The 55,285-nt window shown below is 73.3% G+C and carries 54 protein-coding genes and 1 riboswitch (1 of these 55 cut by a window edge); of the genes, 27 read left to right on the plus strand and 27 right to left on the minus strand.

The genetic code is table 11. The annotated features are described in order from the left end of the window. Positions 1-93: 93 nt before the first annotated feature. The 3 genes from KUM03_RS07125 to KUM03_RS07135 all read right to left on the minus strand — a co-directional run bounded on the left by KUM03_RS07125 (position 94) and on the right by KUM03_RS07135 (position 3,873). Positions 94-1,596: an MFS transporter gene (locus tag KUM03_RS07125; RefSeq protein ID WP_217246166.1), complete on the minus strand. Its 1,503-nt coding sequence runs from the start codon at positions 1,594-1,596 to the stop codon at positions 94-96. A gap of 79 nt (positions 1,597-1,675) precedes the next feature. Then, complete coding sequence (locus tag KUM03_RS07130) at positions 1,676-2,662, minus strand: zinc-binding dehydrogenase (RefSeq protein ID WP_217246167.1); 987 nt, start codon at positions 2,660-2,662, stop codon at positions 1,676-1,678. Positions 2,663-2,712: 50 nt separating this feature from the next. After that, entirely contained in the window at positions 2,713-3,873 is a 1,161-nt protein-coding gene (locus KUM03_RS07135; protein ID WP_217246168.1) for an NAD(P)-binding protein, read from the minus strand. 164 nt (positions 3,874-4,037) lie between these two features. On the opposite strand from KUM03_RS07135, the gene KUM03_RS07140 reads away from it, so the two are divergent. Beyond that, a complete protein-coding gene (locus tag KUM03_RS07140) occupies positions 4,038-4,748 on the plus strand; it encodes a pentapeptide repeat-containing protein (RefSeq protein WP_217246169.1) in 711 nt (236 codons plus the stop codon). A 21-nt stretch (positions 4,749-4,769) separates the two neighbouring features. Here KUM03_RS07140 and KUM03_RS07145 read toward each other — a convergent pair whose 3' ends face one another. Beyond that, the gene (locus KUM03_RS07145; protein ID WP_217246170.1) at positions 4,770-5,270 is read right to left on the minus strand and encodes a hypothetical protein; all 501 of its coding nucleotides are present in this window, start codon (positions 5,268-5,270) and stop codon (positions 4,770-4,772) included. Between the two features lie 83 nt (positions 5,271-5,353). Between KUM03_RS07145 and KUM03_RS07150 the strand changes: the two genes are divergently transcribed. Further along, entirely contained in the window at positions 5,354-6,352 is a 999-nt protein-coding gene (locus tag KUM03_RS07150; RefSeq protein WP_217246171.1) for a bifunctional GNAT family N-acetyltransferase/NUDIX hydrolase, read from the plus strand. 24 nt (positions 6,353-6,376) lie between these two features. On the opposite strand, the gene KUM03_RS07155 is transcribed toward KUM03_RS07150, so the two are convergent. Further along, entirely contained in the window at positions 6,377-7,783 is a 1,407-nt protein-coding gene (locus KUM03_RS07155; protein ID WP_217246172.1) for a M1 family metallopeptidase, read from the minus strand. 67 nt (positions 7,784-7,850) lie between these two features. Continuing rightward, a complete protein-coding gene (locus tag KUM03_RS07160) occupies positions 7,851-8,423 on the minus strand; it encodes a heme-binding protein (protein ID WP_217246273.1) in 573 nt (190 codons plus the stop codon). Between the two features lie 271 nt (positions 8,424-8,694). Here KUM03_RS07160 and KUM03_RS07165 point away from each other — a divergent pair, with 271 nt between their 5' ends. Together KUM03_RS07165 and KUM03_RS07170 are read left to right on the plus strand one after the other, a co-directional pair. Next, on the plus strand, positions 8,695-9,936 hold the full coding sequence (locus tag KUM03_RS07165; RefSeq protein ID WP_217246173.1) for a sensor histidine kinase: 1,242 nt from the start codon (positions 8,695-8,697) through the stop codon (positions 9,934-9,936). Then, complete coding sequence (locus tag KUM03_RS07170; RefSeq protein ID WP_217246174.1) at positions 9,933-10,598, plus strand: response regulator transcription factor; 666 nt, start codon at positions 9,933-9,935, stop codon at positions 10,596-10,598. The genes KUM03_RS07165 and KUM03_RS07170 overlap by 4 nt, the downstream gene beginning before the upstream one ends. A gap of 137 nt (positions 10,599-10,735) precedes the next feature. Here KUM03_RS07170 and KUM03_RS07175 read toward each other — a convergent pair whose 3' ends face one another. Next, complete coding sequence (locus tag KUM03_RS07175) at positions 10,736-11,311, minus strand: TerD family protein (protein WP_007450822.1); 576 nt, start codon at positions 11,309-11,311, stop codon at positions 10,736-10,738. Between the two features lie 158 nt (positions 11,312-11,469). Between KUM03_RS07175 and arfB the strand changes: the two genes are divergently transcribed. After that, the gene (arfB, locus tag KUM03_RS07180; protein WP_217246175.1) at positions 11,470-11,907 is read left to right on the plus strand and encodes an alternative ribosome rescue aminoacyl-tRNA hydrolase ArfB; all 438 of its coding nucleotides are present in this window, start codon (positions 11,470-11,472) and stop codon (positions 11,905-11,907) included. On the opposite strand, the gene KUM03_RS07185 is transcribed toward arfB, so the two are convergent. Both KUM03_RS07185 and KUM03_RS07190 read right to left on the minus strand, forming a co-directional pair. Further along, a complete protein-coding gene (locus tag KUM03_RS07185) occupies positions 11,904-12,395 on the minus strand; it encodes a GNAT family N-acetyltransferase (RefSeq protein WP_217246176.1) in 492 nt (163 codons plus the stop codon). The genes arfB and KUM03_RS07185 overlap by 4 nt on opposite strands. Positions 12,396-12,480: 85 nt before the next feature. After that, entirely contained in the window at positions 12,481-13,089 is a 609-nt protein-coding gene (locus KUM03_RS07190) for a flavin reductase family protein (protein WP_217246177.1), read from the minus strand. 322 nt (positions 13,090-13,411) lie between these two features. On the opposite strand from KUM03_RS07190, the gene cdgB reads away from it, so the two are divergent. Beyond that, positions 13,412-15,079, plus strand: a complete 1,668-nt coding sequence (gene cdgB / locus KUM03_RS07195; protein ID WP_217246178.1) for a diguanylate cyclase CdgB — start codon at positions 13,412-13,414, stop codon at positions 15,077-15,079. Positions 15,080-15,197: 118 nt separating this feature from the next. Continuing rightward, positions 15,198-16,178 (plus strand): CBM35 domain-containing protein, encoded by a 981-nt coding sequence (locus tag KUM03_RS07200; RefSeq protein WP_217246179.1) that lies wholly within the window; start codon positions 15,198-15,200, stop codon positions 16,176-16,178. A gap of 124 nt (positions 16,179-16,302) precedes the next feature. Here the strand turns inward: KUM03_RS07200 and KUM03_RS07205 are convergent, their stop codons facing one another. The 3 genes from KUM03_RS07205 to KUM03_RS07215 all read right to left on the minus strand — a co-directional run bounded on the left by KUM03_RS07205 (position 16,303) and on the right by KUM03_RS07215 (position 19,442). Beyond that, positions 16,303-17,235, minus strand: coding sequence for a 1-phosphofructokinase family hexose kinase (locus KUM03_RS07205; protein ID WP_217246180.1), 933 nt, complete (start codon positions 17,233-17,235; stop codon positions 16,303-16,305). A 129-nt stretch (positions 17,236-17,364) separates the two neighbouring features. After that, the gene (gene nagA, locus KUM03_RS07210) at positions 17,365-18,510 is read right to left on the minus strand and encodes an N-acetylglucosamine-6-phosphate deacetylase (RefSeq protein WP_217246181.1); all 1,146 of its coding nucleotides are present in this window, start codon (positions 18,508-18,510) and stop codon (positions 17,365-17,367) included. Then, positions 18,510-19,442: an ROK family protein gene (locus tag KUM03_RS07215; protein WP_254398982.1), complete on the minus strand. Its 933-nt coding sequence runs from the start codon at positions 19,440-19,442 to the stop codon at positions 18,510-18,512. The genes nagA and KUM03_RS07215 overlap by 1 nt, the downstream gene beginning before the upstream one ends. Positions 19,443-19,650: 208 nt before the next feature. On the opposite strand from KUM03_RS07215, the gene KUM03_RS07220 reads away from it, so the two are divergent. From KUM03_RS07220 to otsB, 3 genes are read left to right on the plus strand one after another with little or no spacing between them, the layout of a single operon-like run. Next, positions 19,651-20,916 (plus strand): ABC transporter substrate-binding protein, encoded by a 1,266-nt coding sequence (locus tag KUM03_RS07220; protein ID WP_217246183.1) that lies wholly within the window; start codon positions 19,651-19,653, stop codon positions 20,914-20,916. Between the two features lie 45 nt (positions 20,917-20,961). Continuing rightward, a complete protein-coding gene (locus tag KUM03_RS07225) occupies positions 20,962-21,186 on the plus strand; it encodes a DUF3263 domain-containing protein (RefSeq protein ID WP_073729652.1) in 225 nt (74 codons plus the stop codon). A 35-nt stretch (positions 21,187-21,221) separates the two neighbouring features. Further along, positions 21,222-22,091, plus strand: a complete 870-nt coding sequence (gene otsB / locus KUM03_RS07230; RefSeq protein WP_217246184.1) for a trehalose-phosphatase — start codon at positions 21,222-21,224, stop codon at positions 22,089-22,091. A 164-nt stretch (positions 22,092-22,255) separates the two neighbouring features. Here the strand turns inward: otsB and KUM03_RS07235 are convergent, their stop codons facing one another. After that, positions 22,256-23,644 (minus strand): trehalose-6-phosphate synthase, encoded by a 1,389-nt coding sequence (locus tag KUM03_RS07235; RefSeq protein WP_217246185.1) that lies wholly within the window; start codon positions 23,642-23,644, stop codon positions 22,256-22,258. A gap of 162 nt (positions 23,645-23,806) precedes the next feature. Here KUM03_RS07235 and KUM03_RS07240 point away from each other — a divergent pair, with 162 nt between their 5' ends. Next, a complete protein-coding gene (locus KUM03_RS07240; protein ID WP_254398975.1) occupies positions 23,807-24,460 on the plus strand; it encodes a hypothetical protein in 654 nt (217 codons plus the stop codon). A 12-nt stretch (positions 24,461-24,472) separates the two neighbouring features. Here the strand turns inward: KUM03_RS07240 and KUM03_RS07245 are convergent, their stop codons facing one another. After that, positions 24,473-25,417: a glucosyl-3-phosphoglycerate synthase gene (locus KUM03_RS07245; protein WP_217246187.1), complete on the minus strand. Its 945-nt coding sequence runs from the start codon at positions 25,415-25,417 to the stop codon at positions 24,473-24,475. 134 nt (positions 25,418-25,551) lie between these two features. Next, a riboswitch (SAM riboswitch) is annotated at positions 25,552-25,699 on the plus strand. Positions 25,700-25,717: 18 nt separating this feature from the next. Between KUM03_RS07245 and thrC the strand changes: the two genes are divergently transcribed. The 4 genes from thrC to groL all read left to right on the plus strand — a co-directional run bounded on the left by thrC (position 25,718) and on the right by groL (position 29,967). Then, positions 25,718-27,031, plus strand: coding sequence for a threonine synthase (thrC, locus tag KUM03_RS07250; RefSeq protein ID WP_217246188.1), 1,314 nt, complete (start codon positions 25,718-25,720; stop codon positions 27,029-27,031). Between the two features lie 93 nt (positions 27,032-27,124). Beyond that, positions 27,125-27,400: a MoaD/ThiS family protein gene (locus KUM03_RS07255; protein ID WP_019326649.1), complete on the plus strand. Its 276-nt coding sequence runs from the start codon at positions 27,125-27,127 to the stop codon at positions 27,398-27,400. Between the two features lie 406 nt (positions 27,401-27,806). Further along, a complete protein-coding gene (locus tag KUM03_RS07260; protein WP_004929928.1) occupies positions 27,807-28,010 on the plus strand; it encodes a cold-shock protein in 204 nt (67 codons plus the stop codon). Positions 28,011-28,341: 331 nt separating this feature from the next. Further along, positions 28,342-29,967: a chaperonin GroEL gene (groL, locus tag KUM03_RS07265; protein ID WP_217246189.1), complete on the plus strand. Its 1,626-nt coding sequence runs from the start codon at positions 28,342-28,344 to the stop codon at positions 29,965-29,967. 94 nt (positions 29,968-30,061) lie between these two features. Here the strand turns inward: groL and KUM03_RS07270 are convergent, their stop codons facing one another. Further along, entirely contained in the window at positions 30,062-30,625 is a 564-nt protein-coding gene (locus tag KUM03_RS07270; RefSeq protein WP_217246190.1) for a helix-turn-helix domain-containing protein, read from the minus strand. 86 nt (positions 30,626-30,711) lie between these two features. Between KUM03_RS07270 and KUM03_RS07275 the strand changes: the two genes are divergently transcribed. The 4 genes from KUM03_RS07275 (at position 30,712) to KUM03_RS07290 (ending at position 35,510) form a co-directional block, all read left to right on the plus strand. Beyond that, positions 30,712-31,659, plus strand: a complete 948-nt coding sequence (locus tag KUM03_RS07275) for a S9 family peptidase (protein ID WP_217246191.1) — start codon at positions 30,712-30,714, stop codon at positions 31,657-31,659. An 86-nt stretch (positions 31,660-31,745) separates the two neighbouring features. Next, positions 31,746-32,645: a CPBP family intramembrane glutamic endopeptidase gene (locus KUM03_RS07280; RefSeq protein ID WP_254398976.1), complete on the plus strand. Its 900-nt coding sequence runs from the start codon at positions 31,746-31,748 to the stop codon at positions 32,643-32,645. A gap of 110 nt (positions 32,646-32,755) precedes the next feature. Beyond that, positions 32,756-33,886, plus strand: coding sequence for an NADH:flavin oxidoreductase (locus KUM03_RS07285; RefSeq protein WP_217246192.1), 1,131 nt, complete (start codon positions 32,756-32,758; stop codon positions 33,884-33,886). Positions 33,887-33,983: 97 nt separating this feature from the next. Then, complete coding sequence (locus KUM03_RS07290) at positions 33,984-35,510, plus strand: carboxylesterase/lipase family protein (protein WP_217246193.1); 1,527 nt, start codon at positions 33,984-33,986, stop codon at positions 35,508-35,510. A gap of 755 nt (positions 35,511-36,265) precedes the next feature. Here the strand turns inward: KUM03_RS07290 and KUM03_RS38160 are convergent. From KUM03_RS38160 to KUM03_RS07315, 5 genes are all read right to left on the minus strand, one after another. Next, complete coding sequence (locus tag KUM03_RS38160) at positions 36,266-36,916, minus strand: TetR/AcrR family transcriptional regulator (RefSeq protein WP_254398977.1); 651 nt, start codon at positions 36,914-36,916, stop codon at positions 36,266-36,268. Between the two features lie 3 nt (positions 36,917-36,919). Continuing rightward, a complete protein-coding gene (locus KUM03_RS07300) occupies positions 36,920-37,492 on the minus strand; it encodes a hypothetical protein (protein WP_217246194.1) in 573 nt (190 codons plus the stop codon). Continuing rightward, positions 37,440-38,894: a PTS transporter subunit EIIC gene (locus KUM03_RS07305; protein ID WP_217246195.1), complete on the minus strand. Its 1,455-nt coding sequence runs from the start codon at positions 38,892-38,894 to the stop codon at positions 37,440-37,442. Before KUM03_RS07305 ends, KUM03_RS07300 begins: the two co-directional genes overlap by 53 nt. A gap of 15 nt (positions 38,895-38,909) precedes the next feature. Beyond that, positions 38,910-39,845: an N-acetylmuramic acid 6-phosphate etherase gene (gene murQ / locus KUM03_RS07310; RefSeq protein WP_217246196.1), complete on the minus strand. Its 936-nt coding sequence runs from the start codon at positions 39,843-39,845 to the stop codon at positions 38,910-38,912. Between the two features lie 113 nt (positions 39,846-39,958). Continuing rightward, positions 39,959-40,873, minus strand: coding sequence for a MurR/RpiR family transcriptional regulator (locus tag KUM03_RS07315; protein ID WP_100047286.1), 915 nt, complete (start codon positions 40,871-40,873; stop codon positions 39,959-39,961). A gap of 55 nt (positions 40,874-40,928) precedes the next feature. Between KUM03_RS07315 and KUM03_RS07320 the strand changes: the two genes are divergently transcribed. Together KUM03_RS07320 and KUM03_RS07325 are read left to right on the plus strand one after the other, a co-directional pair. Further along, positions 40,929-41,312, plus strand: coding sequence for a hypothetical protein (locus KUM03_RS07320; protein WP_073729636.1), 384 nt, complete (start codon positions 40,929-40,931; stop codon positions 41,310-41,312). Between the two features lie 19 nt (positions 41,313-41,331). Next, positions 41,332-41,622 carry a DUF4031 domain-containing protein gene (locus KUM03_RS07325; RefSeq protein ID WP_217246197.1) on the plus strand — a complete coding sequence of 97 codons (291 nt, stop codon included), beginning with the start codon at positions 41,332-41,334 and terminating at the stop codon, positions 41,620-41,622. Here the strand turns inward: KUM03_RS07325 and KUM03_RS07330 are convergent. After that, complete coding sequence (locus tag KUM03_RS07330) at positions 41,604-42,674, minus strand: GNAT family N-acetyltransferase (RefSeq protein WP_217246198.1); 1,071 nt, start codon at positions 42,672-42,674, stop codon at positions 41,604-41,606. The genes KUM03_RS07325 and KUM03_RS07330 overlap by 19 nt on opposite strands. A gap of 10 nt (positions 42,675-42,684) precedes the next feature. Beyond that, on the minus strand, positions 42,685-43,347 hold the full coding sequence (locus KUM03_RS07335; protein ID WP_217246199.1) for a hypothetical protein: 663 nt from the start codon (positions 43,345-43,347) through the stop codon (positions 42,685-42,687). Between the two features lie 87 nt (positions 43,348-43,434). Here KUM03_RS07335 and KUM03_RS07340 point away from each other — a divergent pair, with 87 nt between their 5' ends. From KUM03_RS07340 to KUM03_RS07350, 3 genes are all read left to right on the plus strand, one after another. Then, positions 43,435-44,085 carry a TetR/AcrR family transcriptional regulator gene (locus KUM03_RS07340; RefSeq protein WP_217246200.1) on the plus strand — a complete coding sequence of 217 codons (651 nt, stop codon included), beginning with the start codon at positions 43,435-43,437 and terminating at the stop codon, positions 44,083-44,085. Between the two features lie 32 nt (positions 44,086-44,117). Continuing rightward, on the plus strand, positions 44,118-44,810 hold the full coding sequence (locus KUM03_RS07345) for a maleylpyruvate isomerase family mycothiol-dependent enzyme (RefSeq protein ID WP_217246201.1): 693 nt from the start codon (positions 44,118-44,120) through the stop codon (positions 44,808-44,810). A gap of 96 nt (positions 44,811-44,906) precedes the next feature. Then, a complete protein-coding gene (locus tag KUM03_RS07350; RefSeq protein ID WP_217246202.1) occupies positions 44,907-45,596 on the plus strand; it encodes a copper homeostasis protein CutC in 690 nt (229 codons plus the stop codon). 167 nt (positions 45,597-45,763) lie between these two features. Here KUM03_RS07350 and KUM03_RS07355 read toward each other — a convergent pair whose 3' ends face one another. Continuing rightward, positions 45,764-47,812 carry an AAA family ATPase gene (locus KUM03_RS07355; RefSeq protein WP_217246203.1) on the minus strand — a complete coding sequence of 683 codons (2,049 nt, stop codon included), beginning with the start codon at positions 47,810-47,812 and terminating at the stop codon, positions 45,764-45,766. Between the two features lie 309 nt (positions 47,813-48,121). On the opposite strand from KUM03_RS07355, the gene KUM03_RS07360 reads away from it, so the two are divergent. Beyond that, positions 48,122-48,307 carry a hypothetical protein gene (locus KUM03_RS07360; RefSeq protein WP_007390268.1) on the plus strand — a complete coding sequence of 62 codons (186 nt, stop codon included), beginning with the start codon at positions 48,122-48,124 and terminating at the stop codon, positions 48,305-48,307. Positions 48,308-48,322: 15 nt separating this feature from the next. Here the strand turns inward: KUM03_RS07360 and KUM03_RS07365 are convergent, their stop codons facing one another. The 3 genes from KUM03_RS07365 to KUM03_RS07375 all read right to left on the minus strand — a co-directional run bounded on the left by KUM03_RS07365 (position 48,323) and on the right by KUM03_RS07375 (position 53,238). Beyond that, positions 48,323-49,960, minus strand: coding sequence for a DNA repair helicase XPB (locus KUM03_RS07365; protein ID WP_217246204.1), 1,638 nt, complete (start codon positions 49,958-49,960; stop codon positions 48,323-48,325). 76 nt (positions 49,961-50,036) lie between these two features. Continuing rightward, positions 50,037-50,249, minus strand: a complete 213-nt coding sequence (locus KUM03_RS07370; protein WP_217246205.1) for a hypothetical protein — start codon at positions 50,247-50,249, stop codon at positions 50,037-50,039. Between the two features lie 412 nt (positions 50,250-50,661). Beyond that, the gene (locus KUM03_RS07375) at positions 50,662-53,238 is read right to left on the minus strand and encodes a helicase C-terminal domain-containing protein (protein ID WP_217246206.1); all 2,577 of its coding nucleotides are present in this window, start codon (positions 53,236-53,238) and stop codon (positions 50,662-50,664) included. Between the two features lie 137 nt (positions 53,239-53,375). Between KUM03_RS07375 and KUM03_RS07380 the strand changes: the two genes are divergently transcribed. Then, positions 53,376-54,392, plus strand: coding sequence for a hypothetical protein (locus KUM03_RS07380; protein ID WP_217246207.1), 1,017 nt, complete (start codon positions 53,376-53,378; stop codon positions 54,390-54,392). A 37-nt stretch (positions 54,393-54,429) separates the two neighbouring features. Continuing rightward, entirely contained in the window at positions 54,430-55,086 is a 657-nt protein-coding gene (locus tag KUM03_RS07385) for an HAD family hydrolase (protein WP_217246208.1), read from the plus strand. Here KUM03_RS07385 and KUM03_RS07390 read toward each other — a convergent pair. Next, on the minus strand, positions 55,041-55,285 hold the 3' portion of the coding sequence (locus KUM03_RS07390; RefSeq protein WP_217246209.1) for a hypothetical protein. The gene runs 28 nt beyond the window's last position; the window shows 245 of its 273 coding nt (coding positions 29-273); the start codon falls outside the window, past its right edge; it ends in the stop codon at positions 55,041-55,043. The two genes, KUM03_RS07385 and KUM03_RS07390, sit on opposite strands and share 46 nt — an antisense overlap.

The raw sequence follows: 55,285 nt of genomic DNA on the forward strand, positions 1-55,285 counted from the left end.
GGGCGTAGATGTCGCAATCCACACCGAACCCAGAAGGCCCTCACCTGTTCAAGCACCCAGCACGCGTGTCACCAACGTCCCGGGACAGCACACCTAGGCCACCGGTTCCGGCACCGGCCGGTCGGCCGGACTGCCGTGCCTCGGGGCCTTCGCCGTCACCATCAGGCCCGCGACCAGGCTCGCCAGCAGCATGATGCCGGCGGCCAGCCAGATGGCGACCGTGTAGCCGTGGACGATGCCCTCCCGGACGACCTGCTCCCGCTGTGCCGGGTCGGTGAGGTGGGAGGTGATCCAGGAGGCGCTGGTGCCGGTCGCGACGGTGTTGAGCAGTGCCGTGCCGATCGAGCCGCCCACCTGCTGCGAGGTGTTGACCGTCGCCGACGTCACGCCGGAGTCCTGCGGGGCGACCCCGGCGGTCGCGGTGGAGAAGACCGGCATGAAGGTCAGACCCATGCCGAGGCCCATCAGGATCAGCGCCGGCAGGATCACGGAGGCGTACGCGGAGTCCACGGTCATCTGGGTGAGGAACGCCATGCCGCCGGAGGCGAGGAGCATGCCGGGGACCATCAGCATGCGCGGGCCCACGCGGCGCAGCAGCCGGGCCGAGATCTGCGTGGAGCCGATGACGATCGCCGCGGTCATCGGCAGGAACGCCAGCCCGGTCTTCACGGGCGAGTACCGGAGGATCTCCTGGAGGTAGTAGGTCATGAACAGGAACATCCCGAACATGCCGATGACGGCCAGCATCATGGTCAGGAAGCACCCGGCGCGGTTGCGGTCCTTGATGACGTGCAGCGGCAGCAGCGGCACCGTCGCCCGGGTCTGCCACCACACGAAGACCACGAGGAGGACGACGCCCGCGGCGAACAGCGCCAGCACCAGCGCGTCGGTCCAGCCCCGCGGCTGCGCCTCGCTGAAGCCGTAGACGAGGGCGACCAGTCCGCCGCAGCCCAGCAGCACGCCGGGCACGTCGAGGCGGGCGCCGGGGCGGCCGGGGCGGTCGTGCAGCAGGACGAAGGCGCCGATCACGGCGGCGACGGCGACGGGGACGTTGACGTACAGGCACCAGCGCCAGTTGAGGTACTCGGTGAGCACACCGCCGACGATGAAACCGACCGCGGCGCCGCTGGCCGCGAGCGCGCCGTAGATGCCGAAGGCCTTCCCGCGCTCTTTGGGGTCGGTGAAGGTCGTCGTCATCAGGGACAGCGCGGACGGCGCGAGGACGGCGGCGAAGACGCCCTGGAGGGCGCGGGCGCCGAAGAGCATCGCCGGGGTGGCGGCGGCGCCGCCGATCGCGGAGGCTGCGGCGAAGCCGATCAGCCCGATGACGAAGGTGCGTTTGCGGCCCACCAGATCCGCGATCCGCCCGCCGAGCAGCAGCAGGCCGCCGAAGGCGAGGGTGTAGGCGGTGATCACCCACTGCCGGTTGCCGTCGGACATGCCCAGGTCGTGCTGGGCGGAGGGCAGCGCGATGTTCACAATGGTCGCGTCCAGTACGACCATCAGCTGGGCCAGGGCGATCACCACCAGCCCCCACCAGCGGCGGGGGTCGGCTTTCGCGGGCGCGGCCGGCTCACCTGTCCGGGTGGCACTCATCTGGTCAGAAGACCATGAATCGGGTCGTACCGCATCCGCGCGAGGGCTGGACCGGCAGTCGATAGGGCAGTCGAAAGGATCAGGGCTCCAGGACCACCTTCCCGGTCGTCCCCCGGTTCTCCAGCGCGCGGTGCGCGGCGGCGGCGCCGGCGAGCGGGAAGCGGTGCACGGCCGGGACGAGCCGTCCCTCGGCGGCCTGGGCGAGGGCCCGCAGTTCGAGGGTGCGTACGGGGTCGTCGCCACCGGCCTTCTCCATCATCACGGGGCCGAGCACCTGCTGGGAGACGCCCTCGACGAGGTACGGGATGCCGTCGCCGTCGTGCGGGCTCATGCCCGACCAGCCGAACACCAGGTGCCGGCCGCCGGGCCCGAGCAGGGCGACGGCCTCGCGGGCGACGTCCCCGCCGACGCCGTCGAAGACGACGGTGGCCTCGTCGCCGCCCAGGTGGGCGCGGACCTTGGCCGGCCACTCGGGGTCCCGGTAGTCGACGGCGAGGTCGGCGCCGTTCGCGGCGACGCGGGCGGTCTTCTCCGGGCCGCCCGCGAGGCCGATCACCGTGGCGCCGGCGTGCTTCGCGTACTGCACGAGCAGCGTGCCGATGCCGCCGGCCGCGGCCGGGACCACGGCCACGGAACCGGGGCCCAGGTCGGCGAACTGCAGAATCCCCATCGTCGTACGCCCCGTCCCGATCATGGCGACGGCCTCGGCGAAGTCCAGGTTCGCGGGGATCTCGTGGAGGCGGGCGGCGTCGGCGACGGCGAGTTCGGCGTAGCCGCCCGGGGCGAAGCCGAGGTGGACGACGACCCGCCTGCCGAGCCAGTCCCCGGACGTGCCCTCCCCGAGGGCGTCGACGACACCGGCGACCTCGCGGCCGGGGACGGTGGGCAGGTCGGGCGGCTGGGGCAAGGGCCCCTGGACGCCCTCGCGCAGGGCGGTGTCCAGCAGGTGGACGCCCGCCGCGCGGACGGCGACCCGGACCTGACCGGGACCCGGCCGCGGGTCCTCGACCTCTTCGAGGACGAGGTTCTCGGCCGGGCCGAAGGCGTGCAGACGGATGGCGCGCATGGGGTCCCCCCAGGGTGAGGCGGGCTGTGTGTGGGTCCCACCCAATGACCTCAAGCATGCTTGAGGTCAAGCTCGCGCCTGCCCAGCGCCAGGGACACCGCCGTCAGCGCGCTGTTGAACGACACCTCCGACAGCAGCCCCGGAGCCGCCACCTGGTCACCGGCGAGGTAGACCCCGTCGCCCCGGTCGACGGCGGGCCGGTCGCGCCACGTGCTGCCCGGCAGGTCCACGGCCCCGGTACGGCCGTTCGCGACCGCCTCCCGCCGCCAGGTCAGCCGCTCGCGCCAGCCGGGGAAGCCGAGGTCGAGCAGCTCGTCGGCGCGGGCGCTGCCGTCGGCCTTCGACTCGCCGGGCGCGATGGGGATCTGCCCCTGGATCAGCTGCTCGCCCGCCGGCGCCAGGGTGCGGTCCTGCGCGGTGAACCGCTCGATCCAGCCCGGCGCGTCCAGATCCGAGACCGCGAAGGCGTCACCGCGCCGGGTCCGTACGGCCAGGTCGACCAGCGTGGTGCGCCCGCTCGGCCAGGCCAGCGAGGCGTCCCCCAGCAGGCGGCGCGCGGCGTCCAGGGAGGTGGCCACGACCACCGGGGTGTCGGCCGGGACCGTGTCGACGCGGGAGAGGGTCTCCATCCGGACCCCGAGGTTCCATGCCAGGGCGGCCATCCGGTCGATCACGCCCGCCCAGCCGCCGCGCGGATAGTGCGCCTCCGGCGGTAGCTTGGCGGCCCGGCGCAACCGCTCGTGCACGAAGGCGGCGGACAGCGAACCGGGGTCGTGGTGGAAGAGGGCGACGGCGCAGTAGTGGGCGGCTGCCCGCGCACCCTCCTCGCCCGCGATTCCCGACGCCCAGGTCAGGAAGTCGCTGTCCACGGGCGCCCGCCCCGCGCCCCGGCGCAGCAGCTTGAGCATGGCGAAGGGCGGGGTGCGGCGCAGCACACCCTTGTGGCGCAGCCGCAGCCGGGCCCCCTCCAGCGGCGGGAGCGGCGCGAGCGGACCGATCAGGTCGCGCTGCCTGAGCCACGACCAGTGCGGGCCGCCGTTGTAGAGGGCGTGCGGGCCGTCGTTGGTGCGGTAGGGGCCGTCGGCCGTCCGGGCCCGTCCGCCGAGCGTGTGGTGGGCCTCGTGCACGGTGACCTTGGCGCCCGCCTCGGCGGCGGTGATGGCCGCGGTGAGTCCGGCGAAGCCGCCGCCGATGACGGTGATGCGATGCATGGCTGTGGTTCTCCCTCGGGTCGGGGACGCCTTGCGGAGTGCCTGTCCGTGAGTACGACGCCGCCGGGGGTGGCGAATGTGACATGCGGCCGGGGAGCGGCCTTCGCGCAGGCCGGAGCGGACGGCCGGAGCGGTTGTCAGTGGCGGGGTGCAGCATGGGGGGTATGGCGAGGAGAGCGGCGGGCGGCGGCGGTGCGGGTTCGAGGCCGGGTACGGCGAAGGTGCGGGCGGCACGCCGCCCCGAGCTGCGGCTGCCGCCGCTCGAGCCTTACGACGGCGGTGAGCTGGAGCCGGACGGGGACTACGACGGGCTGGAGTTCCGCGAGACTGACTTCGCGGGCCAGGACGGCGCGGGCGCCCGCTTCATGGACTGCGCGCTGACGGGCTGCGCGCTGGACGAGGCGTCGATGCCCCGCGCCCGGCTGCTCGACTCCGTCCTCAACGGCGTCCGGGGCGTCGGCGTGAACCTGGCCGAGGCCACCCTGCGCGACGTCGAGCTGCACGACGCCCGCCTGGGCGGCACCCAGCTGCACGGCGCAGTGCTGGAACGGGTCCTGATCCGCGGCGGCAAGATCGACTACCTGAATCTGCGCCGGTCCCGGCTCAAGGACGTGGTCTTCGAGGGCTGCGTCCTCGTCGAGCCGGACTTCGGGGGCGCCCGCCTGGAGCGGGTCGCGTTCGTGGACTGCGCCCTGAAGGAGGCGGACTTCAGCGCGGCGTCCCTCACCGACGTCGACCTGCGCGGCGCCGCCCCGCTGGAGATCGCCCGGGGCGTGGACCGGCTCTCCGGCGCTGTGATCAGCCCGGCCCAGCTGCTGGACCTGGCGCCGGTCCTGGCGGCGGAGCTGGGGGTGCGGGTGCTGGCGGAGGAGTAGGGTCCGTCCGGCCCGGGGCGCTCAGGAGACCCGCGGGAAGCGGGCCTGGAGGGTCCAGATCGCCGGGTTGTCCGCCAGGTCGTCGTGCATGTCGGTGAGGTCGGCGATCAGGTCGTGCAGGAAGTCCCGGGCCTCCCGGCGCAGTTCGGCGTGGGAGAAGGACAGCGGGGGCTCGTCCGCCGGCACCCACTCCGCCTCGATGTCGACCCAGCCGAAGCGGCGCTCGAAGAGCAGGCGGTCGGAGGACTCGGTGAAGTCCAGCTCCGCCCGCTGCGGCCGGGCGGCCCGGGAGCCCGCCGGGTCCCGGTCGACGCGCTCCACGATGTCGCACAGCGCCCACGCGAAGTCGAGCACCGGCACCCATCCCCAGGCTGTGGACAGTTCCCGGTCCGCCTTGGTGTCGGCGAGGTACACGTCCCCGCAGAACAGGTCGTGCCGCAGGGCACGGACGTCCGCGCGGCGGTAGTCCGTCTGCGGCGGGTCCGGGAAGCGGGTGGAGAGGGCGTAGCCGATGTCGAGCACGCAGGTGATGGTGTCACGGCGGCGGCCCGGGTGCGCCGTCGCGGGCCCCCGCGAGCGGCGGGGCGTCGGCTAAGTTGCCCGGCGTGATCATCACCCCGCTCCACCTCACCCCCGACCACGACATCCCCGGCCCCCTCCTCACCGAACTCACCGCCCTCTACGCCTCCAACCACGCCTTCCACGCGCTCGGCGGCGACTTCCCCGACCCGGACGACATCCGTCCGGAGCAGGTGGCGGCGGCGCTGGCCGACGAGTTGGCGCGGCCGGGCGCCGAGGTGCTGCTCGCCCGGGACGCGGGCCGGCTGGTCGGCGTCGCGGTCACCCTCGCCCGGCACCCCGACCCGGCCGACCCGGACCCCTGGATCGGGCTGCTGATGATCGACGCGGGCCTGTGGGGTCAGGGACACGGCCGACGGCTCGCGTCCCTCGTCGAGGACCGCTTCCGCGCCGCGGGCCGCACCGCCGTACGGCTCGCCGTCCTCGACTCCAACACCGGCGGCCTCGCCTTCTGGACCGCCCTCGGCTACACGGCCGTGGACCACCGCCGCGACCACGCCCTCGGCCGGCCCTGCACGGTGCTGCGCCGCCCCCTGGACAGCGACCGGCCGCGCACGCCGCGCCGCGCCGCCCGGTTCGCCGTGCTCGACCCCGAGGGAGCGGTCTTCCTCTTCCGCTACGACAACACCGAGGTCGGCGTGTACTGGGCGATGCCCGGCGGCGGCCTGGAGGCGGACGAGAGCCCCCGTGAGGGCGCCCTGCGCGAGGTGCGCGAGGAGACCGGCTGGACCGACCTGGAGCCCGGCCCGCTGCTGTGCACCTGGGAACACGACTTCACGCACCTGAGCGTCGGCCCCGTCCGCCAGTACGAACACATCTACGTCACCCGCGGCCCCCGCCGCGAACCCACCGGCCCGCACCTCGCCGCCTCCCACGCCCAGGACGGCATCCTCACCTGGAGGTGGTGGACCCGCGAGGAACTCGCCGAGTCCCCCGAAGCGCTCTGGCCCCCGGACCTGGCCCGGCTGCTCGACGCGTTCGAGGCACCCGGGGTGTCCGAGCCGTCCGAGGCGCCGGGGGAGTGAGGCGGGAGGGACGGGGCCGGCGGCTCACGGGCTGTCCGGCCTGCCGTCCCCGTACAGCCAGTCCTCCCAGATCGCCGTGAAGTCCTCGTCCGGCGCCGACTTCTCCACGTACGCCGTGAAGTCCTCGGTGTCCGCGTTGCCGTGGCGGTGCTCGGCGGCCCAGCCCCGCAGGAGGCCGAGGAACGCCTCGTCGCCGACCGCCTGGCGGATCTTGTGCAGGACCATCGCGCCGCGCTGGTAGACGGGGCTCGCCGAGATGTGCTCCGCGTCGGGCGGCTCGGCGGGCGGGAACGCCCAGATCGAGGCGTTCGCGTCCGCGTCGTCGTAGTAGGTCCCGTCGTAGAGCGCGTCGAAGGTCTCCTGTGCGGTGTCGCCGCCCTGGTCCTCCTCCCACAGCCACTCGGCGTAGGTGGCGAAGCCCTCGTTGAGCCACATGTCGCGCCAGGTCTCCGGGCTGACGGAGTTCCCGTACCACTGGTGCGCGAGCTCGTGGACGAGCAGGACGGTGTCGGGGGCGCCGGGGAAGTAGGGCCGGTTCTGCGTCTCCAGGGCGTACCCGGCGTCCGCCACGCGGTCGACGATCGCCCCGGTGGAGGAGAAGGGGTACGGGCCGAAGTTCTCCACGGCCCACTCCATGACCTCGGGGATCCGCCCCAGCACCTCGCGGCTCGCCTCGGCCTGCCGCGGGTCGACGGCCGTGTGGACCGGCAGCCCGTCGTCGGTGGTGAAGCGTTCCGTCTCCCACTCGCCGACGGCGACCGTCACGACGTGGCTCGCCATCGGCTCTCCGACGTGCCAGGTGGACGTCGTACGGCCGCCGCGGGTCGACTCGCCCGTCAACTCGCCGTTGGAGACGGCGCCGAGCCCCTCCGGCACGGTCACCTTCAGGTCGTACGTCGCCTTGTCGGAGGGATGGTGGCTGCCGGGGAACCAGGCCATCGAACCCGTCGGCTGACCCAGCCCGACCGCGCCGTCGGCGGTGGGCAGCCAGCCCTCCTCCGAGTCGTCGGGGTCGGTGATCGTCACCGGTTCGCCGGAGTAGCGGACGGTGACGCGGAAGGTCTCCCCGTCGTCCAGCTCGTCGGCCGGGCGGACGGTCAGCTCCTGACCGGCCCGGTTGAAACGGGCGTCCCGGCCCTCGACGGTGACCTCCTCGACGTCCAGGCCCTTGAGGTCCAGGTTGAAGGCGGACAGGCTCTGGGTCGCACGGGCGGTGATCACCGCCGTTCCGGTGAGGTGCCTGCCGTCGGGGTCGTAGGCCAGGTCGAGGTCGTAGTGCCCGATGTCGTAGCCGCCGTTGCCCGCCTTGGGGAAGTACGGGTCGCGCACGCCCGAGCCGCCGGGGGTGCCCTCGACCGCGCCGCCACCGCTGCACGCCGCGAGGGCGGTGGCGGTGGCGGCGGCTACGAGCAGACGGGGGGTGGTGCGCACGTCGCGATCCTATGGGGCGTTTCACGTGAAACGCCCGTTGGGAAAGGCTGCGCGGCCCGTGAGCGGGCTAGTTCAGCGCCGCCGCGCCCGCCTGCGCGAACTTCTCGTCCAGGGCGCCGGAGGGGGCACCCGCCACACCGATGCCGGCGATCGGCGCCTTGCCGGACGTGACCGGGACGCCGCCGCCCAGGAACAGGGTGCCCGGGATGTCCTTCAGGTTCGGGGCGTTCTCCAGGCGGCCCTCCAGCTCGGAGGTCGGGGCGTTCCAGGAGACGGCGGTGTACGCCTTCTTCTCGGCCGACTCGTAGGACTGCGGGCCGGCGCCGTCACCGCGCATGGTGAGGATCGTGTTGCCGTTGCGGTCGACGACGGCGACCGTGATCCGCTGGCCCTCCTTCTTCGCGGCCTTCAGCGCCGCCTGCGCGGCCTCGGTCGCGGCGTCGATCGTCAAGTGCGTGGAGGTGGTGGTGTCGCGCTTGCCCGCCTCGGCGGCGACGGGGGCGGCGGCCACCGCGGAGTCCTGGGCCGCGTCGGGGGCGGAGGCGTTCGCCGCGACCGTGCCGAAGGTGCCGGCGGCGACCGCGGCGAGAACGGCGCTGCCGGTGGCGATGCGGGCGCGGCGGGAGAGGGACTTCTTCATGGGGGCCTTCTTCATGGGGTCTGCTCCTCGAAAGGGCGGCGGCTTCCGTCTGCTCTCCACCCTCCGCCCGGCACCGGGGGTGCGCGGTCGCCGTTCCGGCTGCCGGTCGCGCACGGATCGGGCGACGGCGGGGTCGTCCGATCGGCTGACCCGCGGGCCGTCCCGAAGGGTCATCATGGGAGTGTTCGCGCAGCTCAGCGTTCCCCTGCGGCAGGTTGAGGGGGAGGGGCAGGCGCGGCCGCGGACGCGGGCGGAAGGAGGTGGGCGCCGGATGCCGAAGCCGTACGACCCGGACAGCCGGTGGCTCGGCGCCGTGATGCACGCGGCGTTCTTCCTCCTGCTCGGCGGCGCCCTCGCCCGCTTCCTGCTGCGCCACCCCGGCGAGCCCCGCACCCCGTGGATCTTCGCCCTCTCCCTCACCCTCGCGGTGCTGCACCTGCTCGGGCCGGTGCTGAGCGGACCCGGGCCGTCCAGCCCCGTTGATCGGCCCGCCCGGCGGCGCCTGGCCTGGCTGGGCCTGGTGGTCGTGGTGTGGATGGTCCTGGTCGTACTCGCGCCGAGCTTCGCCTGGTGCGCGGTGCCCCTCTTCTACACCGGCCTGCGCACCCTCCCGGCCAGGGCGGCGCTGGTGCTGGTCACCGTCCTGACGCTGTTCGTCGTCGCCGCGCAGCTCCGGCTCGCAGGGGGCTTCGACCCGAACCTGCTGCTCGCGCCGCCCGCCGTCGCCGCGATCGCCGCCGCCGTGTTCCTGCACACCGAACGGCAGGCGGCCCGGCAGCGCGCCCTGATCGACGACCTGATCCGCACCCGCCGGGAACTCGCCGCCTCCGAGCGCCGCGAGGGCACCCTCGCCGAACGGCAGCGGCTGTCCATGGAGATCCACGACACCCTCGCCCAGGGCCTGTCCAGCCAGCGGATGCTGCTCCAGGCCGCCGAGCGGATCTGGGAGACCGACCCGGACAAGGCCCGCACCCACGTCCGGGGCGCCGCCTCCGTCGCCGAGCACAACCTCACCGAGGCCCGCCGCTTCGTCCACGACCTCGCCCCCGCCGACCTCGCCCGAGGCGGCGGCCTGGACGCGGCGCTGCGCGCCCTGGCGACGCGGGAGTCCGGCGACCACCTCACCGTGCGCGTCCACGTCGACGACGGCGGCCGGTCCCCGCTGCTGCCCGACCGCGTCCAGTCGGCCCTGCTGCGCATCGCCCAGGGCGCCCTGGCCAACGTCCGGGAACACGCGGGCGCCGCCACCGCCGCCCTGACCCTCACCCTCCTCGACGACCAGGCCGTCCTGGACGTCACCGACGACGGACACGGCTTCGACCCGACGGCGCTCCCCGACGCCGCCGCCGGGGTGCGCGGACACGGGCTGCCCGCGATGCGCGCCCGGCTGCGCCAGCTGGGCGGCACCCTGACCGTGGAGTCGGCGCCCGGCGAGGGCACCGTCCTGTCCGCCGCCGTCCCCCTCGAAGCGCCCCGCCCCGACCCGGCCGACCGGCAGGAGACACCCCGATGACCCACCCGGCAGACGGCGGGCCCGCCCCCGTCCGCATCCTGGTCTGCGACGACCACGTCGTCGTACGGGCCGGACTGCTCGCCCTGCTCGACAGCGCCCCCGGCATCGAGGTGGCCGGCGAGGCGGGCACCGGCGAGGAGGCGCTGGCGCTCGCGGCGCGGCTGGCGCCGGACGTGGTGCTGATGGACCTGCAACTCGGCGCGGGCATCGACGGCGTGGAGGCCACCCGCCGCCTCACCGCCGCCACCGCGACCGGCTCCGGCCGCGTCCCGCACGTCCTGGTGCTGACCACGTACGACACCGACGCCGACATCACCCGCGCCATCGAGGCCGGCGCGACCGGCTACCTGCTCAAGGCCGAACGCCCCGAGGAGCTCTTCGCCGCCATCCACGCCGCCGCCCAGGGCCGTACGACGCTGTCCGGTCCCGTCGCCGGCCGTGTCATGGCCAACATGCGCAGCCCGCGCCCCTCCCTCACCGACCGCGAACGCGACATCCTGGCCCAACTCGCCACCGGCCTCGGCAACCGGGAGATCGCCCGCGCCCTGTTCATCAGCGAGGCGACGGTGAAGACGCACCTGCGCCGCATCTACGACAAGCTGGGCGTCGACACCCGGGCGGGCGCGGTCGCGGTGGCGAAGGAGCAGCGCCTGCTGCCGTGAAGCCCGTCACGGAAGCCCGGCACGTCCCGTCACGGAAGCCCGGCATGTCCCGTCACGGAAGCCCGGCACGGGAACGCCGAAGGCCCCCCGGCCGGACGTCCGGGGAGCCTTCGTACCGTGTAACGCGCGGGCGAACGTCAGACGTTCACGCCGAAGTCCTGGGCGATGCCCACCAGGCCCGAGGCGTAGCCCTGGCCGACGGCGCGGAACTTCCACTCGGCGCCGTTGCGGTACAGCTCGCCGAAGACCATGGCGGTCTCGGTGGCCGCGTCCTCGGACAGGTCGTAGCGGGCGATCTCGGCGCCGCCGGCCTGGTTGAGGATGCGGATGTAGGCGTTGCGCACCTGGCCGAAGTTCTGCGAGCGGTTCTCGGCGTCGTAGATCGAGACCGGGAAGACGATCTTCTCGATGTCGGCCGGGAGACCCGCCAGGTTGACGTTGATCGCCTCGTCGTCGCCGGCGCCCTCGCCGGTGCGGTTGTCACCGGTGTGGACGATGGTGTTGTCCGGCGTCTGCTTGTTGTTGAAGAAGACGAAGTGGGCGTCGGAGTAGACCTTGCCCTGCGTGTTGACCGCGATCGCGGAGGCGTCGAGGTCGAAGTCGGTGCCGGTGGTGGTACGGACGTCCCAGCCGAGGCCCACGGTGACTTCGGTCAGGCCCGGAGCCTCCTTGGTGAGCGAGACGTTGCCACCCTTGGACAGGCTTACAGCCATTGTTGGGAGTCCCTTCCCTCGTTTACGTACGGCAAGAAAGTTACAGCTACCCCCATGAACGACGAGAGGGGTCCACAAGGTTCCAGCTCTCTTTACTTTCTTTACCGAGGCCGGGGCCGAGGATAATGGGGTGACGTGGACCGTACGGGGACGGGAACATGGACGGCATGTCCGGTCCCCATGTCATCCGCGGCTCCGTCTCCCTTCCCGAGGCCGAGCTCGTCTGGCGTTTCTCACGTTCCTCCGGGCCGGGCGGGCAGCACGTCAACACCACGGACACGGCCGTGGAGCTCCGCTTCGACCTGGCGCGCACCGATGCGCTGCCCGAGGTGTGGAAGCGCCGCGCGCTGGAGCGGCTGGCCGGACGCCTGACCGACGGCGTCGTCACCGTCCGCGCCTCCGAGCACCGCTCCCAGTGGCGCAACCGCGAGACCGCCGCCGTACGCCTCACGGCCCTCCTCGCCGAGGCCACCGCCCCTCCGCCCAAGCCGCGCAGACCGACCCGCATACCGCGCGGCATCAACGAACGCCGGCTCCGCGAGAAGAAGCAGCGCTCGGAGACCAAGCGGGGCCGCTCCCCGAAGAACTGGGACTAGTCCCCGACGGCTTCCGGCTCCCCCAGCTTCAGCACCCCGATCGTCTGCCCCTCGCTCGTCTCCCCGTCCGGCCGGAAGCCCAGGCCCAGGTAGAAGCCCTCGGGGCCGTCCGGGCCCGGGTGCCAGGTGACGTAGCACTCCTCGCCGCCGCGCCGGCGGATCTCCCCGGCCACCGACTCCACCGCGAAACGGCCGTATCCCCGGCCCTGTTCCCCGGCCGCGATGTTCAGCCGCCACAGCCCGGAGCGCCGCACGCTGCCGTCCTCGTACCAGTCGATGTCGAAGAAGGCCATGAGGAAGCCGACGGGGCGGTCGCCGTCGAGAATCAGGCGGGGCCAGGCGACGCCGGGATGGAGGTAGGCCTCGGCGAGCGACGTCGTCACCGGCTCGACGGCGAACTCCTGGTCGGGGCGGACCCGGATGGCGGTGGCGGCCTCGAAGTTGGCGCGGGTGACTTCCTCGAGGCGGAGCGTGGTGCTGGTCGTCATGCGCGCACCCTAGGCTGGCGCCGCACGGACGACGAGCGAATAAGCGGACGACGAACGAATAAACGGACGACGAGCGAACTGGAGGTCACCCCAACTGCCGGTACCGCCCCCGGAAGTACGCCAGCGGTCCGCCGTCCGCGCTCGGCAGCGAGGCGGTCAGTACGCGGCCGATGACCAGGGTGTGGTCCCCGGCCCGCACGCGCTGCTCGGTGCGGCACTCCAGGGTGGCCAGGGCGCCGCCGACCAGGGGCGCGTCGGTCGCCTCGCCCCGCAGGTAGGGGATGTCGGCGAAGAGGAGCCGGTCGCTGACGCGGCCCTTCATGGCGAAGCGCCCGGCGATGTGGCGCTGGCTCTCGGACAGGACGGAGACCGCCCACAGGGGCTGCTCGTCCAGCAGGTCGTCCATACGGGAGCCCTCGCGCAGGCTGACCAGGACCAGCGGCGGGTCCAGGGAGACGGACATGAAGGCGGTGGCCGTCATGCCGACGTCCTCGCCGCTCGGCGCCTGCGGGTCGTCGGGGTCCAGCGGCGGCTCCTGCGCGGTCACCAGGACCACGCCCGAGGCCAGCCGGGACATGGCGGCACGGAACTCCTCGTTGCTCACCCCCTCAGCATGCCCGGCGGCGGGCGGCGGCGACGGGAGCGTGGGGGACGCGGGGGACGCGGAGGACGTGAGAGAAGGAGTGTTCGGCACGTCGTCACGCTAATCGCCGGGGCCGGGGCGAGGCATCGGGCCCCGGGCCGAACCGGGTCCTAGGACCACAGAAGGAGTTCGGCGCGAGACGTGCGGACAGACGCAAAATTTGCGTTCAGTAAACGCACAGAGAAAACGCAGAAACACCACTCAATTGTTCATCTTTCGCTGTGACTTGAGTCACAAGGGGCGGTAATTGTTGACCCTGTGTACCGAGTGGGCAGCGCGCTGTGATTCAGTGGCGGGGAACTGGAAGGGCACCATCAGTAAAGGCGCCAAGGCAACCCTTGATTCGCTGCGAGGCCTCGGGGGGAGGGCGAGCATGGAGACCGAGTCGGAGCCCTACGTCCGTCTTGCGTCCCTGCGGCAACTGCACCAGGCCATGGCCGACATGAACAAGGCCCGCAGCCTGGCCGACACCCTGCAGGCCGTCGCCGACGGCGTCGTCCAGGCCCTCGGGTACGAGCTGGCGTGCGTCAACCTGGTGCGCCCCGACGGTGACCTCGTCGTCGCCGCCTTCTCCGGCAACCAGGCCGCCGAGGCCCTCATCACCGGCCGGGCGGGCTCCCGCGAGTCCTGGGACCGGCGGCTGCGCATGGGCGAGCAGTGGGGCGACCTGATCTTCATACCCCACACCGAGGGCTGGGTCCTCGACGACGACGACGTCCCGCAGTGGTACACCGACGGGCCCGCGCCCCGCTTCGAGGACGAGTGGCACCCCTCGGACCGGCTCTTCGCCCCGATGTACGCCCCCGGCCCGCAGGGCGGCGGCAACAGCGGCGAGCTGATCGGCGTCCTGTCCGTGGACCGTCCGCGCAACGGCCGCCGTCCGGGCGCCTGGGGCCGCGAGGCTTTGCAGATGTACGCGTTCCAGGCCGCCATCGCCATCAGCAACGCCCGGCTCCGCTCCAACATGCAGCGCGCCCTGGTCCGCCTGGAGCGCGACCAGCAGGCGCTGAGGGCCAGCGAGGAAAGCTTCCGGCAGGCCTTCGAGTACGCCCCGTCCGGCATGGCCATCGCCGAGATGGGCGGCGACCAGCACGGCCGCATCCTGCGGACCAACGACGCCCTGTGCCGCCTCCTGGGCCGCCCCGCCTCCGCGATGCGCCGCTACGCCTTCTCCGACCTCGTCCACCCCGAGGACATCGGCACCCTGCTGCGCACCTCCGCCGAGGGCGGCCGGGCCGAGCTGCGCCTGGGCCGCCGCGACGGCACGTACGTCTGGGTCTCCCTGCGCAACAGCGTCGTCGCCGACGCCGCCGACGGGCCCCGCTTCCTGCTCACCCACGTCGAGGACATAGAGGAACGCAAGCGCCGCGAGCTCCAGCTCGCCCACCGCGCCTCCCACGACTCCCTCACCGGCCTGCCCAACAGCGCCGAGCTGCGCTCCCGCCTCGCCGCCCGGCTGTGCCGGCGCCCGCAGTCGCCCCACGCGGGCGTGGCGGACGCGATGGACGCCGCCTACGGGGACTCCGCCGTCTTCGACTCCGGCGGCCATACCTTCGACTTCGGGGCGGCGGCCACCGAGCCGTACGGCGCTTACGACCACCATGTGCACGCCGTCGCCCCCGAGGACGGCCGCGACGACGGCACCAAGGGGCTCGCGGTCCTCTTCTGCGACCTGGACGGCTTCAAGTCGATCAACGACCGGTTCGGGCACAACGCCGGTGACGCCGTCCTCATCGAGGTCGCCCGCCGGCTCAGCGGCGGCGTCCGCGACGGCGACACGGTGGCCCGGCTCGGCGGCGACGAGTTCGTGATCCTCGCCAACGGGCTCGGCCGGGCCGACGCCCAGGACCTCGCCGTACGGCTGCGGGGTGAGATCATCCAGCCGATCCGGGCCGAGGGACGGGCCGTCCGGGTGGGTGCCAGCTTCGGCATCGGGTGGGCACACTGCGGCATGACGGCGGACGAAGTGCTGAAGTCTGCTGACGAACGTATGTACGTCGAGAAACGATCTCGTCCCAAACAGCACCGACGTGCCGGATGATCACCAGGTCAGGGCGCTGATGCGGTCTGAGTCACCCTTTCGGGTCAGTGCGAGCGGGTAGGCTCGCCCTCTCACGACCCGTACCGCACACGCAAGCATCTGGTTAGGAGACCAAGGGATGACGCCCGGCAACAACGGCGCGAGCACGCCCGAGGACGACGACCCCTTCGGCTACCTCTACGCCGACGGGCAGGCCAACGGGGCCCAGCCGCCGTCCGGTGGCTACGGCTACCCGAACTCCGTCAACCGGGTGCGTCCCGTCGGCACACGGCAGTACGGCGGCGCACCGCAGGGCCAGGCGGCCCCGACCGCCGCCTACGGCCAGGCCGCCCCGCAGCAGCAGGGCGCCTACGGGCAGCCCCAGGGCGCGTACGGCGCGCCCAACGCGCACTACGCGGCGCCGGAGACGCTCCCCGGGGGCGGCGCGCCGAACGGCCCGCAGCAGCCGGGACGCGGCGCGGGCGGGGGCGGCGGACGCCGCGGCCCCAACACCAAGGGACTGCTGATCGGCGCGGTCGCGGTCGTCGCCGCGGTCGTCGTCGGTATCGCCGTGGCCATGACGAGCAGCGGCTCCGAGGACGACAAGGGCGGCAACGAGGCCGGCGGCGGCTCCACGCCCACCCAGTCCCAGAGCAGCGAGCCCAGCCCCTCGGCCAGTAACACGGCCGAGGAAGAGGTGAAGCTCCCGGCGACCGACGCGAAGGCGCTCAGGCTGTCGCCCGGCATGACGACCGCCTCGGACATCGAGGGCGCGAAGGCCGACGGCGGGGTCTACGTCACGGGCTTCAACCAGGTCGGCGCGAAGGTCACCTGGACCGTCAACGGCATCGAGAAGGCCGGCAGCTACCGGCTGAACGTGCGCTACGGCACCCCGGGCACCGACGCCGACGCCACCCTGCTGGTCAACGGCAAGGCCCAGGCCCGTCCGCTGAACATGAGCAACTTCGGCGGCACACCCGCCGGGGACTGGGAAAAGGGCTGGAAGTCCACCTGGGCCACCGTGAACCTCAACGAGGGCACCAACACGATCGAGCTCGCCTGCAACGCGGACAACAAGTGCGAGGCGGTCATCGACCAGTTCTCGCTCGCCACGGGCTGACGGCTCCGTAGACCGGCCGCGGGCACCGTCCGCCCTCTCGCGTTACGCCCGCGTGGGTCCCGCCGCCGCGTGCTGCGTGGGTCCCGTCGCCGCGTGCTGCGCGGGCCCCGTCCGCCGTCTCGTGTCACGCCGCGTCGGCCTCCGCCGTCACCGCCACCCCGCGGCCGAGCAGCTCCTCGTACGCCGCCCGGTCGAACTCGCCCGCCACCGGCGCCAGCACCGTCGCCGCCGACAGGGCGACCGCGCGGGCCAGCCTCTCCGGCCAGGGCAGGTGCTGCACCAGGCCGGAGAGCAGCCCGGCGACCGCCGAGTCGCCCGCGCCGGTCGGGTTGCCGCGGACGTGGGCGGGCGGGGCGGCGCGCCAGCGGCCCTCCGGTGTCTGGGCGAGCAGCCCGGCGGCGCCCAGCGAGGCGACCACCGAGCGGGCGCCGCGGCGCCGGGCGGCCTGCGTGGCCCGCAGCGGCTCGTGCGAGCCGGTCAGCTCGGCCAGTTCGTCGGCGTTCGGCTTGATGATGTCCGGACGGGCGGCGACGCCCCGGCGCAGCGGCTCCCCGCTGGTGTCCAGCAGTACCGGCACGCCCGCCGCGCGGGCGGCGCGCACCAGACCGGCGTAGGCGCCCACCGGGACGCCCGGCGGCAGGCTGCCGCACAGGGCGACCGCGGCGGCACCGGCGAGCAGATCCTCGTACGCCTCCTGGAAGGCGTGCCACTCGGCGGGCGCGACGGCCGGGCCGGGTTCGTTGAGCTGGGTGGTGTCGCCGGTGCGCTCGTCCACGACGGCGATGGTGCGCCGGGTCGCCCCCGCCACCGGCACGAGCGCGTCCGCCACCCCGGGCACGCCGGTGAGTCCCGCGCGCACGGTGTCGCCGGTGGTGCCGCCCGCGAAGCCGGTGACCGTGACCTCGTGCCCGAGGGCGGCCAGCACCCGGGCGACGTTCAGGCCCTTGCCGCCGGGACGCTCCGTCACCTCGGTCACCCGGTGGGAGGCGTGCGGCCTGAGGCCCGGGACGCGGTAGGTGATGTCGAGCGCGGTGTTGAGTGTGACGGTGAGGATCACCGTGCCGACCTCCCCCGATCGTCTTCGGCTGGCGTGCCCGCGGAGCTGTGCTCCACGACACGATCATGCCAAAAGGGCGGCGGTCGGCCCAGCCCCCGGTCGGCCGTCGCGGCCCGACCCGGGGACGGATCAGGCCAGTTGGGGATCGACCACCCATGCGCCCCGGCGCATCACACCCACCAGGTCGAACGCGTCGTCCAGGACCACCAGGTCGGCGTCCTTGCCGGGCTCCAGGGAGCCGATCCGGTCGTCCAGGCCCAGCAGCCGCGCCGGGTTGGCGGAGATCGCCGCGACGATGTCCCCGACCGGCAGCCCGTCCACCGTCACCGCCCGCTTGAAGGCGCGGTCCAGGGTGAGCGTGGAGCCCGCGATCGAGCCGCCCTCCACCAGCCGGGCCACGCCGTCCGCGACCTCGACCTCCAGCGGGCCGAGCAGGTAGCGGCCGTCGCCGAAGCCGGCCGCGTCCATCGCGTCGGTGATGAAGGCGACCCGGGCGGCGCCCGCGTGGTGGAAGGCCAGCTGGAGCGCGGCCGGGTGCAGGTGCGTGCCGTCGTTGATCAGCTCGACGGTGATCCGCTCGTCCTCCAGCAGCGCGGTGATGGGACCGGGGGCTCGGTGGCCGACCGGGGGCATCGCGTTGAAGAGGTGCGTGGCGACCGTCGCGCCCGCGTCGATGGCCTGCACCGTCTGCTCGTAGGTCGCGTCGGTGTGCCCGACGGCCGCGATCACACCGTGCTCGGTGAGCAGCCGTACGGAGTCCAGGCCGCCCGGCAGCTCGGTGGCGAGCGTCATCATCCTCGCGTGGCCGTGCGAGGCGTCGACCAGCTTGCGGACCTCGGCCGGGTCCGGGTCGCGCAGCAACTGCTCGTCGTGGGCGCCCTTGCGGCACGGGGAGATGAACGGCCCCTCGAAGTGGATGCCGGCGACGTCGCCCTGCTGCGCCAGTTCGGCGAGCAGCCCGGCCTGCCGGGCGAGGAAGTCGAGGTCGCCGGTGACGGCTGAGGCGACCACCGTGGTGGTGCCGTGCCGGCGGTGGGTCTCGACGCCCTTGAGGACGTCCTCGGCGGTGCCGCCGGTGAAGGAGGCGCCGCCGCCGCCGTGGTTGTGGATGTCGACGAAGCCGGGGACCACCCAGTGGCCCGACACGTCGACGACCTCCGCCCCGGGGGGCGCCGTGTCCGCGATCCGCGTGCCGTCGACGATCACGCGGCCGTCGTCCACGGTCCCGGTGGGCAGTACCACCCGGGCACCGGCGAGAACCTTGCTTGGGGCCATCAGGTGGTTACCTCCGGGGGAGTCGTGGTCGTGGGGGTGGTGCCGTGCGGATCGGTGCCGAGCAGGTCCCAGGCCAGCAGCCCGGCGCCCAGGCAGCCCGCGGTGTCCCCGAGCGCCGCGGGGACGATCTCGGGCAGCTTCTGGAAGGTGACGCGCCGTCGGACGGCGTCCCGCAGCGGTGAGAACAAGGTTTCCCCGGCCTCGGCGAGGCCGCCACCGATGATCAGGACGCGCGGGTCCAGCAGAGTGAGCGCGGTGACCAGCCCGTCGGCGAGCGCGTCCACGGCGTCCCGCCACACGGCGAGTGCCCGCGCGTCCCCCGATTCGACGGCCTTGGCGCAGTCGGCGGCGTCCGCCTCCGGGTCGCCGCACGCGTCCGCCCACGCCTGGCTGACCGCCGACGCGGACGCGAACCGCTCCAGGCATCCGCGCTGCCCGCACGGGCACGGGACGCCGCCGGGGCGCACGACGACGTGGCCGATCTCGCCCGCGAAGCCGTGGGCGCCCGACTCGACCCGGCCGTCGATGCCGATGGCGCCCGCGATGCCGGTGCCCAGCGGCACGAACAGGAACCGGTCGGTGCCCTTCCCGGCCCCGACGCGCCCTTCGGCGAGCCCGCCGGTGCGCACGTCGTGCCCGAGGGCGACCGGGACGCCACCGAGCCGGTCGCCGAGCAGCGCGCGCAGCGGTACGTCGCGCCAGCCGAGGTTGGCCGCGTAGACGGCGGTGCCGTGCTCCTCGTCGATGATGCCCGGGACGGCCACGCCCGCGGCGGCGGCGGGCTCGCCGAACCGGTCGGCGCCCAGGGCGCGCAGTTCGGCGGCGAAGTCCAGGATGCCCGCGACGACCGCCTCAGGGCCGCGCTCGCGGCCGGTGGCCCGGCGGGCCTGGTGGAGCAGTTCGCCCCCCGGCCCCGCCAGGGCGGCCTTCATCCCGGTGCCGCCCACATCGAGGGCGATGACATGTCTCACGGAGACAGTGTGGCCCGTTGACCCGGGAGAGGTCTAGTCCACTGCCGTGGTGTAGACCTTATTCCGTTAAACGAACAAGCGCGCAAGCGCGAATCAGTGAACAAGCGAACAAGTGAACGACTGCGGCAAGCAGTGCACGACGTGTCGTCGGCAGGGTTGGGGAATCAGGGTGCAGCGGCGTAGGACAGGAACGATCGCGGTGGTGTCCGCACTGGGCATGACGGCGGTCCTCGGCGGCTGCGGGCTCACCGGCGACTCCGGCGAGGTGACGCTGAAGCTGGTCGCCGCCGACTACGGCGACAGCAAGGCCAACAGCTCCCAGGGCTACTGGGACGACGTCGCCAGTGCGTACGAGGCCAAGCACCCCGACGTGAACATCGACGTCACCGTTTACTCCTGGAACGACGTCGACCGGAAGGTCCGCGAAATGGTCGAGGCCGGCCAGGCTCCCGACCTGGCCCAGATCGGCGCCTACTCCGACTACGCGGACAAGGACCTGCTCTACCAGGCCGGCGACGTGCTCTCCATCCCGGTCCAGGCGAACTTCGTCTCCCAGCTCTCCACCGCCGGCCAGATCAACGGCGCCCAGTACGGCCTGCCCTTCGCGGCCTCCACGCGGGTGCTCTTCTACAACAAGACCCTCTTCGACAAGGCCGACGTCACCCCGCCCAAGAGCTGGGACGACCTCGCCGAGGCCGCCGAGGCGCTGAAGGCCGAGGGCGTGAAGTACCCGTACGCGCTGCCGCTGGGCCCCGAGGAGGCGCCGGCCGAGGCGATGCAGTGGATGCTCAGCGGCGGGGGCGGCTACACCGACGACGTCGGCACCTACTCCATCGACTCCCCGCAGAACGTCACCACCTTCACCTGGCTCAGGGACGAACTGGTCGCCAAGGGCCTCACCGGCCCCGTCGCCCCCGGCAAACTCGACCGCGCCGACGCCTTCGCCGCCTTCGCCAACGGCGACGTGGGCATGCTCAACGGGCACCCCACGCTGATGAAGTCGGCGTCCGACAAGGGCGTGAAGTACGGCATGGTGACGACCCCCGGCATCGACGGCGCGAGCAAGAACACGCTCGGCGTCACCGACTGGATGACGGCCTTCAAGGAGAACGGCCACCAGGAGGAGATCGGCGACTTCCTCGACTTCGTCTACAGCGACGAGAACGTCCTCGCCTTCTCCCGCCGCTACGACCTGCTGCCGGTCACCACCTCCGCCTCCCAGGTCATGAGCACGGCCAAGGAGGACGCGAACCTCAAGCCCTTCCTGAACGAACTCCTGCTCTCCGAGCTCTACCCGGTCGGCAAGACCTCCTGGGCCTCGGTCAGCGCGGACGTCAAGAAGCGCATCGGCCAGGCCGTCGCCCCCGGCGGCAGCCCCGAGGAGGTGCTCGGCCAGATCCAGGCCACGGCGATGCGGGCGGGCAGCGCGGAGTAGCGGCGCGAGCGAGGGCTGTCGGTGGTGGGCGTTACGGTGCCGTACATGGACCTGGGACAGAGGGAGCGGGACGTCCTCGCGCTGGAACGCCGGAGCTTTCCCGGCCCCGGCGCCAAGGAGCGGGCGATCCGCGAGGAACTGGGCCTGGCCCCCGTCCGCTACTACCAGCTCCTCAACGCCCTCCTGGACGACCCCCGCGCGCTCGCCGCCGACCCGGTGACGGTCAACCGGCTGCGCCGGGTACGGGAGTCGCGCCGCTCGGAGCGGTGAGATTGCCCGCGGCTGTCGCGGGATAGGTTCGCGGTATGGGCAGCCACCAGGAATCCACCCGTGACGACTCCCCGGACCACCTGCCGACCCCCGCGACCGAGGCCGGACGCGAAGGCCTCGACGCCCTCCTCGCCGACCCCGGCCGCGCGGTGATCGCCCTCGACTTCGACGGCACGCTCGCCCCGATCGTCGCCGACCCCGACCGGGCCCGCGCCCACCCGGACGCCGTACCGGCGCTCGCGGCCCTCGCCCCGAAGGTCGCCGCCGTCGCGGTGATCACCGGCCGCCCCGCCGAGGTCGCCGTCCACCACGGAGGCTTCGCGGGCGTCCCCGGCCTCGACCACCTCGTCGTCCTCGGCCACTACGGCGCCGAACGCTGGGACGCCGCCACCGGCACCCTCACCGCCCCCGACCCGCACCCCGGCGTCGCCGCCGTCCGCGCCGAACTGCCCGGCCTGCTGGAGCGGTCCGGCGCGGGCGAGGGCACCTGGATCGAGGAGAAGGGCCACGCGGTCGCCGTCCACACCCGCCGCGCCCCCGACCCCCGGGCCGCCTTCGACGCCCTGCGCGCCCCGCTGACCGACCTGGCCTCCCGCAACGGCCTGATCGTGGAACCGGGCCGCATGGTCCTGGAACTGCGCCCACCCGGCATGGACAAGGGCGCCGCGCTGCGGGAGTACGTCCGCGAACTCGACGCCGCGTCCGTCCTCTACGCCGGCGACGACCTCGGCGACCTCCCCGCCTTCGACGCCGTCGACACCCTCCGCACGCGGAACACCCCCGGCCTCCTGGTCTGCAGCGGCAGCGACGAGGTCCCGGACCTGAGCAAACGAGCCGACCTGGTGGTCGACGGCCCGGAAGGAGTAGTAGGCCTACTGCGCGCCCTGGCGGCCCACCTCGCGTAGGCCGCCCGCCGCAGCGCCACGCTCCCCCGCCGCAGCGCCGCACCCCCGCCGTAGCTGCGGGCAGTCGTGCCGCTGGGGCGGCACGGGTGGGCGCAGCGGCAACCCGTCGGCGCCGGGCTGCGCCCCCCCGCCCAGCCCCCACGCCGGTCACCCGGCCACGAGGCTCAACCCCTCAACGCCTCCAACTGCTCCAAGAACCACCGCCCCGGCGGCAACGCCGTCCCCGCCGCAGCCAACCGCTTCGACCGCTCCCCCCGCTCCCCGGCCCCCACCGACAGCGCCTCGTGCAACGCCTCCGCCGTCCCGGACACGTCGTACGGATTCACGACGACCGCGTCCTCACCCAGCTCCTCGTACGCCCCCGCCTCCCGCGACAGCACCAGCACACACCCCTCGTCGGAGACGACCGGAACCTCCTTCGCGACGAGGTTCATCCCGTCCCGGACGGGATTGACCAACGCCACGTCAGCCAGCCGGTACGCCGCCAGCGACCGCGCGAAGTCGTCCTTCACGTGCAGCACGACCGGCGTCCACCCGGCCGTCCCGAACTCGTCGTTGATCGACTCCGCCACCCGCCGCACCTCGGCCGTGTAGTCCCGGTACACGGCGAGATCCTGCCGCGACGGGTACGCGAACGCCACGTGCACGACCCGCTCACGCCACTCCGGCCGCCCCGCCAGCAGTTCCCGGTAGGCCAGCAGCCCCCGCACGATGTTCTTGGACAGCTCGGTCCGGTCCACCCGCACGATCGTGCGGCGGCCCTCCCCGATCTCCTCGCGCAGGTCCGCCATCCGCTCCTCGACGTCGGCCTCGTGCGACCGCTTCCGCAGGAAGTCCCCGTCGGCGCCCAGCCCGTGCACGCCGATCTCCGTACCGCCGAGCCCGCCCACCACGGCGTCGCAGCACGCGGTGAACGCGTCCGCCCAGCGCCGGGTGAGGAACCCGAGCCGGTCCGCGCCCAGCATCCCGCGCAGCACCTGCTCGGCGATGTCGTCCGGCAGCAGCCGGAAGTAGTCGACCGGCGCCCAGGGCGTGTGCGAGAAGTGACCGATCCGCAGGTCGGGCCGCAGCTCGCGGAGCATCCCCGGCACCAGCGTCAGGTGGTAGTCCTGCACGATCGCGACCGCGCCCTCGGCGGCCTCCTCGGCCAGCGCCTCGGCGAACGCCCGGTTGTACTTCTCGTAGGAGGCCCACTTCAGCCGGAACTCCGCGTCGAAGACCGGCTCCAGCGGCGTCTGGTACAGCATGTGGTGCACGAACCACAGCACGGAGTTCGCGATCCCGTTGTACGCGTCCGCGTGCACGTCGGCCGGCACGTCCAGCATCCGCACGCCGTCCTCGCCGACCCCGCGCCGCACCGCCTCGCGGTCGCCGTCGCTCAACGCGGAGCACACCCACAGCGCCCCCGCGTCCGGCCCGATGGCCGACAGTCCGGAGACCAGCCCGCCCCCGCCCCGTTTGGCGTCGAGTGAACCGTCCTTGCGCACCTCGTAAGAGACGGGCCCCCGATTGGAGGCGACCAGCACCTGAGCAGTACCGAAGCTTGCAGCCATACGCCTCAACGTAGCCCGGCCCTCAAAACCTCAAACGTGCCCGGGGATCACTTCGGCGGCGATTCGGTCACGCCGCTTGTGTGGGAGATGTGAACGGGTCGAGGATATGCGGTGCACATTTCAACTTCTTGGGGGGTGGGCCTCGTGCCCGTTCGTATACGCATGCGCAGACTCGCGGCCTCCGCGGCACTGGTCGCGGCCTCCGCGCTGACGCTGGCCGGCTGCGGCGACGGAAGCGCCGGTACGCAGGCGGACGAGCGGCCCGCGACGGCCACCGCCGCACAGAGCCCCAGCCCCACCCCCGAGGCATCCCCCGCCGCACAGTCCCCGACCCCGACCCCGACCCCGACCCCCACGCCCGTCACGCTGCCGGACTTCACCGGCCGCGGCGTCGGGTCGGCCGTCGCCTCCGCCAAGCAGGCCGGTCTCGACTACACCGTCCAGCTCCAGGGCACCGGACGGCAGGCGTCCTCCTGGGGTCCCGGCGAGGAGGTCTGCGAGCAGACCGACGGCCCCGACGGCGTGACGTTCACCGTTCCCCGCGACGGCCGCGACTGCGCCGGGAGCCTGCTGCACACGCCGGAACCGGCCCCCACCCCCGCACCGGAGAAGACGAAGGACACGGGCACCGGGGGCACCGGCGGCGGCACCGGCGCCTGCGAGCTGACCAGCCCCGCCGGCAACTGCTACGCCGACGGCCAGTTCTGCGCCAAGAAGCACCGCGGCCTGAGCACCCACGGCCGCGGCGGCGAGTACCTGACCTGCGAGCCGGACTCCGGCGGCACCTGGCGCTGGTCGGACGGCGTCACCGGCTGAGGCGCCCCGCCCTCACGCCACCCGGCGGGCCGCGTACTCGGCGATCTCCGTCATCGGGGGCCGCTCCTCCGTGTCCACGGAGTACGTGCGCGGCTCGAAGCCGTCGGCGCCCCGCTCGAACTGGGTGAGGGCGGGCCGGACCAGATGGCCGCGGGCCAGCCGGAGCTGGGCGGTGCGGTAGATCGCGGCGGACATCCGGCCCAGCGCCTGGCCGTCCTGGTGCCGGTGCCTGCGGACGCCGACGTCGACCTGCGCGAGGGCGTCCAGCCCCACCAGGTGCAGGGCGTCGACCAGCATCCCCAGCTCGACGCCGTAGCCGACGGGGAAGGGGAGCTGTTCGAGCAGGGAGCGGCGGGCCGCGTACTCGCCGCCGAGCGGCTGGACGAAACCGGCCAGCCGCGGCCAGTGCATGTTGAGCAGCGGGCGGGCCATCAGCTCCGTGACCCGGCCGCCCTGCCCGGGAGCCGCGCCGAGCGGGCGGTCGTACATGGCCTTGACGAGGTGCACGTCCGGGTCGGTGAGCAGCGGGCCCACGATGCCGGAGACGAAGTCGGCGCGGAACTCGCGCAGGTCGGCGTCGACGAAGCAGACGATGTCGCCCCCGGTGACCAGCAGCGAGCGCCACAGCACCTCGCCCTTGCCGGGCACCGCCGGGACGCGCGGCAGGATCGTGTCCCGGTGCACGACCCGCGCGCCCGCCGCCGCGGCCACCTCCGACGTGCGGTCCCGCGACCCGGAGTCCACCACCACCAGCTCGTCGACGAGCGGCACCCGCTCCATCAGTTCCCGGCGGATCACCGAGACGATGTCGCCGACGGTCGCCTCCTCGTCGAGGGCGGGCAGCACCACGCTGACCGACTGCCCGCCGGCGTGCTTGGCGCCCATGAGCTGCTGGATCGGCCGGTCCCGCACGGACCAGGAGCGTGCGCTGAGCCAGCGCTCGACTTCTTCCAGCACGGTCTCCGGCTCCCTCTGTGATCCATCTCGCGGTTCGGACGACTATCTCAACTGTCGTGGCCGTCGGTTACAGTCTTGAACAACGCGGGCGACCATCGCATGCCGGGGTCGCCGCGTGACCAACAACTGAACACCGCTCATCCAGAGGGGCAGAGGGATACGGCCCGATGAAGCCCCGGCAACCCTCCAGTCGGTTCTTGTCACACGGACGTGGCGAGGCTCCCGGCTAGGGAAGGTGCCAAATCCGTCTCACGGCGAGATGCGTCGTGAGGAAGATGAGGAGAAAGGGCCTCGCCTCACATGGCTGTGCAGACTGTCGCAAGCACCACCGACACCTCCGCTTCCACCCCCTCCGCCGCCTCCCCGGTCGACCTCGGTCCCGCCGCGGCGCTCTCCTGCCGCGAGTGCGGTCACCGCGTGCCGCTCGGTCCGCTCTTCGCCTGCGAGGAGTGTTTCGGCCCGCTGGAGATCGCCTACGACTTCTCGGCGTACGACACCGAGGAGCTGCGGAAGCGGATCGAGGCGGGCCCCGCGAACATCTGGCGCTACGCGCCGCTGCTGCCCGTCCCCGCCGACGTGGCGACCAAGCCGAACATCAACCCGGGCTGGACCAAGCTGGTCAAGGCCGACAACCTGGCCCGCGAGCTGGGTGTCGAGGCCGGCAAGCTGTTCGTCAAGGACGACTCCGGCAACCCGACGCACTCCTTCAAGGACCGCGTCGTCGCCCAGGCCCTGGAGGCCGCCCGCGCCTTCGGCTTCACCACCCTCTCCTGCTCCTCCACCGGCAACCTCGCCGGTGCCGTCGGCGCCGCCGCCGCCCGCGCCGGCTTCCGGTCCTGCGTGTTCATCCCGCACGACCTGGAGCAGGGCAAGGTCGTCATGGCCGCCGTCTACGGCGGTGAGCTGGTCGGCATCGAGGGCAACTACGACGACGTCAACCGCTTCTGCTCGGAACTGATCGGCGACCCGGCCGGCGAGGGCTGGGGCTTCGTCAACGTCAACCTGCGCCCGTACTACGCGGAGGGTTCCAAGACCCTCGCGTACGAGATCTGCGAGCAGCTCGGCTGGCAGCTGCCCGACCAGATCGTCGTCCCGATCGCCTCCGGCTCCCAGCTGACGAAGATCGACAAGGGGCTCCAGGAACTGATCAAGCTCGGGCTGGTCGAGGACAAGCCGTACAAGATCTTCGGCGCCCAGGCCGAGGGCTGCTCGCCGGTGTCCACGGCGTACAAGGCCGGGCACGACGTCGTACGCCCGCAGAAGCCGGACACCATCGCCAAGTCGCTGGCCATCGGCAACCCGGCGGACGGGCCGTACGTCCTCGACATCGCGCGCCGCACGGGTGGCGCCGTGGAGGACGTGACCGACGAGCAGGTCGTCGACGCGATCAAGCTGCTCGCCCGCACGGAGGGCATCTTCGCGGAGACCGCCGGCGGTGTGACGGTGGGCGTGACGAAGAAGCTGGTCGAGGACGGCGTACTGGACCCGTCGCTGACCACGGTCGTGCTGAACACGGGGGATGGTCTGAAGACGCTGGATGCGGTGGCGGGTACGGGGTTGACCGCGACGATTCGTCCCAGCCTGGATTCGTTCCGCGAGGCCGGTCTCGTTTGAGGGACCACTCCACCGTTTTCGTCTGCGGGCCGGTGGGGGCTGGTCGCGCAGTTCCCCGCGCCCCTGGACAATCACCTGACCGGAGGTTTTGAAGTGAGCGTCACCGTTCGTATCCCGACCATCCTGCGCACCTACACGGGTGGGCAGGCCGAGGTCAGCGCCGACGGCGCGAACCTCGGGGAGGTCATCGCCGATCTGGAGAAGAACCACACCGGCATCGCCGCCCGCGTCCTGGACGACCAGGGCAAGCTGCGCCGCTTCGTCAACGTGTACGTCAACGACGACGACGTGCGTTTCGAGCAGGGCCTCGAGACCGCCACGCCGGACGGCGCGGGCGTCTCCATCATCCCGGCGGTCGCCGGCGGCTGACACGCCTCGTAGTGTCCATTGCCCCCTCCGTGAGAGAAGCGGAGGGGGCAATTCCATGTGATTGAGCGCGGTAGAGTTGGGGAACGCGCTCCCGATCGAAAGATCCGGAGCCCTGAATTCCTGCTTTGCGCCCGACAAGATGCAGCCAAAATGCAGGCGCATTTCGCGGCTTTTGCTCCTTTTGTGACACCCGACTTGACCCGAATTCAGGCGAAAGCTCGCCATATTGCGGACCGGGTGCGTCCAGATTTCTCGTCCGATTGACCTGTTGCAGACGGCAGTTGGACAGATACATTCAGCCGCGGTCGACGCGTTCCGGCGCACGCCCCCAGTCGTGGGGGGTGAGGTCTGACCCGGGTCCGCGAAGTGCGGATCTGTGCAAGGGCCAGTAATAGGGGAGTTAGGCATGGCTCAGGGCACCGTCAAGTGGTTCAACGCGGAGAAGGGGTACGGCTTCATCGCGGTCGACGGTGGTGCGGATGTTTTCGTCCACTACAGCGCGATTCAGATGGACGGCTACCGCACCCTCGAAGAAGGCCAGCGGGTCGAGTTCGAGATCTCGCAGGGTCAGAAGGGCCCGCAGGCCGACATGGTTCGCCTCAGCGCCTGAGACGTTCGGCCACCGCAAGCAAACGGTTCTTCTCCGAAGGGCCCGCACCTCACCCGGGGTGCGGGCCCTTCGGGCTGCCCGGACGGACCCCCGGTTCCCTGTTCGCGGGTGGCTGACCGAGGGCGCCGATCCCCGAGAGGCGCTTGCACTCGATGGGGGCGAGTGCTAATCATTGGCGTTAGCACTCTGAAGGTGAGAGTGACAACGAAGGACCGGGTCGGTGAGGCCCGCGGGCCGGGTGGGGAAGGAACCACGAGGCCGGCGAGCCGTCCGTCGCGGGCGCGGGCGCGGTCCGAAGGAATCACCCCCAGTCCTGGAGGGACCACTTCACATGGCCAAGATCATCGCGTTCGACGAGGAGGCGCGGCGCGGCCTCGAGCGCGGCATGAACCAGCTCGCGGACGCCGTCAAGGTGACGCTCGGCCCCAAGGGCCGCAACGTCGTCCTCGAGAAGAAGTGGGGCGCGCCCACGATCACCAACGACGGCGTCTCCATCGCCAAGGAGATCGAGCTCGAGGACCCGTACGAGAAGATCGGCGCCGAGCTGGTCAAGGAAGTCGCCAAGAAGACGGACGACGTCGCCGGTGACGGTACGACCACCGCGACCGTTCTCGCCCAGGCCCTCGTCAAGGAAGGCCTGCGCAACGTCGCGGCCGGCGCCAACCCGATGGCCCTGAAGCGCGGTATCGAGAAGGCCGTCGAGGCCGTCTCCGCCGCCCTGCTGGAGCAGGCGAAGGACGTCGAGACCAAGGAGCAGATCGCCTCCACGGCCTCCATCTCCGCCGCCGACACCCAGATCGGCGAGCTCATCGCCGAGGCCATGGACAAGGTCGGCAAGGAAGGCGTCATCACCGTCGAGGAGTCCCAGACCTTCGGTCTGGAGCTGGAGCTCACCGAGGGTATGCGCTTCGACAAGGGCTACATCTCGGCGTACTTCGCCACCGACATGGAGCGTATGGAGGCGTCGCTCGACGACCCGTACATCCTGATCGCCAACTCCAAGATCGGCAACGTCAAGGACCTGCTGCCGCTCCTGGAGAAGGTCATGCAGTCGGGCAAGCCGCTGCTGATCATCGCCGAGGACGTCGAGGGCGAGGCCCTGTCGACCCTGGTCGTCAACAAGATCCGCGGCACCTTCAAGTCCGTCGCCGTCAAGGCCCCGGGCTTCGGCGACCGCCGCAAGGCCATGCTCGGCGACATCGCCATCCTCACGGGCGGCGAGGTCATCTCCGAGGAGGTCGGCCTCAAGCTGGAGAACGCGTCCCTGGACCTCCTGGGCCGCGCCCGCAAGGTCGTCATCACCAAGGACGAGACCACCATCGTCGACGGCGCCGGCTCGACCGACCAGGTCAACGGCCGCGTCAACCAGATCCGCGCCGAGATCGAGAACAGCGACTCGGACTACGACCGCGAGAAGCTCCAGGAGCGCCTGGCGAAGCTGGCCGGCGGCGTGGCCGTCATCAAGGCCGGTGCCGCCACCGAGGTCGAGCTCAAGGAGCGCAAGCACCGCATCGAGGACGCCGTTCGCAACGCGAAGGCGGCCGTCGAGGAGGGCATCGTCGCCGGTGGTGGCGTGGCCCTGCTCCAGGCCTCCCAGGTCTTCGAGAAGCTGGAGCTGTCGGGTGACGAGGCGACCGGCGCCAACGCCGTGAAGCTCGCCCTGGAGGCCCCGCTGAAGCAGATCGCCGTCAACGGTGGTCTCGAGGGCGGCGTCGTCGTGGAGAAGGTCCGCAACCTGACCGTCGGCCACGGCCTGAACGCCGCGTCCGGCGAGTACGTCGACATGATCGCCGAGGGCATCATCGACCCGGCGAAGGTGACCCGTTCCGCGCTGCAGAACGCCGCCTCCATCGCCGCGCTGTTCCTCACCACCGAGGCCGTCATCGCCGACAAGCCGGAGAAGGCCGCCGCGGGCGGCGCTCCGGGCGGCATGCCGGGCGGTGACATGGACTTCTGATCGACCGGTTCCGGTTGATCGACCGTCCAGTACGGACCGAGGGCGGCACTCCCGACAGGGGGTGCCGCCCTCGGGCGTTTGTGGGATCGGTCCACTAGCCGGCCTCGCCCTCCGGGCCGCCGTCCGCCGAGGTGGCCTTGTCGGGGACCAGGGCGAGGCTGACGATGTGCCGGACGCGGCCGTCCCCGGCCTCGTGCCCGGCGCGGCGGGCGACCACGGCCTCCAGTTCCGCCACCAGTTCGGTGAACTCCTCGGGCGTCGCCCACACCGCGCCCTGCCGGTACAGGACGCCCTCACGGGCGGGCTCGGTGTCCTCGCGCGCGAGATAGCGGTCGAAGTCCGCCATCATCGCCCCGGTGAAGACGGTGAAGGCCTGCCGGTGGTCCTCCTTGGTCATGGCGGTACGGGCGTCCTCGTCGACGAGGGCCTCGTCCTGCCGCACCCGGTAACTGCGCTCGACGGTGCCGCGCACGCGTCTTTCGTGCACGACCTCCAGGATGCCCGCCCGGGTGAGGGTGGCGACGTGCCGGTACATCGTGGCCGGCGAGACGTCGGGCAGCCGGTCGCGCAGCTGGGCGGTGGTCAGCTCGCCGGCGCCGACCAAGGTCTGCAGGATGCGCATCCGGACGGGGTGGAGGAGGAGATTCGCGGTAGCCATGCTCCTATGATCTCACATCTGATAACGTTCTCGTAGTTGAGAGCAATCGGTCGTGCGCCGGTTGCCCGATCGAGAGAGGCGGAGCCTTGCCCGAGATCGACATGACGGTCGCCGCGGACGACGGGACCCCGCTGGCCGGCACCCTGACGCTGCCGTCCGGCCCGGGCCCGTACCCCGCCGTCCTGCTGCTGCACGGCTCGGGCCCCCTGGATCGCGACGGCAACACCCCGAAGCTCGTGATGGACCTGGGCCGCCCGATGGCCGACGCCCTCGCGGCCGCGGGCATCGCCACCCTGCGCTACGACCGGCGCGGCACCGGCGCGACGCCAGGTGACTGGCGGGCCGCCGGCTTCACCGACAACCGCAGGGACGCCGCCGCGGCCCTGCGCGCCCTGGCCGCCCGCTCCGACGTCCGCGGCGACGCGGTCGGCGTGGTCGGTCACAGCGAGGGCGCCCTGCACGCCATGACGCTGGCCGCCCGGACCGAGCTGCGCGCGGTGGTGCTGCTGGCCGGCTTCGCCGGCCTGGGCGAGGACGCCTTCCGCGGGCAGGGCCGCTCCGTGGTCCGGAGCATGCCCCTTCCCGTCCGGCTCCTGTCGCGCCCGCTGGGCGCGCTGGGCAACCGGGTCCTGGCCCGGCTCAAGAGGACCCGTACGGACGTGGCGCGCGTCGCCGGCGCCCCGGTCAACGCCCGCTGGATGCGGGAGATGCTGGTCCACGACAGCCGCGACGACCTCGCCGTCATCGACGCCCCCGTCCTGGCCGTCACCGGCGACAAGGACATCCAGGTGGACCCGGCCGACCTGGACGTGATCGGACGACTGGTGCCCGGCGGCGCCGAAACCCACCGGATCGCCGGCCTCACCCACGTGCTGCGCGGCGACGCCGGGCGCCCCACCCTCGGCGCCTACCGCCGGCTCCTGCGTGAACCGGTCGACCCCGCCCTTCTCGCGCTCGTCACCTCCTGGCTCACCCGTCGCCTGGACGCGACCCCGCGGAAGCCGCCCGTCGAGGAGCGGTCGACCTCCTCCTGACCCCGGCGCATGGCCCGCCCGCTGTCGCTTCCCTCCCTTTCGTACGCACCCACGAACGCGTGGCCCCACTCGAAGGATGCTTTGGCATGCCCACTTCACATACCTCCCTGGCCGCGGAAGCAGTCGCCCCCGCGGCCGCGTCCGTCCCCGAGTTCGCGTCCGCACCCCCCGGCGCAGCCGACCGCAGGCGCGCCGACCTGGTCCTCTTCATGTTCATCGCCTTCGTCGTGAGCTGGGGCGCCTGGGGCGCGGCGGCGGTGATCGGCGGACCGGCGGCGAACGGTGAACCCGCCTACGCCCCCTTCCTGCTGGGAGCCTTCGGCCCGTTGATCGGCGCCCTGGTGATCCGGGTCCGCCGCGGACGCCGCGGTGAGCCCGTCCCCGCGCGCGCGGTCCGGTTCCGGGCGTCGAAGGCGCTGCTGTGGACGCCGCCGCTGCTGATGCTGGGCTCGGCGACCGTGCTGGCCGCCGCCCTGCTGGGGCACGCGGCGGGCGACCCGGCGCTGAGCTGGAGCAATGCCCAGGACGTCATGAGGGACATGGGCGGGCCCGCGGCGTTCCTGGTGAGCATGCTGGTCTCCGGCCCGCTCTCCGAGGAACCCGGCTGGCGCGGCACCGCCTACCCGAGGATGCGTGCCACGACGGGCCGCCTGCGCATCGGCGTGACGCTGGGCGTGACCTGGGCCGTGTGGCACCTGCCGCTGTTCTTCATCGACGGCACCGTCCAGAACGACCTCGGCCTTGCCACCCCGAGCGGTCTGCTCTTCGCGGTCAGCAACATCCCGATGGCCATGCTGGTGACCTGCGCCTACGAACGCGCCGGTGTCGTCGCCTCGATCGCCGTGCACTTCGCGGTCAACACGACGATGGTCCTGCTGAGTGTGACCAGCCCCGTGACGCAGGCCCTGCTCATCGGCGTGCAGTCGATCGTCGTCGCGCTGCTCCTGAGGGCCGGCCGCGACTCAGCGACCCGGGTCGCGTTGTGACCTGAGCCACTGATGGCGGTTGGCCGGAATGGGCGGGGTGGGTGGCCGGTTGTCCCCGGCAGGTTCATGCGCATGCACATACCGCTCGGTACCTCCAGAGGAGCTCCCACGTGACCGTCACCGCCGCCGACGCCGCCTCGCGCGCCGCTCAGATCCTCGCCCGCCCGGCCACCATCAACGGCCTGACCGTCCCCAACCGCATCGCGATGGCTCCGATGACCCGGATGTTCTCCCCGGGCGGCGTCCCCGGCGACGACGTGGTCTCGTACTACTCCCGCCGTGCCGCCGCCGGTGTCGGCCTGGTCGTCACCGAGGGCACCTACGTCGGCCACGACTCCGCCGGACTCAGCGACCGCGTGCCGCGCTTCCACGGCGAGGAGCAGCTGGCCGGCTGGGCGAAGGTCGCCGAGGCGGTGCACGCGGCGGGTGGCACCATCGTGCCGCAGCTGTGGCACATCGGCATGGTCCGCAAGCAGGGCGACCAGCCCTTCCCCGAGGCCCCCGCCGTCGGCCCCTCCGGCCTGCGCATCGGCGAGGACGAGGTCACCGGCAAGGCGATGACCCAGCGCGACCTGGACGACGTCGTCGGCGCCTTCGCCGACGCGGCCGCCGACGCCGAGCGCATCGGCTTCGACGGCGTGGAACTCCACGGTGCCCACGGCTACCTCATCGACCAGTTCCTGTGGGCGGGCACCAACCGCCGCACCGACGCCTACGGCGGCGACCCGGTCTCCCGCACCCGCTTCGCCGCCGAGATCGTGGCCGCCGTCCGCGAGAAGGTCTCCCCCGAATTCCCGGTGATCTTCCGCTACTCCCAGTGGAAGCAGGACGCCTACGACGCCCGCCTCGCCGAGACCCCCGAGGAACTGGAGGCCATCCTCGCCCCCCTCGTCTCGGCCGGCGTCGACGCCTTCCACGCCTCCACGCGCCGCTACTGGCAGCCCGAGTTCGACGACTCCGACCTCAACCTCGCCGGCTGGACCAAGAAGCTCACCGGCAAGGCCGCCATCACCGTCGGCTCGGTGGGCCTGGAGGGCGAGTTCCTGGGGTCCTTCCAGGGCGAGGGCGCCGCGCTCGGCAGCCTCGACAACCTCCTGGACCGCATGGAGCGCGACGAGTTCGACGTGGTCGCCATCGGCCGCGCCCTGCTCCAGGACCCGCAGTGGGCCCAGAAGGTCCTGTCCGGCCGCTTCGGCGAGCTGACCCCGTTCGACGCGGCGTCGCTGAAGGCCCTCAGCTGACCCGGCCCGCTCCGGCGGCGCACCGCGGCGTAAAGTCCGTGGGATCACCAACTACTGCCGTACGTACGTTCAGCGGCGTCCAGTGAGGGAGTGATCCATGACGAACCCCGAGGCCCCGGAGCCGGTGGTGCGCACCGCCGCCGGTGCGGTGCGCGGCCGCGTGGAGGACGGCCTGGCCGTCTTCCGAGGCATCCCGTTCGCCGAGCCTCCCGTGGGCGAGGCCCGGTTCGCCGCCCCGCGACCGGCCCGCCCCTGGGACGGCGTCCGCGAGGCCCACGCCTTCGGCCCGCCGCCCCCGCAGGACACCGGGCTCGCGGGCCCGCCCGCCGCCCTCCCCGAGGGCGACGACTGGCTGACGGTCAACGTCTGGACCCCCGCCCCCGATCCGGCCGCCCGCCGCCCGGTGATGGTGTGGATCTACGGCGGCGCCTACCGCCTGGGCCACTCCGGCAGCCCCGGCTACGACGCCCGCCGCATCGCCGAGGACGGCGACCTCGTCGTCGTCACCCTCAACTACCGCGTCGGCATGGAGGGCTTCGCCCACATCGACGGCGCCCCCGCCAACCGGGGCCTGCTCGACCAGGTGGCCGCGCTGGAGTGGGTACGGGACAACATCGCCGCGTTCGGCGGCGACCCCGGCCAGGTCACGGTCTTCGGCGAGTCGGCGGGCGCCGGTTCGGTGGCCTCGTTGCTGGCCATGCCGCGCGCCGCCGGGCTCTTCCACCGGGCCGTCGCCCAGAGCGTGCCGGGCACCTTCTTCTCCGACGAACTCGCCCGCGACATAGGCACCGTCCTCGCCGCCGAACTCGGCCTGCGACCCACCGTCGCCGACCTGGCGGCCGTGGACCCGGCCCAGCTGGTCAAGGCGGGCCAGACTCTCACCCCGAGGATGCACCAGTACCTCGACCGCTGGGGGCAGGCCGCGCCCACCTCCACCCCGTACTCCCCGGTCGTCGACGGCGACGTCCTCCCCGTCACTCCGTGGCAGGCGCTGGCGTCCGGCGTGTCCCGGGAGGTCGACCTGATCGTCGGCCACAACCGCGACGAGAACCGCCTCTTCACCGCCATGGCGGGCAAGCTGGGCGGGATCGGGGAAGAGCGCGCGGGCAAGGCGCTGCGGCTGTACGCGCCGGGCGGCGAGGAGGCCTGTCGCGCCGCGTACCCCGGCTGGTCCGCGAACGACCTCTACGAACGCGTCCAGACCGACTGGCTGTTCGCCATGCCGTCCCTGCGCCTGGCCGAGGCCCATCTCGCGGGCGGCGGCCGCTCCCACGTCTACGAGCTGACCTGGCCGGCTCCCGGCAACGGCGGCGCCCTCGGCGCGTGCCACGCCCTGGACGTGCCCCTGCTCTTCGGCACCTTCCGGGCCGACCTCGGCCTGCTCCTCTTCGATGGAGCGGAACCGTCGGCGGAGGCGCTGGCGCTGTCCTCCCGTTTCCGGTCCTCCTGGACGTCCTTCGCCCGCACCGGCGACCCCGGCTGGCCGGCGTACGACACACAGCGGCGTCTGGTCCAGGTCCTGGACGCGGAGCCGGCCGTCGCGCCGTACCCGGGGGAGGCGTCGCGGCGCCTGTGGGAGGGGTACGAGTTCGCTGCGCTGCCTCTGCTGGTGCCGGGGGCGTGAACAAGTGGCCGTGGGGCCGCCCGCTTCTTGGTCAGTGTCGTGCTTCCGCGAGCCGAGTAAAGGGCGCTCCCTGCGGTCGCGTCGGCTGCGCCGATGGGCCTGCGGCCCACCCTTGACTCGGCTCGCTCCAGCACGGGTGAGAAGCGTGCGGGCGGCCGGAGGAGAACGGGGGTCCCGGGTCCGCCGGTCCCTTACGCCGGCTGCGTACGTGTCCGGCGTGCGGGGGCGCGTCCGCGTCTCGCCAGCACGCCGCGTCGGCTTAGCGGCGACCGGTAGGTGGGTGGTGGGTGGTGGGTGGTGGGTGGTGCGCCCCGGTCCCGGTGGCGGCACGCCACGCCGTCTCGACGACCGACGGCCGGGGGGGGTGGGGGGTGGTCTCGGAAATGGATGACACTTTGGGTCGAAGTGTCATCCGTTTTCGAGAGGTGTGTCCCCGGGGGGCCTTGCTTGGGCCGTACTGCCCGTCCGGCGTTGGCCGCCGAGACGGCGTGGCGTGCCGCCCTGGTGCTGGTGCGGCGTATGTGACCGTACCGCCCACTCACCGTTCGCCGCTGAGCCGAGGCGGCGTGCTGGCGAGGCGCGAGCGCGTACCGTCGTCGCCGGGTGCGTACGCAGGGGGCGGCTGATCGTGAACCGGGCTCGGCCACCCGTTCTTCCGGGCCGCTCGCTCGCTTCTGACCCGTGGTGGAGCGAGCCGAGTCAAGGGTGGCCCGAAGGGTCATCGCCGAAGGCGACGCGACCGCAGGGAGCGCCCTTTACTCGGGTCGCGGAGGCACGACACTGGCAAGGAAGCGGGCGGCCCCAACGGTACGTACGAACTCCGGGACGGACGTGTGGGGGAGGTGGTGGCGCACGACGGGTGTGGCGTACGGCTGCGAAGGTCGGTGGGGGCCCTGAGTGGGACTGTCCGGTCGCGTCGCTGGCGGCCGCGCAGGACCCATCAGGACAGCGTGCGGGGCTGGGGGCTGTCCGGCGCCACGATGCGCTCGACGGCGGCGGCCACCAACTCGGACGTCGGCACGGACGCGTTCGGTGAGGACGGCGCGCAGGCCGGGGCGGCGGGTGGCCTCGAGGCGGAGTTCCAGCAGGGCGAGGTAGCCGGTGCGGAACGAGGCGATGCGGTCGACGAGTTCGCGCATCAGGGCGACGTAGGTGTCACGGTCGCGGCCCGCGGTGCGCTGGCGGGTGATGGTGGCCTCGTCGGGGTGGAGGCGTTCGTAGACGCGGGCGCCGGCCTGGGTGAGCAGGTCGTCGCGGTTGGCGAAGTAGTTGGACGCGGTGCCGGCCGGGACGGCGGCGGCCGTGTCCACCGCCCGGAAGGTCAGGCCCCGGGCGCCTTCCGCCGCCAGTACTTCGATGGCCGCGTCGACGAGGGCGGCGCGGCGCTGGTCGTTCCGTCTCACCATGGCTCAGAGGCCGCCCATCGGCTCGATGTCCACCCGTACCGGCGTCCCCCACACCCGCAGCACCTCGTAGTCCGTGAACTCGTGGACCAGCCGGTACGCCATCGCCGCACGGGGAGCCCGCAGTTGGGCCGCGATGTACAGCTCGGCCTCGCGGCGGTCGCGGCGCGGGGTGCCGCACAGCTGCCACGCCTGGCCGTTCCACAGCTCGGGCAGCCAGCGCTGCTGCGGCTGCGGCCGGTCGCCCCGGACGCCGTAGCGGGACTGGACCGGCTCGGTGGCGGGCGCGGCGGGGAGCGGGCCGCCGTTGTACTCGGCGCGGCGGGCGGAGCGGCGGCGGGTCTCGCAGAGCAGGCACAGGTCGGGGGCGGCCTTGTCGACCGGGCCGTTCGGATGCTCGGGGCAGCGGGTACTGGGGGCCGCCGACTCGACGCTCTCCTCCAGCAGGTCCAGCGCCCGCTTCAGGTCCGCGCGGACCTCGTGCAGCTTGGCGTCCGGGGTGTCGGTGCCCAGGGCCTCGCCGTGCTCACCGAGGAGACGCAGGGCGCGGCCCAGGGCGGTCAGCTGGGCGTGGTTCATGTTCCTCAGGGTCGCACACGGGGCGGGCGGCGCCGTCGGGAAGACCGAAGAAGTACGTGGCCAGGAAGCCGACCGCGTACCCGGTGAGCAGTCCGCCGCCGTACACCCCCGCCGTCACCGCCCAGCCCCCGCCGCCCGCGAGGAGCGGGAACAGCGCCCAGCCGGACGGACCGATCGCCGTCGCGCCCACGTCCGTGCCGAGCATCGCGAACAGGCCGACGAAGGCGCCGCCCGCCGCGCCACCCGCGCAGGCGGTGAGGAACGGGCGGCCGAGGGGGAGGGAGACGCCGTAGATCAGGGGTTCGCCGACGCCGAGGAGACCGGCCGGGAGCGCCGATCTGATCGTCGTACGGAGGGAGGTGTCGTGGCGCAGACGGACGTAGACCGCAGCCGCCGCGCCGACCTGGCCCGCGCCCGCCATGGCCAGGATGGGGAGCAGGACGGTGTGGCCCTGCTGCTCGATGAGGGTGGTGTGCATGGGGATGAGGGCCTGGTGGAGGCCCAGCATCACCAGGGGGAGGAAGAGGCCGCCGAGGATCAGGCCGGCCAGAGCGCCCGTGGTCGTCAGGAGCCAGTCCGCCGCCGTCCCGATGGCGGTGGCGACCTCGCCGGCCGCGTACATGAGGACGTAGAGGGTGACCAGGCCGGAGACCAGGACGGTGAGGGTCGGGGTGAGCAGGACGTCCAGGGTGCCGGGGAGGCGGGCGCGGCACCACTTCTCGACGCGGGTGGCGAGCAGCGCGGCCGCCAGTGCGCCGAGGACGCCGCCCTGCCCGGGGGCGAGGGCCGCCCCGAACGCCGTCACCTTCGCCACGCCCGGGTACACGACGACGGCGGCCACCGCGCCGCCCAGCACGGGCGTGCCGCCGAACTCCTTCGCCGTGTCGTGGCCGACGAACACCGCGATCAGCGCCATGAAGGCGGCGGAGAGGGCGGTCAGGGCGGGGGTGAGGCCGGGGAGCCAGCGCAGGTTCGTCAGCAGGCCCGCGAGGCCGGCGACGATGCCGCAGCCGATGAGGGCGGGAATGAGGGGGACGAAGATGTTCGCGACGCGGCGCAGGGCCGTCTTGAGCGGGGTGGCGTTGTGGGCCTTCTGCCGCGCCTTCAGTTCGGCACCGCGCCGGGCGAGTGCGTCCGCCGTGTCGTCCGTCGCCAGCAGGGCCTCGAAGGCCTCCGTCACCCGGCCTACCGCCCCCGGGCCCAGTACCACCTGGTACGACTCGCCGTCCTCCACCACCCCGAGCACCCCGGGCAGCGCCCGCAGCGCCTCGTCGTCCACCCGGGAGCGGTCGGCCAGGCCCAGGCGCAGGCGGGTCATGCAGTGGGCGACGGAGGTGACGTTGGCGGGGCCGCCGACCAGGGGGAGGAGGGCGGCGGCCGTGGAGTGGGGATCCTTGATCACCCCCCGAGCGTGCGGTCAGCCCTTCGTCGCCGCCAGCGCGGCACGCAGGTGGCCGCCGGAGTCCTCCAGAAGGCGGGCGGCCGTCGGGCCGTCCACATCGGCCAGCAGGGTCAGGATCGCGTGCTTGACCTCGCCGTCGGTAGCGGTCAGGGCCCGCTCGATCTCGTCGTCGGCGGCGCCGGTGGCGAGGGCGACGATGCGGCGGGAGCGGGCGCGCAGCTTCTCGTTGGAGGCGCGGACGTCCACCATCAGGTTCCCGTACGTCTTGCCGAGGCGGATCATCGTGATCGTCGACAGCATGTTGAGGACCAGCTTCTGCGCCGTACCGGCCTTCAGGCGGGTCGAGCCGGTGATCAGCTCGGGACCGGTGACGACCTCGATGCCGTGCTCGGCGGCGGCGGCCAGGGCGCTGCCGCCGTTGCAGGCCAGCCCGACGGTCAGGGCACCGTGGGCGCGGGCGTGCTCGACGGCGCCGACGGCGTAGGGCGTGCGGCCGGACGCGGAGACGCCGACCACCGAGTCGTCGGCGGTGAGACCGAGGGCGTCGAGGTCGGCGCGGGCCCGCTCGGCGGAGTCCTCGGCGCCCTCGACGGAGGTCACCATGGCCTGAGGGCCGCCCGCGATGAGGCCGACGACCTGCCCGGGGGCGGTGTTGAAGGTGGGCGGGCACTCCGAGGCGTCCAGCACCCCGAGCCGGCCGGCGGTACCGGCGCCCGCGTAGATCAGCCGCCCGCCGCGCGTCATCCGGGCGGCGATCGCATCGACGGCGGCGGCGATCTCGGGCAGCCGCTCGGCGACGGCGGCGGGCACGGCACCGTCCTCGCCGTTCATCACGCGGGCGATGTCGAGAGTGGGCAACCGGTCGATCTCGGCCAACTCGGGCCGGAAGGCCTCGGTGGTCAGCGTCTCCAACTGGGAACGGAGGTCGGGGTGGTGAGGGGTGGAGGTCATGGGTGCAGCTCTTTCGGTTCGATCTCGATGCTGGGCAGTGCAGCGTCCCAAGGGGCGCGGGGAACTGCGCGACCAGCCACATACGGCCCGCAGCCGCCCGCAACGATCACCCCCTACGGTCTCCCCCGCGCCCCATGCCGATGCGCCAACGCCTCGTAAGAAGCCGCCAGCGCAGGCGCCGCAGACTCATACGTCCGCTGCGCCACCCCCACGAACAGACAGTCCACCACCAGCAACTGACTCGTCCGCGACGACATCGCCGCAGGCCGCAGCTCGCTCTCCCGGGACGTCGACGTCGTCAGCACGTGGTCGGCGTACTGCGTGACGGGGCTGTCCGGCCGCCCGGTGACGGCGACGGTCGTCGCGCCGCGTTCGAACGCGACCCGCAGCGGCTCGATCACGTCCCCGGTCGAACCGGAGTGCGTGATCGCGATGGCGACGTCCCCGGCCCGCAACTGCACCGCGTTGGTGACGGCGAGGTGCGGATCGCCGGGCGCGTGGGCTATCAGCCCTATGCGCAGCAGCTTCTGCGTGAGGTCCTGGGCGACCAGCCCGGACGCGCCGATGCCGTACACGTCGGTGCGCCGGGCGGCGGCGAGCGCGGTGACCGCCGCGCCGAGCTGGACCGTGTCCAGGCCGGCCGCCGTGTCGGCGAGGGTCTGCTGCTCGTCGTAGGCGAGCTTGGCGACGACGTCGGCGATCGGGTCGTCGACCGCGATGTCGGTGGTGATGGCGGGCGCGCGGCCGGACTGCTGCTGGGCGGCGAGACCGGCGAGGGCGAGGCGCAGGTCCCGGTAGCCGGGGTAGCCGAGCAGCCGGGCGGTGCGTACGACCGTCGCCTCGCTGGTGCCGGTCAGCTCGGCGAGTCCGGTGACCGTGAGGGCCGCGCAGCCCGCCGGGTCGCCCGCGACGGCCTCGGCGACCCGCTGCATGGAACGGGTCATCGACGGTGCCAGCGTGCGCACCTTGGCCGCCAGTGCGCCGGGAGCGGGAGGAGAGGCGAAAGTTTCCTTCACGTCATCGGTCACTCATGAAAGATATTTTCGTTTCGGTCCGTGGGTCAAGAGTGCGCACAATGGGTGCATGGACCCCATCAGCCCCCTGGAGCAGGCGCTGCACGCCGCGCGCGCCCTGGTGCTCGCCGACCTGGTTGCGGGCCAGGTCGCCGAGCCGGACGTCGTGTCGCTGGTGGAGGAGTCCGTCGTACAACGCCGTTGGTGGGTCGAGCAGTGGCCCGAGGGCGTCGAGTTCGTGGCCGGGCTGGTCGCGCAGGACGTGCAGGACGCCCTGCTGGAGCGGTACGGACGGTGGCCGCTGTGCCCGGTGTGCGGCTCCGGCGACCCGCACGCGCTGGACGTCGAGCCGGAGCTCGGCCCCGACCCGCACTGGGTGTGCGGCAAGGCGGGTGTGAAGGTCGCGGCGGTCGGCTCGCTGGGCGAGGCCGGCGGCGGCCCGCTGCCGTCGTGAGCGCGCCGAGGACGCCACAGTGACCGTCTACATCGATCCGCCGACCTGGCCGGGCCACGGCCGTATGTGGTCGCACCTGGTCAGCGACGTCTCCTACGCCGAACTGCACGCGTTCGCCGCGCGGCTGGGCGTGCCGCGTCGCGCCTTCGAACGCGACCACTACGACATCCCCGCCCAGCGGTACGCCGACGCGGTGACCGCCGGTGCGCTGGAGGTCAGCAGCCGTGAGGTGGTGCGGTTGCTGCACGGGGCGGGACTGCGCCGGCGCAAGGGCGCCGGCGAGGGCGCCGGTCAGCCGCGCAGTTCGTAGGCGTACTGCTCGGTGTCGTCCCCGGTGACGCGGTGGAAACCGGCGCGGGTGATCACGGCCTGCGAGGCGGTGTTGTCCGGCTCGGTCGTCGCGAACACGGACGTCACCTCGTCCCGGGCCAGCGCCCACGCGGAGAGAGCGCGCAGGCCCTCGGTGGCGTAGCCGTGGCCGCGGGCGGCCTCGGCGAGGTCGTAGCCGACCTCCACCCGGCCGTCCTCGTCCGGTGCCGCGTGGAAGCCCATGCCGCCGACCGCGCGGCCGTCGTCGCGGCGCACGAGCACGAACACGCCCCACTCCGGCCGGTGCACGCCCGCCTCGTACGCCTTCAGCAGCATCCCGGCGGCGTCCCGCGTGCCCTGGTACGGGCCGCCCTCGACCCACGCGAAGCCGCCGTCGCCGCCCGCGGCCAGGTCGGTGGCTGCGGCGGGGGTGACGCCCTGGAGGGTGAGGCGTTCGGCGTCGATCACCAGGTTGTTGCGCCAGCGCCACTCGGTGACCGCCGGGCGTCCGGGCAGGTCGCCGCGGCCGGTGGCCCACAGGAGGGTGTGCCAGGGGTCGGTGCCGGGGCGGACGTGCGGGAAGAGCCGGGTGAGGACGTCCGCGCAGAGGCGGGCGGGCGGCTCGTAGGTGAGGCCGAGTCCCTCGGCGATGTCGTGCGTGTGGAGCAGTACCTCGGCGATCCCCATCGCGGCGAAGCCCTCGCGGTTCGCGCTGCGGAAGGGGTACGGGTGGAAGGCGCGGACCTCGCGCGGGGTGGTGCGGAGGGTGGCGGCGAGCAGGACGCCGGTCGTCTCGACGACGCGCAGGACGCCTTCGTTGCCGGTGCCGTCGTCGAGGGTGATCTCGAAGGGGACGTATGCCTGCGTGGCGCGTCCGGCGAGCTGGCCCGCGTAGGCGATGAGGTCGCCCGCGATGTGCTCGGCCGTCTGCCGGCAGTCCCACTCCAGCCGGCCGGCCCGCACCGCCTCCCAGTCCCGGTCCGTCGCCGTCCGCAGCAGCGCCACGGCGCCCGCGACGGCCTCTTCCACCTGTTCCCCGCCCAAGGTCAGCATGCGGGGCAGGCTACGGGGCCGCATCCCCGCCGGGCGACAGCATTTCCAGCTCGCCGGTGAGGTTGTAGCGGGCGGTCGCCTCCCACTCGCGGCGGCCGTGCGGGGTGTGGAAGAGGGTGGGCAGGTCGAGGAGTTGGCGCAGGATCGCGGCGCGGCCCTCGCGGAAGGCGCCGTCCGGGACGAAGTGGTACTCCTGCCGCACGGCCGCCGTGTACGCGGCGTACGCCGACGGCGGCGAGGCGAGGACCGCCAGATCGGCGTCGCACAGCACCTGGCCGTCGCGGTCGTCCTCGGCCGGGGCGTGGGTGACGGTGAGGCGGACCAGTCGGGCCACCTCGGCGGTCTTCTCCGCCGGGACGCCGGCCTCGGGCAGGGCGCGCTCGGCGAGCCGGGCCGAGCGCTCCTCGTTGGTGGACCGGTCGGGGAGGTAGACGGCGTCGTGGAACCAGGCGGCCAGACGCACCACGGCCGGATCGTCGGCGTACTCCTCCAGTACGTCGATGTGGTCCAGGACCGCCGTGAGGTGCGCGAGCGTGTGGTACCGCCGCTGGGGTTCCTGCCAGCGGGCGAGCAGGTTGTCGGCGTACGGGTACGGATGGGGGTGGCAGGCACCGTCGCGTGCCGGGAGCAGGGCGCGCAGCCAGCGGGCGCGCAGGGCGTCGAGGTCGGCCATGGGGCCATTGTCGCAACGGGGAGGCGAGCGACTACGGTGATAGCCTCTAACTGAATCTTGACTCCGTACCGGAGAGGGCGGCGGACCATGACGCAGGCGCGCACCGAGACACCGCGCGAGCGCTACCGCGCCCAGGTGCGCGCGGAGATCAAGGAGCACGCGCGGGAGCAGATCGCCACGGCCGGGGCGTCCGCGCTCTCCCTCAACGCGATCGCCAAGCGGATGGGGATGAGCGGGCCCGCGCTCTACCGGTACTTCGCCGGCCGCGACGAGCTGATCACCGAACTCGTCACGGACGCCTACCGGAGCCTCGCCGACACCTTCCGGGAGGCCGCCGCGTCCGGCGCCGACCTGGCCGGACTGGCGCACGCCATGCGCGCGTGGGCGCTGGCCGACCCCCAGCGGTACTTCCTGGTCTTCGGCACCCCCGTGCCGGGCTACCACGCTCCCGCCGACGTCACCCGGATCGCCTCCGAGACCATGGCCGTCATCCTCGACGCCTGCGCCGCGCTGCCGTACGAGGGTGACGGGGGGACGGCGTTCGACGCGCACCTCGAGGGCCACCGGCAGTGGGCGGACGGACATCCGGCTCCCCCCGCGGCCCTGCGCCGGGCGCTGTCCTTCTGGACCCGGCTGCACGGCGTGCTGTCCCTGGAGCTGGCCGGTCACTTCACCGGCATGTCCTTCGACCCGGCGCGCCTGTTCGCCGCCGAACTGGACGACCTGACGGCACGCTGACCGCGGGACGGTCGCGCCCCTAACGTGGAGCCATGACGACTCCTGCTGACGTGCACGACGTACGCGACCCCGAACGGCCCGGGCGGCTGCTGGCCATCGAGCGGGACGAACTGGTGCCGCTGCTGCGGTCCCGGACGGACGGCGACTTCGCGCTGCCGGTGGCCGCGTGTCCCGGCTGGACCGTGCGGGACGTGCTGGCGCACTGCTCCTCGGCGCTGATGCGGGCGGTGGAGAAACGCTTCGAGGACGGCGTCTTCTCGCCCGAGTCCAACGACCGCGACATCGCCGAACGCGCCGACTGGACCAACGCCCGGGTCCTCGACGAACTGGAACGCGGCATGACCGAGGCCGGTCCGGTGATCGGCCGCGCGGACGGTGCCCTGGACCTGCTGGCGCTGGGCGAGTGGGTGCACGCGGGTGACGTACGGGTGGCCCTCGGCGAGCCGGGCGCGTACGCGGGGCGCGGGCTGCCCGAGGCGCTGGCCCTGCTGGGCACGCTCACCCGCGACCGCGGCCACGTGCCGCTGCACGCCGACCTCGACGACGTGGACGAGCCGCTGAAACTGGGCGGCGCGAGCGGGGAGCGGCCGCCGGGTCGGTTCATCGGGGACGCGCCGACGCTGGTGCGGCTGTACGCGGGCCGGGCGGTCGAGGACGGCAACGGCTACGAGCTGGCCGGCGTGGAGGCGGAGGAGCTGAACCTCTTCCGGCGGCTGGACGGCTGAGCGACGCCGGGTGGCGGCGTCGGGGAGCCCTGGCCTGCCCATGGGGCGTAGTCTTGGATTGGACTAGACCTGTAGCAGGCCGACGAATGGGGTCCCATGAGCAAGCGTGCAGTCCTGGAGGTGATCGCCCTCGACGTCGAGGACGCGGTCGCCGCCCAGGCCGGAGGCGCGGATCGCCTCGAACTGGTCACCGACATGGCGGCCGACGGACTCACCCCGTCGGCCGGGACCGTCGCCGCGATCCGCGCCGCCGTCGACATCGACCTGCGGGTGATGCTGCGACTGGCGGACGGCTTCGCGGCCGGGGACGTCGAGCGGCTGGTGGGGGTCGCCGGGCGGATGCGGGAGGCGGGGGCGACGGAGTTCGTGCTCGGGTTCCTCGACGCGGACGGTGACGTCGATCTCGGGGCGGTGGAGCGGGTCGCCGGGGCGCTGGAGGGATGCCGGTGGACCTTCCACCGCGCGATCGACCGCGCCGCGAACCGGGACGCCCTGCGCAAGCAGCTCGCGGACTTCCCCGGGCTGGACACGTACCTGACGGCCGGGGCGGCCGGTGGGGTGGACGACGGACTGACCGTGCTGCTCGCCGAGGCGCGGCGGCGGGGGGAGCCGGGGTACGAGCAGCAGCTGCTCGTGGGTGGCGGGCTGCGGCTGGAGCACGTGCCGGGGTTGCTGGACGCGGGGATCGACGGGTTCCACATCGGCGGGGCGGCGCGGCCCTCCGGGTGGGGCGGGCCGGTCTCGGCGGAGGCGGTCGGGGAGTGGCGGCGGGTGCTGGGGGACTGAGCGGCCCGTAGCCGCGGGCAGTCGTGCCGCCAGGGGCGATGGGGGTCCCCCCGCTCGAGCGAAGCCGAGAGTGGGGGAGGGTGGGCGCGGCGGCACCCGGCCAGCGCCGGGCCGCGTCACCCAACCCCCGGCGCCGACGCCGGTCACCATTCGGCAGACGCCCGCAGCTACGCCGCCAGCTGCGGCGGCAAGCCCGACCCGTGGGTCACGATCAGGCCCGACACCGCGCGGGTCAGGCAGACGTACAGCCGTCGCAGCCCCGTCCGCTCGTCCGGTTCGCCATCGACCACGGCACGCGGCTCGTCCAGGACCACGTAGTCGTACTCCAGGCCCTTGGCCAGCGAGGCCGGGACCAGGGTCAGGCGGGTGGCGTGGGTGGTCTCCTCGCCGGGGCCGACGAAGCCGATGCCCGCCGCCCCGAGGGCCGCCGCCAGCTCCGGCACGCGCGCGTCGGCGGCGATCAGGCCGACCGAGCCCTCCCGCGCCAGCAGCTCGCGGCAGGGCGCCACCACGTCCGCCGTACCGGCGTCCGTCCCCCGGACGTCGAAGTACCCCGGGTTCTCACGGATCGACGCCACCGGCGTCAGGCCCGGCGCGATGTGCGGCAGCAGCCGGGACGCGTACGCGATCACGTCCGTCGGCACGCGGAAACCGGCCGTCAGCTCCTCGACCACCGCCCCGTCCTTGCCCAGGTGGGCCAGCGCCTCGGCCCAGCTGCGGGTCGCCCACGGAGTGGTGCCCTGCGCCAGGTCGCCCAGGACGGTCACCGAGCCGGTGGAGCAGCGCCGGCCCACCGCCCGGTACTGCATGGGGGACAGGTCCTGCGCCTCGTCGAGGACGACATGGCCGAGGGAGTGAGTGCGCTCGATCAGGTCGGTGGCTTCGTCGATCAGCACGGCGTCGGCGGGCGACCACTTGGCGGACTTCGCCGAGCGGGCCGGCTTCACCCACAGCACCGCCTTCTGTTCCTCCTCGGTGAGGACGCCGTCCGCGTGCTCGGCGAGGAAGTCCGCGTCGGTCAGCAGGCGCAGGACGAGCTTGGCGGGGTCGACCTGCGGCCAGACGGTCTTCACCACCGCCTTCACGGCGGCGTTGCGCGCCACCGCGTTCTGCACCCGGTCGTCCGGCGCCTCGCCCGCCCGCTCCATCTGCACCAGCACGGCGTGCGCGACGCGCTGCGGAAGGGCCTCGCGGGCGGCGCCGTAGCGGATGTCGCGGGCGAGCAGCTCGCGGACGATCTCCTCCAGCTCGTACGCCGCCACCCGCCAGCGCCGCGAGCCGCGCACCACGACGACGCCCTCGGTGGGCAGGGTGACGTGCGAGTACAGGGCGCGCCGCAGCACCCGCGCCATCCGCGCGTCACCCTTGATCACCGCCGTCGCCGACTCGTCGCTGCCGCGTACCTCGACGTGCGCCACCAGGTCGTCCACGGTGGCCTGGCGGACCGTCAGCTCGCCGAGGGCCGGGAGGACCTGCTCGATGTAGTGCAGGAAGGAGCGGTTCGGGCCGATGACCAGGGTGCCGGTGCGGGCCAGGCGCTCGCGGTGGGCGTAGAGGAGGTAGGCGACCCGGTGCAGGCCCACGGCGGTCTTCCCGGTGCCGGGGCCGCCCTGCACGCAGACCGACCCGGACAGCCCGGCGCGCACGATCTCGTCCTGCTCGGGCTGGATGGTCGCCACGATGTCCCGCATCGGGCCGACGCGGGGCCGCTCGATCTCCCGCTGGAGCAGCTTGCTGGTGGTCTCGGCCTCGGCGGGGTCCGACAGGTGCTCGTCCTCGTACGCCGTGAGGTCGCCGCCGGTGTAGCCGAAACGGCGGCGCAGGGCGACGTCCAGCGGGTTCTTCTTCGACGCCTGGTAGAACGGCTGCGAGACCGGCGCCCGCCAGTCGATCACCATGGGGTCGCCGTCCGGGTCGTGCACGTGCCGGCGTCCCACATAGAAGCGCTCGCCCTCCGCGCCCTCCGCCTGCTCGGCGCCGGGGGAGTGCAGGTAGTCGAGCCGGCCGAAGAACAGCGGGGTCTCGCTCAGGTCGGCCAGCGCCTTGATGCGCTCCTCGATCTGGCTCTCCAGCACGGCGGCGTTGACCCAGTTCGCGGTGACGTCGGTGATGTCGAGGGCCTCGACGTCCTCCCGCATGGCGCGCAGGGCGGACCGCGAGGCGGCGAGGTGGGAGCGCTCTTTGGAGAGGGGGTCTTCGTGGACGGGCGTGGACAAGGGGGTGCCTCCGGATGGCCTGCGGTATGACCTGCGGTACGACCTGCGGTGTGGTGGGCGCGGTTCGCGGTTTCCGCGCGCGGTGGCCGACCGGTTTCCGTCCGGTCGGCGGCGCTCCGTGGGGGAGGCGGGCAAGAGCGGAGAGTGTAGGGGAGCGGCCGGGACACGGGCCAATGGTTTTTCCGACCCCTAGGGGATCGCGTCCTCCGCTCTGGGGGACGCGCTCCCTCCACGGTCGTAGCGCGGGGCCCCGGGGATTGGGCCCGCAGACCGATGCCGGTCGGGGGTGGGCAGTCGCACCATGGAGACATGAGCGCAGCAACCATCTCCCCCGCCCCGGCACCGGGCCGCGCGTCCGGTGCCACGCCCGTGGCCGGCAGCCACCGGCACCGGCTCGGCGACGCCGTGCGCGCCGTGCGGGTGTTCGCGGGTGCCGCCTTCGACGTCGTCATCCTCGGCGAGTACGGCGAGGAGGCCGGCGTCCGCCGCCGCTGAGACCGAGTCCGAGGGTCAGTTCAGGATCTCGTCCGCGTCCATGATCCGGTAGGCGTAGCCCTGTTCCGCCAGGAAGCGCTGGCGGTGGGCGGCGAAGTCCTGGTCGAGGGTGTCGCGGGCGACGACCGAGTAGAAGTGCGCCTGGTGGCCGTCGGCCTTCGGCCGCAGCACCCGGCCCAGGCGCTGAGCCTCCTCCTGCCGGGACCCGAAGGTGCCCGACACCTGGATCGCGACCGTCGCCTCCGGCAGGTCGATCGAGAAGTTCGCGACCTTCGACACGACGAGGACGCTGATCTCGCCCTGCCGGAACGACTCGAAGAGCTTCTCCCGCTGGGCGTTGGACGTGTCGCCCTTGATGACCGGCGCGCCCAGGTGCTCGCCCAGCTCGTCGAGCTGGTCGATGTACTGGCCGATGACGAGGATCTGCTGCCCGGCGAAGCGCCGCACGATCGCCTCCGTCACCTTGCGCTTGGTGTCGGTCGTCGCGCAGAAGCGGTACTTCTCCTCCGCCTCGGCGGTCGCGTACGCGAGCCGCTCGGAGTCGGTGAGGTTGACCCGGACCTCCACGCAGTCGGCGGGCGCGATGTAGCCCTGTGCCTCGATCTCCTTCCAGGGCGCGTCGAAGCGTTTGGGCCCGATGAGGGAGAACACGTCCGACTCGCGGCCGTCCTCGCGGACGAGCGTCGCGGTCAGACCGAGGCGGCGGCGCGCCTGGAGGTCGGCGGTGAACTTGAAGACCGGCGCCGGCAGCAGGTGCACCTCGTCGTAGACGATCAGCCCCCAGTCCCGGGAGTCGAACAGCTCCAGGTGCGGGTAGACGCCCTTCCGCCGCGTCGTCAGCACCTGGTACGTGGCGATGGTGACCGGACGGATCTCCTTCCTCGTGCCGCTGTACTCGCCGATCTCGTCCTCGGTCAGCGAGGTGCGCTTGACCAGCTCGTGCTTCCACTGCCGGGCGGAGACCGTGTTGGTGACCAGGATCAGCGTCGTCGACTTCGCCTGCGCCATCGAGCCGGCGCCGACCAGTGTCTTGCCCGCGCCGCAGGGGAGCACGACGACACCGCTGCCGCCGTGCCAGAAGTTCTCCACCGCCTGCTTCTGGTACGGGCGCAGCGCCCAGCCGTCCTCGGCCAGCTCGATCGGGTGCGCCTCGCCGTCGACGTACCCGGCGAGGTCCTCGGCGGGCCAGCCGAGCTTCAGCAGCGTCTGCTTGATCTGGCCGCGCTCGGAGGGGTGCACGGCCACCGTGTCGGGGTCGATGCGGGCGCCGACCAGCGGCGCGATCCGCTTCGACTTCAGGACCTCCTCCAGCACCGGCCGGTCGGTGGTCGTCAGGACCAGGCCGTGCGCCGGGTGCTTGGAGAGGGTGAGGCGGCCGTAGCGGTCCATCGTCTCGGCGATGTCGACGAGCAGCGCGTGCGGCACCGGGTAGCGGCTGTACTCGACGAGCGCGTCGACGACCTGCTCGGCGTCGTGGCCCGCCGCCCGCGCGTTCCACAGGCCCAGCGGGGTCACCCGGTAGGTGTGGATGTGCTCCGGCGCCCGCTCCAGTTCGGCGAAGGGCGCGATGGCCCGACGGCATGCGCCGGCCTGCTCGTGGTCGACCTCGAGGAGCAGGGTCTTGTCGGACTGGACGATCAGCGGACCATTCACGGGCGGCACCCTTTCGCGTGCGTACGGCCGACGGCGGCTCGGCCAACAGTCCAGTGTGCCTGATCGTCCCGGCGGGCTACCGCAGAGCGATGTTGTTGATCAGCGGTCCCTCGACCGTGACCCCCTCCGTGACCAGAGACTCCACCGTGGTGGCCGGCAGGGGCAGCGGCAGGGCGGCGGCCTTGGGGGCGAGGGCGCCGAACAGCGCGGCGGCGGTGATCAGGGCGGCGACGGAGACGGCCACGGCGGAACGGACGGCACGGTCCGGATCGGGGAGCTTGGAGCGCATGACGTGCCTTTCGGAGGACGGGGAGACGGAGAGACCAGGGAGGGGGAAAGCGGGCCGGGCCCAGGGGGGCTGGGACCCGGCCCGCCGTCAGGGGACGTGAACGCGGAGCTCAGCGAGCGGTCAGAGGGTCAGGCCTCCACCGAGGTCGATGCCGACCGCGGCGGCCTCGGCGGCGAACGCCGCGATCATCGCGGCGGTGGAGGTCAGGACGGTGGCGACTCGACGAACGGCACGCATCGGGTGGTTCCTTTCGGTTCGGTGTGCAGGACACCCGGTGGCTGCCCGACCGCCGAAAAATCGATGCGGATTATGAAAAAAGCTCCCTCTCAGGTGCTAATCACCCGGCGTGGCGTGCATGATCCGGCCCGTACCCCCGAAAGAGGGGCGCGTACGAGGGCGGCGGAGGGGCGCGTCAGGGCGCGTCGTCGGCGAGTTCGGCCACGCCCGTGATCCGGTGCAGCGGATACGTGCGCACCTCGTCCGCCGTGTGGTCGTACGCCGTCACGAACCCGCCCTCCACCCGGATCGGGGCGATGACGCGCTGGCTGGCGGCGCCCTCCGCGTTCACGTAGCCGATCCACAGCGCCTCGCCGGTCAGCACCGCCGCCTGCACGGTGGCGAGGGTCTCGGCGGCACCCGTGCGGGGCAGCTCGCCGCCCGCCGCCGGACCGCCGCCCGCACCCTCCCCGGCACCCGGCTTGCGCGGGGCCGTGGAGGCGAGGTCGCCGGCCCGGATGGCGCGCACCGCGGCCGTCAGGAGGATGTCGTCGGGCACCGGCGGACCGTCCGGAACCGGCTGGGGCGCGGCACGGGGCGGGGCGCGGTGGGCGTCGGCGCGGGCGATCAGCACGTCACCGGCGGCGGACTCCGCGGCCGGCGCGAACCCCATCGCGCGCAGCCCCTCCAGCAGCGCCGCCGGGTCGGCCTGCGCGGCCAGCACGGTCGGCGCGAGGCGGCGCAGGCCGAGGCCGGCGGCCCGCTTGTCGGCCAGGATCTCGTCCAGCGTCGCGTCGTCGTCGCAGCGCACGTACGCCGAGGCCGCGCCCACCCGCAGCCGCCCGTGCCGCCGGGCCACGTCGTCGATCAGGTACGTCAGCGGCTGCGGAACCGGCGTGCGGGAGTGCCGGGCCAGGAAGGCGTGCAGGTCGGCGGCGCTCCGACCGGCGTCCAGCGCGCGCCGTACCGAACCCGGCGTGAACCGGTAGACGGTCGCCCCGCCCTTCGACTCCACGTCCGCGAGCACCCCCAGCACGTCGGCCAGCTCCCGCTCCAGCGGCCCCGGCGCCACCGCCGTCAGGTCGGCCTGGAGCAGCACGTGGTCCAGCGGCTCGGGGAAGAGCGGCGCGAGCAGCCGGGCGGCGGCCGCGGTGGCGACGGCCTGCTCGGCGGGGGTCGCGGGGGCGGGCACGGGGGGCGTGCGGTGGTGGTGGACGGGAAGCTTGTCACCGGGGCCCGCGGGCTCCGGCTCGTGCTCCGCCGCCGGACGGACCGGCTCCGGCGCCCCGATCAGCGCCCGGCCGGGTGCCGCGAGCGCACCGCGCCCGGTGACGCCCAGCAGCTCGGCCTCGGACAGCGTCCACCGGGCGAGCCGGCCGCGCAGGTCGTCGTCCCGCTGCTCCCGCTGCCGGGGCCCGCGCAGGGGGCGTTCCCAGCGCAGCCGGGCCAGCACCGACTCCCCGTCGGGCGCGGCGCCCTCGGGCAGCCCCGCCAGCAGGGCCAGCACCCGGTGCCGCACCTCCGGCGCCGCCGAGCGGTCCAGGTTGGGCCCGAGCGCCGAGAGCGTACGGTCCTTCGCGTCCCGCCCGCCGACCACGCCCGGCGTCCGGGTGGCCGTCAGCCACGACTCGGCCAGCAGCGCCCACCGCTCGGCCGGCGGCAGCTCGCGCCACTCGTCGTACGCCGGGGTCGCCGCGTACCGCTCGTCGGCCTCCCCGTCGGAGGCGATCAGCCCGGCCGCGTAGGCCAGTTCCACCCAGAAGGCGGCGACCGGCTCGGGCACGTCCAGGGCGACGGCCGTCCGCTTCAGGTCGCGCACGCTCAGCCCGCCGGCCCGCAGCACCGCCGGGCCGCCCTCGTCCCACTCCTTCAGCAGCTCGTCGACGGTCGCCAGCGCCGCCAGCGCCTGCCCGGCCGCGGTGGCGTCCACAACCGGTGGACGGTGCGTGGCCGCGGCCTCCACCGGCGGCGGCACCGGCTCCGGCGTCCGGTGCGCCCGCCCCGCGCGCAGGTGCAGGGCGACCTCCCGGGGCAGTACGACGGTGCCGGGCGCGGTCGGCAGCAGCAGACCCCGGTCCAGCAGCGCCCGCAGGTGGGCCGCCGGATCGTGGGTGACCTGCCCGTACGGCGGGCCCCACATCAGCCGCTCCAGCACATCCCGGGACTCCCCGGGCAGCGCGGCCAGCAGCGCCGCCATCCGCTTGCGGTCACCGAACAGCTCGCCGAGCGCGGACACGGCGGAGACCGAGTCGTGGGTCGAGGCCAGACCCGCCGCGGTGAGGATCTCCTGGATCCGCCCCGGAGACATCCCCGCCGTCGCCTCCCGCACGGTCGGCCCGAGGCCAGTCGGGGACGGGTGCTGCGGGGACGGCGCGAGGAGCTCGCGGGCGGTGCGCACCAGCCGCAGCCGGTCGTCGGCTCCCCACACCAGTGCCTGCTCGCGCAGCAGCGCCACCGTCCGGGGCAGGGCGGCGGTGACGGCCGGGTCACCCTCGTCGCCGGCCATGAGCCGCAGCAGCTCCTCGTACGGCGCCGGGTCCACCGCCACGGCCAGCGCCTCCGCCGCCTGCAGCGCGAACCGGTCCAGCCGCTCCAGGGCGCGTACGACCGAGGCGCGGGTGCCGGCGCGGGTGGCGAGCTGCGTGAGGTCCGTGGGGACGGGGGTGACGAGATCGGGACGGCTGCGCAGGAGGGCGGCCAGCGAGACGTCGTCCCTGACGCGGAGCGCCTCCGCGAGGGACCGGGGGGCCGCGGACTTCTCCTCGGTGCTCATCCGGCCCACGGTAGCGGGTGGGTACGACGGTGGGGCGGTGCGTGCGCCGGTGACGTGCGCGGGGGTGTCCGCCGAGCGCGGGAGGATTCGGTACCTTCGTCCGACGGGTACCACAACACACCGCCCCGGAGGCGTTCGTGGGCATCGAGAGCGACCAGGTCGTCTTCGAGTATCTGAGCCGCGTCGGCGACGTGGCCCAGCAGCGGCAGCTGCCGTCGGCCACCCGCATGCGGCTGGTGTCCGAACTGCGGGGCGAGATCGACAAGAGCCGGGCGAAGGCCGTCGTGGACAGTCCCGCCGCCGTCCGCCGCATCCTGGACCGGCTCGGCAGCCCCGACGACGTCGTGGAGGCGGCGGGCGGCGCCGACGGTGTCCGCCGCCCGCCGGTGCCGCCGCCGACCGCCGTGCCCGAACAGCCGGACGGCGGGCCGCGCGAGAAGGAGAAGCACAGGGGCGGCCTGCGCCGCGCCGTCCCGCGCCCCACCGCGCCCGAGGCCACCCCGGCACCGGCCGCCTCCCCGCCGCACCTGGCGGGCGCCCACGAGCTGGGCGACAGCGCGGCCCAGCGCGACTGGTGGCGGGTGGACAGCGGCCCGTACGGGGGCATCGGCGATCAGGTGCCCGGGTTCGTCGGCGGGGTGGAGATCCCGGACCTGCTCAAGCCCCCGCCGAGGGAGCGGGACGAGGCCGAGCGGAAGGAACGGGAGCAGCGGGCCGCCGAGAAGGCCGAGGCGGTGGCTCAGGCCGCCGAGCCGGTCGCCGCGGAGACGGCCGCGTCCCGGCGCCGCCGTCTGCCCCGCCTGTGGCCCGAGGGCGGCTGGAACAACCCCCTGCTGCTCCTGGCCGCCGCCCTGCTGATCGCCGGCGCCGTCATGGGCAGCCTGGTCCCGCTCGGCATGGGCTGGCTGATCGCCTACCTCTCCCGGCGCCTGACGCCCGCCCAGTCGAAGTGGGCGGTGCTGGGCCTGCCCGGCACGGTCGCCGCCGCCGGGGTCGTCTGGCTGTGGGGCCGCACGGAGGGCCGCTGGGGCGCCCCCATCGCCGAGGGCCACATGAACGACGCGGTCACCGAGACCTGGCCCTGGGTCCTGCGCACCGCGGCCGTGGCCACGGCCCTGTACCTCCTGTGGCGGACCCGTCGGCCACGGGGCTGACCCGGGCCCCGTCACACCGCCCGGCACAATGGAGCCCATGGCCTCCACCACCCGCCCCGCGCCCACCGTCGGTTTCGATCTCGACATGACGCTGATCGACTCGCGGCCCGGCATCCGCGCCTGCTACCTGGCGCTGACCGAGCGGACGGGGACGTACGTCGACGCCGACCTGGCCGTCACGCGGCTCGGGCCGCCGCTGGTGGAGGAGCTGGCGCACTGGTTCCCGGCCGAGGAGATCGAGGCCGTCGCCGACCTGTACCGGGAGATGTACCCGACGTACGCCGTCGCCGCCACGCCCGCGCTGCCCGGCGCCCGCGAGGCCATGGCCGCCGTGCGCGAGGCCGGCGGGCGGGCGCTCGTCGTCACCGCGAAGTACGAGCCGAACGCCAAGCTTCACCTGGCCCACCTCGGCATCGAGCCGGACGCCGTGATCGGCGACCTGTGGGCCGAACAGAAGGCCGTCGCCCTGCGCGAGCACGCCGCGGACGTGTACGTAGGCGACCACCTCGGCGACGTCCGCGGCGCCCGCGCCGCCGGTGCCCGCTCCGTGGCGGTGGCCAGCGGCCCGTGCAGTGCCGAGGAGCTGCGGGAGGCCGGTGCCGACGTGGTCCTCGGCGACCTGACCGAGTTCCCGGGGTGGCTCGCGGACTACTGCGGCGCCGGCTCCGGCGGGGCGGCCGCCGCGCGGGCCTGACGCCGGCCCGCCGCGATCGACTGGAAGACGCCCGCCCCGGCGATGAGGAAGCCGACCCCCATCAGCATGCTCAGCACGAACATGTAGGTGGGGAACGGCGTCGTGCCCAGCAGCAGCGGGGCCACCGTGACCAGAGTGGCCACGGTACCGATGAAGAAGACGATCGCACCGGCGCGGATCAGTCGGTCACCGGGCGCGG

It is taken from the genome of Streptomyces sp. AC602_WCS936 (assembly GCF_019049125.1).
Lineage (GTDB): Bacteria > Actinomycetota > Actinomycetes > Streptomycetales > Streptomycetaceae > Streptomyces.

Bases quoted from the DNA above. Each gene is read 5' to 3' on its own strand.
- KUM03_RS07140 (WP_217246169.1), top strand. From the start codon at position 4,038: ATGGCGAGGAGAGCGGCGGGCGGCGGCGGTGCGGGTTCGAGGCCGGGT.
- cdgB (WP_217246178.1), top strand. From the start codon at position 13,412: ATGGAGACCGAGTCGGAGCCCTACGTCCGTCTTGCGTCCCTGCGGCAA.
- KUM03_RS38160 (WP_254398977.1), bottom strand. From the start codon at position 36,916: ATGGTGAGACGGAACGACCAGCGCCGCGCCGCCCTCGTCGACGCGGCC.
- KUM03_RS07350 (WP_217246202.1), top strand. From the start codon at position 44,907: ATGAGCAAGCGTGCAGTCCTGGAGGTGATCGCCCTCGACGTCGAGGAC.
- KUM03_RS07135 (WP_217246168.1), bottom strand. From the start codon at position 3,873: ATGCATCGCATCACCGTCATCGGCGGCGGCTTCGCCGGACTCACCGCG.
- KUM03_RS07300 (WP_217246194.1), bottom strand. From the start codon at position 37,492: ATGAACCACGCCCAGCTGACCGCCCTGGGCCGCGCCCTGCGTCTCCTC.
- groL (WP_217246189.1), top strand. From the start codon at position 28,342: ATGGCCAAGATCATCGCGTTCGACGAGGAGGCGCGGCGCGGCCTCGAG.
- KUM03_RS07290 (WP_217246193.1), top strand. From the start codon at position 33,984: ATGACGAACCCCGAGGCCCCGGAGCCGGTGGTGCGCACCGCCGCCGGT.
- KUM03_RS07385 (WP_217246208.1), top strand. From the start codon at position 54,430: ATGGCCTCCACCACCCGCCCCGCGCCCACCGTCGGTTTCGATCTCGAC.
- KUM03_RS07200 (WP_217246179.1), top strand. From the start codon at position 15,198: ATGACGCCCGGCAACAACGGCGCGAGCACGCCCGAGGACGACGACCCC.
- otsB (WP_217246184.1), top strand. From the start codon at position 21,222: ATGGGCAGCCACCAGGAATCCACCCGTGACGACTCCCCGGACCACCTG.
- KUM03_RS07335 (WP_217246199.1), bottom strand. From the start codon at position 43,347: ATGGCCGACCTCGACGCCCTGCGCGCCCGCTGGCTGCGCGCCCTGCTC.
- KUM03_RS07240 (WP_254398975.1), top strand. From the start codon at position 23,807: ATGCGCAGACTCGCGGCCTCCGCGGCACTGGTCGCGGCCTCCGCGCTG.
- nagA (WP_217246181.1), bottom strand. From the start codon at position 18,510: ATGGCCCCAAGCAAGGTTCTCGCCGGTGCCCGGGTGGTACTGCCCACC.
- thrC (WP_217246188.1), top strand. From the start codon at position 25,718: ATGGCTGTGCAGACTGTCGCAAGCACCACCGACACCTCCGCTTCCACC.
- KUM03_RS07175 (WP_007450822.1), bottom strand. From the start codon at position 11,311: ATGGCTGTAAGCCTGTCCAAGGGTGGCAACGTCTCGCTCACCAAGGAG.
- KUM03_RS07235 (WP_217246185.1), bottom strand. From the start codon at position 23,644: ATGGCTGCAAGCTTCGGTACTGCTCAGGTGCTGGTCGCCTCCAATCGG.
- KUM03_RS07170 (WP_217246174.1), top strand. From the start codon at position 9,933: ATGACCCACCCGGCAGACGGCGGGCCCGCCCCCGTCCGCATCCTGGTC.
- murQ (WP_217246196.1), bottom strand. From the start codon at position 39,845: ATGACCTCCACCCCTCACCACCCCGACCTCCGTTCCCAGTTGGAGACG.
- KUM03_RS07360 (WP_007390268.1), top strand. From the start codon at position 48,122: ATGAGCGCAGCAACCATCTCCCCCGCCCCGGCACCGGGCCGCGCGTCC.
- KUM03_RS07340 (WP_217246200.1), top strand. From the start codon at position 43,435: ATGACGCAGGCGCGCACCGAGACACCGCGCGAGCGCTACCGCGCCCAG.
- KUM03_RS07260 (WP_004929928.1), top strand. From the start codon at position 27,807: ATGGCTCAGGGCACCGTCAAGTGGTTCAACGCGGAGAAGGGGTACGGC.
- KUM03_RS07160 (WP_217246273.1), bottom strand. From the start codon at position 8,423: ATGAAGAAGTCCCTCTCCCGCCGCGCCCGCATCGCCACCGGCAGCGCC.
- KUM03_RS07165 (WP_217246173.1), top strand. From the start codon at position 8,695: ATGCCGAAGCCGTACGACCCGGACAGCCGGTGGCTCGGCGCCGTGATG.
- KUM03_RS07280 (WP_254398976.1), top strand. From the start codon at position 31,746: ATGCCCACTTCACATACCTCCCTGGCCGCGGAAGCAGTCGCCCCCGCG.
- KUM03_RS07130 (WP_217246167.1), bottom strand. From the start codon at position 2,662: ATGCGCGCCATCCGTCTGCACGCCTTCGGCCCGGCCGAGAACCTCGTC.
- KUM03_RS07215 (WP_254398982.1), bottom strand. From the start codon at position 19,442: ATGAAGGCCGCCCTGGCGGGGCCGGGGGGCGAACTGCTCCACCAGGCC.
- KUM03_RS07225 (WP_073729652.1), top strand. From the start codon at position 20,962: ATGGACCTGGGACAGAGGGAGCGGGACGTCCTCGCGCTGGAACGCCGG.
- KUM03_RS07125 (WP_217246166.1), bottom strand. From the start codon at position 1,596: ATGAGTGCCACCCGGACAGGTGAGCCGGCCGCGCCCGCGAAAGCCGAC.
- KUM03_RS07320 (WP_073729636.1), top strand. From the start codon at position 40,929: ATGGACCCCATCAGCCCCCTGGAGCAGGCGCTGCACGCCGCGCGCGCC.
- KUM03_RS07330 (WP_217246198.1), bottom strand. From the start codon at position 42,674: ATGCTGACCTTGGGCGGGGAACAGGTGGAAGAGGCCGTCGCGGGCGCC.
- KUM03_RS07375 (WP_217246206.1), bottom strand. From the start codon at position 53,238: ATGAGCACCGAGGAGAAGTCCGCGGCCCCCCGGTCCCTCGCGGAGGCG.
- arfB (WP_217246175.1), top strand. From the start codon at position 11,470: ATGGACGGCATGTCCGGTCCCCATGTCATCCGCGGCTCCGTCTCCCTT.
- KUM03_RS07370 (WP_217246205.1), bottom strand. From the start codon at position 50,249: ATGCGCTCCAAGCTCCCCGATCCGGACCGTGCCGTCCGTTCCGCCGTG.
- KUM03_RS07345 (WP_217246201.1), top strand. From the start codon at position 44,118: ATGACGACTCCTGCTGACGTGCACGACGTACGCGACCCCGAACGGCCC.
- KUM03_RS07270 (WP_217246190.1), bottom strand. From the start codon at position 30,625: ATGGCTACCGCGAATCTCCTCCTCCACCCCGTCCGGATGCGCATCCTG.
- KUM03_RS07185 (WP_217246176.1), bottom strand. From the start codon at position 12,395: ATGACGACCAGCACCACGCTCCGCCTCGAGGAAGTCACCCGCGCCAAC.